Here is a 57671-nt window from a genome sequence, read left to right on the forward strand (position 1 = left end):
CATGAAATCCGAGATATCGATGTTGAAGCGTTTCGGCTGGCGTAGCACGATCGTACTGGGCGTTTTCTGTCCCGGGAAGGGAACGTTCCCCCCGATGGTTATGCGTTTGCTTTGTTTCATGTCTGTTTCATATTAAAAATGGTTGGTTCTCTTCCGGTTACCCACGATACGGAAAGCGTCTGTCTTCTGTCTGTCCTCTTCCGGAGCGAGCGGCGCCCCGTCGATGGAGATATCGCCGCGACCTGCCGCCTTGATCCACTGTACAGCCCTGTCGTACCTATCCTTGCGTATTTGCGAGAGCTTCATGGGGTTATGGATGCAGAAAATGTGATATACGGCGATATCTATGCACATCATCAGGACGAGTTGGTTACGCCTCTCGCCCTGTGCGGCGAATATCCTGTCGCAGTCGTACCGCTTCGACAGGTAAGACCGCATCTCTGCGACGGCACGGTCTTCGCATATCTCCACAAGAGAGCCGTCGGCCCTTGTGAGCGCGTCGAGTATCTCGCGATGGATGCTCGCGTCATAGTCTTTTAGTTCGATAAATCTGCTCATAGTCTGTATTTATTTCTTGTTCGTATCATTTTGCGAGGCATTTTTACAGGCGGCTCCTCCCTGCGCTGCAGATCGTCGATGATGCGGTTGCCGCCCTCCACGCAGTCGGGACCGTCTGTGGGGAATTTCAGACGCGGGGTAAGCAGCAGAAACTGCTCTTCAAGGCGTTTCATGTGCGGATCGTCGCGATACTGCTCGTTAAAAATCAGATTGCCCTCGCGGCTCATAGGTTCAAGATTAGCCTCGATGCGCGCGAACTTCTCCGCCTTGCGTTTCTCGTCGCCCCTGATATACAGGTCGTTTCTCCGCTCCCGCCGTACCTTACGAACGAGCGGTTGGAATACCTGCTGAAAGAACGGGTCCTGCAGTTTGTTGTTTTCCATATAGCAGTACACCGGCGTATCGGTGTCAACCATATCGAGGAGCTCCACGTACCAGTCGATGAATTCGGCATTCAGTCCACGGTCGAGTTTCGTGCGGATGATGTACAACTTGCCCTTGAGCTTGCCGAGCAGTATCGCTGCCTTTGTCGACGAAACCTTGCTCTTATTTTCTCCCGGTGCAGGATCACCGTAGATGACTAAAAACTTAAACTTCGAAAGCGGAGGGACCTTGTCGTAGTTTATCGCTTTGAATATCTCTCCCTCGGATACGGGATTATTGAAGTACTCGCCCTGTGCCGCCTTGGTCGACATTTTGGACAGCACACGGTCGATATGTTCCTCCGTGTTCTTCTGGGGCCATACGGAGCGCCCCTCGCGGTCGCGGATATTGATAATGTCCCAGTGGTCGGCAATCTCTCCGGCCCGTACTGCACAGCAGTCCTTGGCGATAATGTTGCCGCAGAATACGACCAACGTCGGCTTGGATACGGACCGCGTGGGATACAGCGCCCGTTCCCACCAGTCCCATCGCTTGTCGATGATATCGGGGTTGAGACAGTCCTTGTCCGTATCGAAGTCATCGACAAGCAGCACGTCGGGGCGGACATTACCGTAGCGGGTACCGCGCGGCGACTCTCCGGCCCCCAAGGCGCGAAAAGCGATTTTGCTCTTAGTGACAAAATAGTCTTCCGCCCACGAGCCGATATTCTGTTGAATGCCGTAATAGGCCTTGATACGCTCATTGAACTCCAAATGAGCGCGGTAAGGCTCGAGCAGCTTTATCGCATTGTCCTTGGTGTTGGATGTCAGGATGACATTCCTTTTGCGCCCCGTCAGCACCAGATAAAGAACGGTGAACATGACGACAGTCGACTTGGCCAACTCCCGCGACCAAGAGATAACCTCATACCATTCGTCGTGTGCGACGATACGTTGTATCGCCCGTTTGTGGAAGTCGGCAAACTCTGCAAACTCATCTCTGTTATCGATTCCGAAGAAAAAGACGATCCACTCCAAGGGGTGCGCTTCAAGATACGCACGGTGCCTCTCGCGTTCGGTATACGTCATGGAGCGGTCTACCGGCGTCGCCTTGATGATACTTTCTTTAAGCGCCTCCCAGTTGAGCAGTGCGTTTCTGTCTGTCTGTTTCATCGTTTTTTCTTTTACAGGTTATCTTTGATAAATGCATCGGCCAGCAGCACGATTTCCTTCGCTTTCCCGAGGTCTACGGGGCGCAACCATTCGACGAAACGCGTGAGCACACTGATCATCTCGGCAATGCCCGCCTCCGTTTCCATCTTGCGGATAGCCGCCGAGAGCTTGCCAAGAATGTCCGCCTCACGGCTGTCGGCGAAACGTTTCCCCTCTTCGCGCAGTGAGATGACTCTGTTAATCTCAGCCACCTGTCGGTAGAGACTGGCGATCTGCGCCTCGCGCGTGACGGTCATTCCTGCCTTCTGTTCTTCCCACTTCTCTGTCTGTGCCCACCGGCCGACCGTAATGCGGGCCACCCCTACACGTTCGGCGATTTCGGCTTGCGTAAGATTTTCTTTCAGGTAAAGCATCCGTGCCCAGTCTTTCTTTTGGTTGTTTGTCAGTTCTGCCATCGTTCCTATTTTTAAGTAAAAAGGTGAAGGAGTAAAAAGAGATTAATATTTGTCTTCCCTCCTTTATCGTTCCCTAATTAAACTACTGCAAAATTGGCAATAATAATGCAACCGCGCAAAACGGAAAAGCATGATAACGTTTTATGGCGTTATGATAACGGTATAAAACGTTATGATAAAACCGCGATTTGCACGGCATGAAAAAAACACCCAATTTTGCACTGCAAACAAATCCGTAAGACGATGAAAAAGTTGATTGTAATACTGAAAAAACGCTGGCAGGCAGAGACGCCCCGCCTGTACCGTCGGATACGTAACCTGTCAATGGGCATATCCGGTTGCGCTGTCGCCATCAATGCGGCTCTTATGGCTGCAGGGGCACGGGTACCGGAATGGTTCTGTACGGTATATCCCTATCTGGTCGGTGTGCCGGCAGCCATCGCGTTCGTACTACAGTTCGGAGAGCAAGGAAGGATGAAAGATTAAGGATGAAATTCTTTCACTTTAAAAAAATAACGACATGAGCAAGAAATTCAAAGATCAGATGGTTGTTGCCGGCGGAGGTTGTACAATACTCCTTTATGGTGAGATCGGCGAGTATGAAGATGTACGCAGTACAGACATCACCCGTGAGCTTCTGCAGGCCGAGGCGACCTATAAAAACATTGACGTGCGCATCAATTCGATAGGCGGCGAGGTGTATGCCGGCATCGCCATTTTCAACGCCCTGAAGAACTGCAAGGCCGACGTGCGTATTTTCATCGACGGCATTGCTGCCTCGATGGCCTCCGTCATAGCCCTGTGCGGCCGGCATGTGGAGATGAGCCGTTACGCACGGCTGATGCTTCATTCTCCGTACGGCGGTTGCTGGGGCAACAAATCCGAGATGGCTACCTGTATCAGCGATCTGGAAGCTCTTGAGGACACTCTTTGCGCCATGTGTGCCAAACGTATCGGACTGACGGAAGAGGAAGTGAAGGCACGGTATTTCGACGGACAGGATCACTGGCTTACTGCACAGCAGGCGTTGGATGCTGGTTTCATCGACGCCATCTATGATGCGCAGCCAGTGCCTGAAGACCAGACGATAGAACAGTTATACACAACATTCAGTAATCGGCTTAACAAGCCACAAACAACAACAGATATGAGTTTATTTGAAAGTATTAAGAAAAGCGCGCGGTTCAAGGACTGCAGCGCAGATGAGGATGTCCTGAAAATCGTAGGACAGCTTGAAGCCAAGGCAGTAAAGGTCGACGCACTGGAGGCTGAGAATGCCGCATTGAAGAAAAAGAACGAGGATTTTGAAGCGAAAGCGAAAGAAGAAGCGGCCAAAGCAAAGAAAGCCCTGTTGGATGCAGCGGAAGCCGACGGCAGGATCGATGTCGTAAGCCGTCCTGCTTATCAGGCTCTCTTGGACAGTGATTTCGAGGCCGGTAAAAAGACAATTGACGCACTAAAGCCTAAGCGTAGGGCTATAGAGGATGTTCTTATCGATCCTTCCGGCGATGAAAGTCCGTGGGAAAAGAAAATGAGCGAGATCAAGGATCGTCAGAAAAAAAGGATGAGTGAAAGATGATTAGTGAAGAGTGATTAGTGATTATCGACGAATAACAATAAATAAAAAGACAATATTATGGCAATAAAAGTAAGAAACACGAATTACTCCGGCGAAGTGCTGGAGCAGATACTCACGACGGCCGCAACAGGCAACGAGATTGTGGAAAAGGGGCTGATCTGTATGATCCCCGGTGTGGAGAAAACTATCAGCGTACCGCGTCTAAGAACAGGCAAGATGCTTCAGAAACGCAAGGAGAACCCGACCGTCGACGACTCGAAGGGTGATTTTGATTACACCGAGCAGAAGCTGGTCCCTCAGGATTTTATGGCATTTACGGTGTTCAATCCCCGAACCTTCGAAAATATTTGGCGCAAGTTCCAACCGAAAGGAAACCTCGTGTTCTCGCAGCTGCCGCCCGACGTACAGAACAAACTGCTGGAGGCCCTTTCCAAACAGGTGAAGTTCGAGTTGGGAGATCATTATGTAAACGGCGAATACGGCAATGACGACGACCATCTTTTCGATGGTATTCTTACGCAGATGGCCAAGGATGGCGATGTAATTGTCGTGACAACGACCGAGACCACCATGACAGGCAAGCTCAAGGCAGTCAGAGGACGTATCCCCGTTGCCATCCGTAACAACCCGAACCTGCGTATCCTTATGAGTATCGCCGATTTCGACACCTACGATGACGAACTGACCAAGCGCGACAACAAGAACGCCGACGAGACCGCCGTCAACATCAAGCGCTACAAAGGCATTGCCATCGAGACTTTGGCAGCATGGCCCGACGGTGTGATCGTGGCTACACTGTGCTCGCCAGATGCAGACGGCAACTTGTTTGCTGCGGTGAACCTGCAGGATGACGAAGATGTGATACAGATCGATAAGGTAAGCAACATGAGTGAACTGTACTTCTGCAAGCTACTCATGAAAGCCGACACCAATATCGCTTTCGGCGAGGAAGTAGTGGTTCTCGACAGTCGCACGAAGCCGAAATTCAAGGCCGTAGAAGAGAAAGTGACGCTTTCCAAGCAGGCGCTGACATTCACGGCGGCCGGAGGTTCCGAAACAATTACCGTGACGGCGACGGGCAGCTATACCTATTCCAAGGCTCCCAACGGCTATTCGATAGAAGATACCGAAGATGGCGTGAAGATCACTGCCGCGCCGAATGAGTCGAAGACTGCGGAAGTGACAGGAAAGATTACTTTCACGTTGCGTGAGGATAAGGCAAAAAAGACCGTTCTGACCTTGACGACTTCGAAAGCTGTGTAGCATGGAAATGAAATATTTGGTTATTCACTGCACGGCAACTCCGGAAGGTCGGGAAGTCAGCGCCGAAGAAATACGGCGCTGGCACACCTCCCCCGTCGGTAAGGGCGGCCACGGCTGGAAACAGGTGGGATACACGGACATGATCCATTTGGACGGCCACGTGGAACGGCTCGTGAATAACAACGAAGATGCCGCTGTCGATCCTTGGGAGGTGACCAACGGTGCCAAGGGGTACAACTCCGTGAGCCGGCATATCGTCTATGTGGGCGGCACGGCTGCCGACGGCAGAACGCCCAAGGACACGCGGACGGAAGCGCAGCGGGAAGCCCTGAAACGTTATGTTACAGATTTTCACCGACGTTTCCCGCAAATCCGCATCGTGGGACACCATGACCTGAACCCTTGCAAGGCCTGTCCGAGCTTCGATGCGGTAAGATGGCTAAGAGAAATAGGAATTAGGCAGCAGGATGAGGAGTTGAAAATGAAAGAGTAGGAACAAGGGAACTTTTACTTCCCCCTCGCTATCTAAGATAAACAAATGTCAACGGAAACGATCATACGTATATTGCAGTGGGTGCTGTCGTCGGGCTGTATCGGTGCCGCCATAATTTGGATTACGAGCAAAAAGACGCGGGCGGCAAAGACAGCCAAAATCGTGCACGACACTTATAAACAGATGTACGAGGATGTTCAGTTGACACTCATAGAATTAAGACAAGATAATGAAAAATTATACAAGAGTATCACGCGGCTTGAGCGTACTATACAGCACGCTTCTGTATGCCGTCATTGGGATGGCTGTCCTATCCGCAACGAGTTGCAGAACGACACGAAAATTCATGGAGCAAAGCGTGACACATACAGACAGTCTAAGACGGGACAGCACCGTATCCGTAATCCGGGCATGGGGTACGACGGCGGTATCGGCAGACAGTCTGCAGATGACGCTGCCGACAGTCAACCTCCTTAGTCTGCCCGACGGTGCAGGTTACGTAAAACGGCACGGCAGGACGCATCTGTATGTGCAGCGCAAGGGCGGCAGCCTTCATATAACGGCAGCAAGCGACAGCATACCGCAGCAGACATTCTATTATGAGCGGAAAGATGCAGTAAAAAGTCGGAGTTACAGCCGTACCGATATGGAAAAGCGGACCGAAAAGAAAGAGAAAATTATGTCTTATAGTACCGATATATGGGGATTTGCAATCTTTGCAGGTATTATACTTACAATCACAATTTTAATAAAGCGAAAACTATGGCAGTAAATGTAAACAAGAATTTTTTGTATGGTCTGTCGAAGCTCTCATTCGGCGACAAGGAAGTGGGTTGGATCGAAAAAGACTCCTTCGATTTTAACGGCAAGCAGCCCGAGAGTGTGGACATCAATGCAGAGCAGGTGCCGGATGCACCCGTGATGACGTTACCCCAGAGCAACGGGACGATCGCCCCGAAGTTTAGTGTAATACAGTTGAATTATATCAACTTCGCGCTGCTGCTGGGCGGTAAGTTGATTAAAAAGCAGACTGGCGATCCGGACGCCGAAGCCACCGGTTGGGAGGCACCCAAAGACCTGATACAGCTTAGTGGGGCGTGGACGATCGAAACGCCGACCGGCAAGAAGATCGAAATTCCGAACGGCACGCTCATTTCGAACCTCGGGGGCAAGCTCTCGCTCAAAGAGGTGGCGAAGATAGAATGTCAGCTGAATGTTCTTAAGCCTGAAAACGACGATGCACCGTATTCCATCAAGAATATGAAATGAAAAGAGAACTTTTCTTTTGCCCCTCCCTCTCCGTAGGAAGGGGCAGCTATTGAAAATTAGCAATAAAAGCGATATATGAATGAAACTGCTTATGACACACCTCTCGCAGGGAAGAGAAGCGAAGAGGCGGCCATCCAAAAAGAGGCTGCCGAGGCGCTGCTGGATATCGGCGTGTCCGTGCTCCTCAAGCAGATCAGGATACCATTCAGCAGAAAACGGCTGCAATGGAGACTGACCATGCGGCGCCCCTTTCTGAGCACGCAGATCAGAATAGCCCGCCTTTACTTGGAATTGGGAACGACCTGCGAGCAGCTGCAAAGCATGACCAAGGACGAGGAGATGCTGTTCCTCGCCGAGCACGGAAGAGATATCAGCCGCATCGTAGCGCTGACCGTCTGCCGTTCGCCGCTTCGGGCGAAGCTCTTCGGCGGCATCACGGCATGGGTGTTGCGCAATATGGTCGAAGACCGCTACATGCGTGCCGCCATGACGCAGTTCGTGCTCCTCTTGGGCACGGAGGGTTTTACAAGTATTATCAGATCAGCCGGGATGACGAACCCGATGAGGCTGAGACTGAGCCGCAGCAGGAAGGGGAGTTAAAGAGTACTTACGAGCATTCTCATAGCCCCTTCGGTTTTATCTGGCAGATTGCCGATGCCACAGGATGGAGCATCGATTATATCCTAAACCGCGTCAATTACCAGACACTGATCATGATGCTGGCCGACGCTCCGCGTTTCGTCAAGAAAAAGGACAAGACGGATGACGGCGACGAGGTATTGGAATTCTTTCAGAGCCAGCTGTAATACACGCAACTGCCGAATATTTTTGTATCTCCTTAAAACGGCATTTGAAAACCGTTTGAACAGCGATTAAACGATAGTAGATGGAACCGGTAGAAATAGAGATTTTGTTAAAAGACCACCTGACGGACGGACTCAACAAGGCCGGCCTGTCAGCCGACCAGCTGAAACGGAAGATACAGGCTGCATCGGAGGAGATTGTCAGCAAAATTGCCGAGCAGCGCTCCGTGATCGCCGGCATCGAGAATGACCTGAAAAAGCTCGAAGCGCAGTATGGCGCGATGAAGCCCGGCACCGCGCAGACGGAGCTGAAGGCCGAGGTCGACGCCTGCCGCATGGCCTTGGATGAGGAGCGCGGTGCCCTGAAACAGTTGGAGGCGCAGCACGTGCAGCTTGTCGAGGCAGCCAAGCGGGTGATGGCGGCAGATAAGGGCATGGCACAGAGTGCCGCGCAGGCGGGCACGCAGGCACAGACGGTGACGGAACGACTTCGGGAGCAGCGTCAGGTCGTCAGCCAGATACAACGCGACATCGGCGATCTGAAAGCCAAGTATGCAGCCGCCTCTTCGGATAAAGATAAAAAGATTTTTGGCGACGATCTTGATGCCGCCAAAATCGTGCTGAAAGAAGAAATCGGCGTGCTTCACAGCTTGGAGAGGCAACAGAAAAGCGCCGGCAGCTCGACCGTCAGGCTGACCACCCGCATGCGGCAGCTCAAAAATGAGATGACGCTGATGGCACAGGCCGGCAGGCAGGACACGCAGGAGTATCGGGATTTGGAGGCGCAGGCAGCCAAGCTGCAGCAACAGCTCAATGCCACGAACAAGGCCATGAAAGTGCTTTCCTCTCCGAATGCCAACTTTCAGGGTGTTGTCTCCGGTATCAACATGCTTACCGGCAGCCTGTCTGCCGGCATGGGTATCATGGCGTTTTTTAACCAAGAGAATGAAGACCTCATGCGCATACAGACCAAGCTGCAGGCCGTCATGAGCATTACGATCGGTCTGCAGCAGGTATCCTCGCAGTTGCTCAGCACTTCCGCCTTTCGTACCGTCACCCTGACGCGGCTGAAGAACCTGCTTACGGCAGCCAACGCGCGGCTGGCCGTCGCCTTGGGAATATCGAACACCGCCGCCACCGTACTCATGGGTACGCTGACGCTCGGGCTGAGCGTTGCGATCACTGCGGGTATCGCCCTGTGGAACCGGTGGAGCGATTCACAGAGCAAAGCGGCTGAGGCAGCCAAGAAACTCGCGGAGACGGAGGACTACGGCCGTGCCGTGATGCTCAAGACACGCTTCGAGATCGACACGACGAAGGAAGCCCTGAAAAATTTCACCGGCTCGAAGAAAGAGGAAAAGGCAAAGGTAGATGAGCTCAACCGTAAGTACGGCGAGGCAATGGGCTATTACGACACCGTAGCGCAATGGTACGACGTGCTGACACAGAAAGCGGAACAGTATATACAGATGCTGTTCTTGCAGGCCAAGGCGCAGGCGTTGGTCAACCAAGCCGTGGAAGCCGACAAGGAGGTTAATAAGCTCAAGGCCACGCCCGACAAGGACGTGAAAGGTTATGCCGGCATCTTCACGCGCACTATGGCCATCGTCGGCGGTCTCGCCGCAGGGGTAAACCCTTGGGAAATGAATCGTGCCGTCGATGCATCCAACAAACAAAACAAGGCGCTCAGAATTAAAGCGGCCGAGGCTGAAAGGGATAAGGCGCTGCAGGAGGCTAGGGAACTGCAGAAAAAATACGACAAGATCGCCAAAACATTCGGCCTCGGCGGGCATACGGCGCCCGGAAAGACAGGCAAGACGACCGGCAACAATGAGCTCAAAGCCTTTGCCGAAGCCCAGTTGGCCGCCCGCAGGAAAATCGAAGACAACTATATAGTGCTGATCAAAGACGGCTACGAAAGAGAAAGAGAAGAAGCGAACTTGAATTTCGAACGGGAGAAGCAGCGTATCGCCGATGAGGAGAGTAAGCGCGAAGTTCTGTACAAGAAGCTGCGCAAGGCGGGTGCGAAGGTCACTCCCGCTCAGGAATATCAAATACACGCGGATGCTGCCAAGCAGCGTGCGCAGGCCGCGGAAATATATGCCGCCAAACTTGCAGAGATTGGCAAGAAAGAAGAAGAGGACACGGCACGGAAGAACAAGAAAGAAAAAGAAGAGCTGGATACGCTCTTGGGAAAATATCAAGATTACGATACACAGCGGCTGAATATAGAAAAACAGTTTGCCGAGGATGTGGAAGCACTGAACAAAAGACGGACTGCCGGCAACGCCTCGGAGATCGATGCAGCCATCGTTCAGGCTGCCAAGGTGCGCGACAAGCAGCTCAGAGAGGTGAACGACAAGGAGATCGCCGAGATGAAAACCGACGCCTCGCTGCTGGTGGAACTCTTCGAGGACGCCTCGGGCAAAAGCGTTTCGGAAATAGAAAAGATCATCGCCAAAATAAAACTGCTCTTCCGGTATATGGACGGACAACGGCAAGGCTTGGCTGATGCCTCCGGCACCGTTGTCTTCCGGGATAAAAACGGCAAGCAAACCGAGCGCATTACAAAGGGCGATATCGCCGGTATAGGTATCACACCCGAACAGTACGAAAAGCTCAAGAAGTCGCCCGAAGCGCTGAAAGCGTTTATGGACCGGTATGAAAAGCTCAAAAAAACCGTACTCGATAAAAATCCTTTCAAAGCCCTTGCCGATGCGGTAAAGGAACTGTTTAAAAAGAATGAGGACGGGGATAAGGAAAAATCGCTGGAAGAAAAACTTATCAACCTCGGTAAGTCGGCAGCTGCCGCCGCAGATATGGTGGGAATTTTGGCAGGGCAGCTGTCCAAGGCCTTCGAGGCAGCAGACAATGACAGCATGGCTCAAAGCATGTCGGACGTACAGGACGTAATGTCCGCTGTCAGTGATATCGGAAAAGGCTTTGCCCAAGGGGGTGTCGTGGGCGGCATTGCAGTTGTGGCAGGGGAAGCCATCGGTTTTATAACCAAGGCCTTTTCGGCATCGGCACGGCACAAGGCTGCGCTGAAAGCCGTCATGAACGAGACCATCGCCCAGCAGCGGGAGTACAATCTGCTACTGATGCAGCAGAACCTCGAATACGAGCGCGGCACGACCATCTTCGGTACGGACAGCTACGGCAAGGCGCGCAACGCTATCAAGGTGATGAAGCAGGCCGTCGAAGAACTCAACGCCGCCCTGCGCGGCAGCGGCAAGAGCGATACGGGCTATTTTAAAGCTCTGGGTGCACGGATAGATATATATTCGGCAAGCCGGCGCAAGATGGCCGATGCCTACGCGGGGCTTGCCGACATCAGCATCGTGACGGGGCATAAGAAAACCGGACTGTTCGGCTGGGGAAAGGGCAAAGACCTCTATTCCTCGGTACTCACCGTATACCCTCAGCTGATTTCCGCCAACGGCGAATTTAACGTCAGTCTGGCCGAAACGATTGTCAGCACGCGGCGTATGAGCGATGAGCACAAGGCGGCCCTGCAGAATATGATCAACCTTGCCAAAAAGCAGAAAGAAGCGTGGGAGGAAGTAAAGAATTATCTGACGAATGTCTTCGGGGAGTTCGGCAGCACGATCAGCGATGTACTCGAAGACGCTTTCAGAAACGGCACCGACGCCGGCAAGAACTTTGTCGACAAGATGGGCAGCCTGCTCGAAAAGCTGGGCAAGGACATGATCTACAGCGTGACCATAGCGCCGTACATCGAGCAGGCGCAGAAGAAGATGCTTGAGGTGATGAAGAACGACAGCCTCGGCAGCGAGGCGAAGTTCGACAGTTACGTACGGATATTGGACAGTCTGACGGCAGGAGTGCTGAGCGATCAAGGCCGGTACGAGGAGCTCATGAAAAGGTTCAAGGAGATGGCGGCAAAAAAGGGTATCGACATCTTCGGCGCCGGTAAGGCATCACAGAGTGGAAAGAGCGGCAGCTTCGAGACGATGACACAGCAGCAGGGCACGAAGCTCGAGGGCTTGTTCACGAGCGGCCAGCGGCACTGGGCATCGATGGATGTAAGGCTCGAGGACGTGGCCAGTAGGATGACGAGCGTGGCGGGGCGTTTGGCAAAGATCGAGGAGAACACCTCCCACTGCAAACGCTTGGACGAAATCGCACAAGACATTCACGCTCTGAAAAAGGACGGTTTTCATTTACGGTAAGGAGGACTGATGGAAGAGAGATGAAGGATGAAAGATGAAGGACGATAACTGAATATTTTACTTTTTCACCCTTTAAAAAATAACGATATGAAGCATATATTGAGCGGACTGGCGACATTGAACGGCAAAGATTTGTGGGAGGAATACCACGTTTTTCTAAGGGAAGAGCGGCGTGGTGGCAAGGAGAACCTGCGAGCCATCCTCGCACCCTCCAAGATGAAAGAACACGTAGCCGTGGATATCAGAGAGCAGCAGGGCGAGAAATACTCCGCCGATTTGCAGCCCCGATCGGCAGCGCGTGATGTGACGCTGAACTTCGCCTTGTCTGCCCCCACACGCGCAGAGTTTCTCACGCGTTACCGTAATTTCGTTACAGCACTCAAAACCGGCGATAAAGGCTGGCTTACGTTCGAATTTCCTACGCTCGGTATCACGATGAAGATGTTTTGCGTGGAATTTCCCGACGGCTACGACGCTCTGTCGAGCCTTTGGGTGGAAGCGGCACAGGCCGGAGGGTTCAAGGTGAAATTCAGAGAACCTCAGCCGAGCTTCTGAGAGCCTCTCCACCGCCCCCTCTCCTGTAGGGAGGGGAGAAAAACATACATTTTAATTAAACGATAAAGATGATAGACATATATTCACAGGACGGACAGCTGAAGTGCAGCGTGGAACCCGGCAGCAGCAGCGAGCAGCAGAAGGCATTGCAGGGTGACAACGTGCTGTCACTCTCTTTTACGTTGTACGAGGCCGTGATGCTCGACGTGAACGACTATGCCGACTTCTGCGGCGAACGCTACTGGTCGGCGGAGCGATACCTGCCTAAGCAGATCAGCACCGTTGAATGGGCATACGACGTAAAGCTGTACGGCATAGAAAGCCTGATCAGACGTTTTCTTGTGCTGCAGAACTCCGATGGCCAGAACGAAGCTGTCTTCACGCTGACGGCGCCGGCAAGGGAGCATGCCGCCATGATCATCGAAGCCATCAACAAGGGCATGGGCACGGCAAGGTGGAAGGTGGGTAGTGTGATTGCAACCGAGAACCTGACGATCGACTACGAAGGTACTTACTGCAACGAGGGGCTGGAAAAGGTCGCCAAGGCAGCCGGCACGGAATACTGGTTCGAGGGCACGACGCTGAACATCTGCAGGGCGGAGACCGGCACGGAACTGGAACTCGGCTACGGCAGGGGGCTGACTTCGCTGGAGCGCGACGTGGCGGACAACGTGAAGTTTTATACAAGATTATTTCCCATCGGCAGCAGCCGCAACATCGATCCCTCGAAGTACGGTCATGCGCGGCTGCAACTGCCGGATGGAAAGCAATACGTCGACAAGGATGTGCAGAAATACGGTGTCATCCATCACTACGAGGCGGAAGCATTCAAGGAAATCTATCCCAAGAGAATTGGAACTGTCAGCTCGGTTAGAAGCGTAAATAAGAAGGGGGATGACGGGAAAGAGTTTACGATCTATTATTTCAAGGATGATGCCCTTTCTTTCGATCCGAACAAGTACGAACTGGCAGGAAAGGTTAAGCATGCGGTATTTCAAAGCGGAGAACTCGACGGCCGGGACTTCGAGGTGAACTACGACAGCAGCAAGAAAGAGTTCGAAATCATCACGACGTGGCCCTACAAGGACGGAACGCAGCTACCCGGAGGCATGCTGATACCCGCCAAGGGCGACAAGTATATCCTGTGGAACCTGCGGATGCCCGACGAATATTACCCGCCGGCGGAAAAGAAATTCCTGCAGGCCGTGGAAGCCTTCAACCGTGAGCATTACATCGATAGGTCGGTGTATAAAGCTCCTACCGATCACGTATGGGTGGAATACAACAATGCGGAATTGCTGATCGGCCGGCGCGTAAAGCTGTACAGCGATAAGTATTTTCCTGAAACCGGCTACCGCAGCAGCAGGATCACGAAGATAACCAGAAAAGTTACGCTGCCCTCGCAGGCAGACTTGGAGATCAGCGATGCCCTGTCGACGGGTACCATGACCAAGATCGAGGACAGTATCGGAGAAGTAAAGTCGTATGCACGGCAGGCTGCATCAGCACTGCCCGACATCATCCGCACGATTGACGACACGCTACCCACGGACAACAATCTTTTTTCGGCCCGCAGAATACTGCAGGACTTTCTTGCCAAGGACCGCCCGGGAACACTGACGGAGCTTGTTACTTTCTTAAAAGGTATCGCCCTCGGTAAGAGCGGCGGGCACAGCCTCGACGCAACCGGCAGAGCTATCCTCCGCGCCATCCTGTCGGATAACTACCGGAGTGGCGAGAGTGGTTTTGCGCTGTATAAAAACACCGACGGTACAACCCATCTGCAGGTAGACTACATAGAGGTGCTTCGAAAGGCGGTATTTGCCGTGCTGGAACGGCGCGAGCTCAGTCATGTAGGCGGCGACACCGTATTTTCAGGAGCGGGCTCGAAAATTACGAAGGTGGAGGACACGCCCGACGGCTATAAATGCTATTTCCTTGCCGACGATGGTACCACGGCTACCCGTAACGAGTGGCAGGCGGACGATCAGGCCATGTGCCGTACGGACAATATCAGGGCGGGGGTGCATGAGGGCGTCTCCAACCGGTACTACTGGCGTCGCGTGATTGCCATCGGCGACGATTATGTCGTACTGAGCAAAACAGACCGCGATTATACTACCGACGGGCAAGGACGTATCACGCATGACAGCGACGTACCGTCGGCCGGCGACAAGATCGTACAGTTCGGAAACCGCACCGACAAGTCGCGGCAGAACATCACCATGATCAGGGTACAGGGCGAGGATGCGGGTATCGTACAGTATGTAGGGGTGAACGGCTATACTTTAGAAGGCAAGCGTGTGTACATTTCCTCGCCGGAGATGCACGAGGTGGCGGCAAAAACGTTCCGGCTGACAGACTACAACGGAGACGCTTACGATATACCGCTCGACAAAGGGCAGTGGCAGGAAGGACAGTCTTACTACTATCATGACCGTGTGTCGCACGACGGCAGCTATTGGTTGTGTACCATAGCGCCCGGACAAAGCACGACGGAGGAGCCGAAAGACGGTTCTGCGGTATGGCAGAAGCAGGTGTCGCGCGGGGAGAAAGGCGATAAGGGCGAAGCGGCCATCGAACTGCACCTCGACATTGTCAGGGGCGACATGTTTTACCGCGAGGGGCAGGGCTTTGTTGCCGAGCTCAAGGCGACCGTCATCCAAGGCGGCAAGGACCTCACGCCTACGCTGCACGCCTCGCAGATGGTATGGACACGCGAGAGCGAAGACGCTGCGGGCGACGAAGAGTGGAACGCCCGCCACCGCGGCATCGGCGACAGCGTCACCATTACGACGGATGACCTGACGGAGGTCACTGCCGTTGTGCTCACGCTTTATAACAAGGACGGTACCCTGTCGGCATCCGAAGCGGTGACGTTCTGACGGCATTCGAACAATAATAAAACAGCAATAAAATAACATTCAAATCAAAAAAATCATTATGGCAGAAGTAAGAGCTAAAAACAGAGTGGTATTCAAGCGCATCGTCGACGGGCGCACGTTGAATTTCGTGCTGAATCCTGACCGGTCGACAACGCAGGTGGTCTCCAAGGACCCCAAGGCTTTCAATCCCGATTTTTCGCAGCCGTCCACGCCGCTGTTTATCGCACCGGTACTCACCGTGAGCGGCGGTGGCGGAACGAACCAAGTGAAAGGCACGTGCAGCTGGTATGCCAACGGGGCGAAAATCACATCGGGACAGAACGGCTACACCGTCGAAACGAGCGGGCAGTACCGCCTGAAGCTGTCGGCCAACCCCTCTGTACCTACGACGCTCATCCGCTGCGAGTACGTCTACCGTGCCGCCGACAGCGGACTGGAAACCACCGTCAGCGCGAGCATCACCCTGCAGCAGGTAGAGAATGCCGGCACGGTAATCATGGCAGCTATCGACGCGCCGTCGCTCATTTTTCAGACAACCAATAACGAGGTGAAGAACCTTGCTTTCAAGGGACGCATGCTGCGCGGGGCGACCGACGATACGACGAACGTCGAATACCGGTGGGAGATTACCGGTGCGAACGGCAACTTTTATCCCATCGTCGCAGCCACGGCGCCGGCCGGCAGCGGGCTGCCCGCGGGCAACCTGTTCGGCGGGGTGAATACCCAGACGCTCACGGTGAGCTCGAAGGCCGTACTGAACGTGGCCACGATACGCCTGACAGTGAAAGATACCGACGCGTCGAGCTCCACGTTCGGCAAGACGGCGCAGGCGGTGGTAAGCGTGCTCGATGCCACCGATCCCTTCGAACTCAACATGGATTTGCCGCAGGGCGATGCCATGAGCAACGGCAGCGCCGGCCTGCCGATGATTTTCTCTCTGTGGCAGGGCGGCAAGGAGGTCGCCGACGCTTTCTATACAGGCAAGACCATCCGGTTCTGGCGCTGCACTGAAGCCGGTGCGAAAGATGCGACGTTTGCCCCTCCGGCAGGCGACTTCCCCGGATGGACGGTCGGCACGGCGGCAGCGGCCGGAGAAATATCGCAGAGCTTTGCTGCCGGCAAGTCGGCAAAGGCAAACCGTACTGTAACCATAAAGCCTGCGCACCTGCTTGCAGGGCAGCTGACGGCATTCGAGGCACAGGCGGAGTTCGATTAGGGATCAGGGATTAGAGATTAGGGATTAGGGATTAGAGATTAGAGATTAGAGTAAAACGATTAATGATAATTGAAAAATGAAAGTGCAGGCTAAAAGCAGGGTTGTTATCCGGCGGGCGCCGAAAGACGGCGAGGCGGGCATGACCTTGCAGCTCGTCCCCGACAGGCTCTTACTCGATACGGACACGGACGGCATCGTAAAAGATTTTACGAATGCCGCGTGTCTCGTGCAGGTGGTACAGGGCACTACGGTGTTGACACCGGCGGTCTTAAAAACACTGCAGGTACACTGTGCGGCGCTCGTAACGAATAACACCGTAAAGATAACGGGCATATCCGTAGATCCGGAAACAAATTATTCTTTTGGCAGCGGCTATGTCGATATCGTCGCCATAGTAAATGGAAAGTTTCTCAAAGGACGGCTGAACGTAGAGATTAACATCCATCGGGCGGTTGCTAAGTTGGAAAAATCCAGCAAGGAAATTGTTGCCGAAGTGGACACGCTCGATAAAAAGGTAACATCCCACAAGGAGAGTATCGCTCGGTTGGCTGTCAGGCAAGGAGAGATAGACCTGTCGGTAAAGGAGGCATCGGCACCGCGCAACCTGCTTACAGGCACGGCATTTAGATTTGATAAAGACTTTACGCAGAACAACGTGGATTACCCTTGCCATGTCAGCGAGACCGAAAGATACAAGGGTACCAATTCCGTAGTTGTAGATATCGATGAAACAAAAGAGGCGTTCAGCGGCGTGGCTTTTAGAAATATACCTGTCGTTGCCGGAAAGACATATACGTTTTCGTTCGCCGAAAAAATAGAAGCAGGACGTGAGCCCGACATATTAGGTTACGAAGCAAAGGCTTATAAAAGTAATGGTGAAAACGCTGCCGAATTCCGCCCGTTCGCCTATTATGTAAGCCCGTCGTATAGTTGGAAGCACTTAGAAAAAACGTTTACCATAGCAAACGATGTGAGCTATATAGAAATACTTATCTGGGTAGTGAGGAGGGGCAAGGCGTACATCGCTCGCCCGATGCTCGAGGAGGGAGACAAGTATACGGGGTGGACACTATCCCCGAACGACGATATAAAGGCCATGCAAGGTGCCGGTGTAAACGTCAATAAGGAGCGCATAGAACTCAACGGAAAGACGGTGTTTAAAAACGGCAATGCGTCGGAGGTACCTCTGTTTGGCGAAGATGGGAAAGTAAATCCCAACCTCTCGGCGGCACAGTATCTGATGGAGATACTCAAAAGTATGGAGACGGTGATCGACGGAGGGCTCGTAATGGCGGGACTTATCGCCGCCAAAGACGGCGATGGCAACGTGACTTCGTACCTTAACGGGCTGCAGCAGAAGATGTACGCCTTGGCAGCCGGCGTAAAGAACTTTGGTAAAACAGACGAGACGAGTATGTCGCACATCGGCTTCGACGGCTCGGCCAAGTTCGGGCACCTCGGCATCGCTTCCGACGGTCGCGTGAGTATCATCGATAAAGATAGTAAGCCGCGTATCAACATCACGCCCGACGAGCTGCCGGAAGATGCCTCGCTGCTCAAAACGGCCGACAGCGACAGAGACTGGGCGCTGCCGAATATAACCATGCAGGAGGCAGAAAATTGGGACGGCAGAAAAATCGGTGGCTTTTTCGAGACGTATCACGATCACTGTGCCGTAACGCTGACAGGCACGCTGCGGATGACAAGTATTATAAACAGCGACCTCGGTTACGGCATTGCGCAGAATGTAGCCTGTGTACTTAAAATCATGACGGACGTCACGTATTCGGCAGAGTATTACCTGCGGTATTACGGAGGCGGCAGCGTAGTTGTGTTCAATGGGCAGGCACAGAACTCCGATATTGCCTCGGGAAGCTATATCACCGAGCAGGCGGAGGTGTCGGTTACCGTTATCCTGCCGGCAGGGAGATGGCGGCTTGTGATGGAGCCGGATGGCGGGCGGTTCGTCGGTTACCGGAATATCGTGCTTTCTAACGTCAACATGCATGTATCTTACAAAAGCGGCATGCAGGCGCTGCACCTCGCGCACAACGGCATCGCCTCCGTGCAGAGCGCCGCGCAGGCGGCATACATCAGGGACGGAAAGCTCTGTGCCTTCGGTGCAATGAACATTCCCGGGATATTGCTCGCAGGTACGGTGAGCAGGCAAGGCTCGTTAAGTAATCAATGGGGAGAGTTTGCAGAGAGAACGAGTTTACAATATGCTTCATCCAACGGTTTACAAGTCATTAGATTGACTTTTAACAAAACTCTTCCTTGCGGTGCCAATTACGTGGCCATCGTCAACCCCAATGATGATACGTCGCCATACGGATGTATGGCTGTTGTGCGAAAGAAGACGGCAACCTATTGCGATTTCCGCGTGGTCAACGATAGTGGTGGCGATGTAACCAATGTTGGTTTAGACTTTATGATTATCGGGCGCAACAAATAAAAAAGCCCGCCGGAATGGACGGGCCTGTATTTAGTTTTTGTTTTCGGCTTTGAGTTTGCGCCACTGGGCGCCGGTGATGGGGATAAAGGTGTAGGCCTTTTCGAGTATTTGATAGCACCGGTCGTACTCTCCCCTTTCATAGGCTGCACGCACGAGCTTCTCGGCAGCTTCGAGCTGCGCATTGGGCACATAGGCAATAGTATCGCATGTAGTGGGGTTAATCAATGGCCCACTGTAATCTTTGGCATATCCGCAGAAAGTGGTATCACCGTTCTCTATATAGATATCACGCTCGAATACGACATCGCGGAGTGTCAGGAAAAAAGTCTCCAAGCGCGGCTTCTCCTCCTTGTAAACTGTAAAGATAACGTCTTTCATGAGCAGCTTAAGCGCAGGGTTAACGGTGTCGCGCATTTCGGCAGTAAAACTTTTAGGGCCTTGCATAGCTGTACCGTCAGGATAAACTCCCCGCATGCCCCAAGTCTGTTTTACCACATCCTTGCCGGAGAGCAGGTTGCCATGAACATAAGCACGCGAGCCGGCAGCGGCGCGGATGGGTACAGGACGCAGAGCATCATAAGTAGATGAATTGTCATCTTTCGAACAGGCGATGAATGCCACCGCCGCAACGAACAAAAGTAAAAATATCTTTTTCATAAGTAATAAGGATTTGATTTTTAATTGATTGCAAATATAATAAATACAGATAAAAAATGCAAAGAAAATGATAAAAATATCATAGGGGCAGCAGAAAAAGCCCCCGATCTATTAAAAGTAACGCCAATCACTTATCAACAAAACGCTCGCAGCGCACGATCAGGGACCTATGCCTTTTCGCATTGCGAGTTCTATTTTGCAATAAGTGATTGGCGTTACAAAATTATAAAAATAAATCGGATGAAAGTAATCGAGATATTAAAATTTAACAGAGAATTGCTGAAAAGGCTCCGGACGGCGGGGATAATGCTGAAAGATACGGAGTACATCAATCTGTACACAGACTACAGGAAAATGATCGCCGAGGGTGAAAAAGTGTCATATGTCGTAGCCGTGCTCGCGGATAGGTATTCCGTAAGCGAACGGAAGGTGTATGGGCTGATTAAGCGCTTTGAAAGCGACTGCAAGTTATTTTCAGTGCGATGACCGGTAAAACGGTCTTGGTATCAGAAATAATTTATGATCTTTGTACCTGTTATGAGAAAACTATATAATTCGGCACCGCTTCCATTCGTCGGACAAAAGCGGATGTTTGCCAAGAAGTTTAAGAAAGTGTTGGAACAGTTTCCCGACGGAACTACATTTGTGGATTTGTTCGGCGGTAGCGGATTGCTGTCGCATATAGCCAAATGGCAGAAACCGAACTCGAAGGTAGTGTATAACGATTTTGATGGGTACAGATTGCGCTTAGAACATATCCCGCAGACGAACGAGCTACTTGCAGAAATTCGTGAGATAGTCCGTAATGTGCCACGGCACAAAGCTATCGCCGGAGAGACACGCAATTATATATTCGAGAGTCTGCTACGGCATCAGGAACGTTATGGATATCTGGATTTTATTACAGTATCTTCATCGGTTATGTTCTCAATGAAGTATCAGCTGAGTATTAATGATATGAGGAAAGAGACTTTATACAATAATGTGAGGACAACCGACTATCCGATATGTGACGACTATCTGGAGGGACTTACGATTACCTCGGTAGACTATAAGCAACTGTTTAATCAATATAAAGACCGCCCCGATGTGGTGTTCCTCGTCGATCCTCCTTATCTGAGTACAGATGTGGGAACTTATAAAATGTATTGGCGGTTGTCTGATTATTTAGATGTGCTGGAGGTCCTTACCGGACACTCATTCGTGTATTTCACATCCAACAAATCTTCCATCTTGGAGCTGTGTGATTGGATAGGACGAAACAAGAATATGGATAATCCGTTTAAAAAGTGTACGAAAGTAGAAGTTAATGCCCATATGAACTATAATGCTACCTATACGGATATAATGTTGTATACAAATGTTCGTAGTAGTAATACTGCTTGAGATGTGTTCGAATGTTTTAGAGCATCGTTTTAATACCGTTCAAATATAAGAAAATAGTCTTGGGGGTATTTTCTATATATTTTTGTTGTGCTGCGTGTTTCTTATTTTTGTTACGTTTCGTTTTATCCTAAAAAAGCACATTTCGTTTTGCAAAAGCGGTACGTTTCGTTTTGCCGGATTTACATAAACATTGTTTGTATAAGTTCTTATACATTTTTCATCCACACCTGTTTCCTTCGGCATAGGCAGGTGTAGAGGCTATTACCGATGCGTATAGCACCTATAGCTCACGGTTGGCTCTTACAGATATTCTGCTCCATTCGCTTGATTTTTCAACACCTTTTTTGTAACTTTGCGACTTAAAGCATATTATTCGTATGAAAAATATAAGAAATTTCTGTATCATTGCCCATATAGACCACGGGAAGTCGACTATTGCCGACCGATTGCTGGAATATACCGACACTATAAAGGTGACCGAAGGGCAGATGCTCGACGATATGGAACTGGAACGTGAACGAGGTATCACGATCAAGAGCCACGCCATACAGATGGAATACGAACTTGAAGGGCAGAAATATATACTCAATTTGATCGATACACCGGGACATGTGGACTTTTCTTATGAGGTTTCGAGGAGCATAGCGGCCTGTGAAGGAGCGTTACTTGTAGTGGATGCCACGCAAGGAGTGCAGGCACAAACCATCTCGAACTTATATATGGCGATAGATCACAACCTTGAGATTATTCCTGTTATTAATAAAATAGACATGCCTTCGGCCATGCCAGACGAGGTAGAAGATGAAATCGTAGACCTTATAGGCTGCAACCGATCCGACATTATCCGTGCTTCAGGCAAGACAGGCGAAGGCGTTGCCGACATTCTGGAGGCAGTGATCAAGCGCATACCACATCCTGTAGGCGATGCACAGGCACCGCTTCAGGCGCTTATCTTCGACTCCGTGTTCAATTCTTTCCGTGGTATAATTGCTTATTTCAAGATAGAAAACGGTACTATCCGCAAGGGAGATAAGGTGAAGTTCTTTAATACGGGCATGCAATACGATGCCGATGAGGTGGGTGTTTTAAAGATGGACATGATACCCCGTAAGGAACTGTCTACCGGAGAAGTGGGGTATATCATCAGTGGAATTAAGGATGCCAAGGAGGTGAAGGTAGGTGATACGATTACACATACCGATCGCCCGTGCGATAGAGCTATTGCCGGCTTTCAAGAGGTGAAGCCCATGGTGTTCGCAGGCGTGTATCCTATCGATCCTAACGACTACGAAAATCTGCGTAATTCGTTGGAGAAATTGCAGCTAAACGACGCTTCGTTAACGTTTTCTCCCGAGTCTTCCGTGGCTTTAGGGTTCGGTTTCCGTTGCGGTTTCCTCGGTCTACTTCACATGGAGATCGTGCAGGAGCGTCTCGACCGTGAGTTCAATATGGACGTGATAACCACCGTACCCAACGTATCGTACATGGTTTACGATAAACAAGGTAATGTGAAAGAGGTACACAATCCCTCGGGATTGCCCGATCAGACCATGATCGAGCATATCGAAGAGCCGTATATCCGTGCTACGATTATCACCGATGCCAACTATATCGGCCCCATAATGAAGCTATGTTTGGATAAACGCGGCGAACTAATTAACCAAGAATACGTGAGCGGCAACCGTGTAGAGCTTCATTTCATGCTGCCTTTGGGCGAAATAGTGATCGACTTCTACGATAAGCTGAAGTCTATATCCAAAGGATATGCCTCGTTCGACTATCATATAGATTCGTTTCGTCCGTCGAAGTTGGCTAAATTAGATATCTTGCTCAATGGAGAACCGGTAGACGCACTGTCGGCCTTGGCACATCAGGATAATGCCGTAGCGCTGGGGCGTCGCATGTGCGAGAAACTCAAAGACCTAATTCCGCGCCAACAGTTCGATATTGCCATTCAGGCGGCCATAGGAGCTAAGATCGTTGCCCGCGAAACAGTGAAGTGCGTGCGCAAGGATGTAACGGCAAAATGTTATGGAGGTGATGTAAGCAGAAAGCGCAAATTACTTGAGAAACAGAAGAAAGGAAAGAAGCGAATGAAGCAGATCGGTAACGTTGAAGTGCCGCAGAAAGCGTTTCTTGCCGTGCTTAAATTGGATTAATAGATAAGAAGAAATTACATCTAACTATTATAATAAGGAGGTTCCTTGTATGAAAGAACTTGTAAATACACCGCGCGATATTGCCAGAGAACTGGCACGTAAGTACAGTACAATGACGCACGAAGAACTCGATGCCTTGGAAGCAGTGCTTATTCCCCTGAAGTTTGCCAAGGGTGAAATGATATTGCGTGAGGGCGAAATATGCCGGAATATCTATTATATAGACCGCGGATTGATACGTCAGTTCTACTTTAAAAACGAAAAAGAAGTAACCGAACACCTCGGTGAAGACCATACTATCTTCATGTGTATAGAGAGTTTGTTTAAGGAAGAGCCCACTCGGCTGCAGGTAGAAGCACTGGAGAATTCGATTATCTATGCCCTTCCTAAGGCCGACTTGGAACGTGTAGCGCTGCATAATGTCAATATACAGATGTTATACCGTAAGATTTTGGAAGAAAGTCTTATTATCTCGCAGATACATGCCGACCTTATAAGGTTCGAATCGGCACAGAGCAGATATAAAAGAATGTGCAAGTTGGCGCCTCAGGTAATATTGAGGGCGCCGTTGACCTATATAGCTAACTACCTTCAGATGACGCCCGAAACGCTGAGTCGTGTGCGTTCGTCTACGCTGATCGATTGATAAAACACCGAAGCCCCCGAAAAATATCAGCTTTCGGGGGCTTCGGCGTTAACCACAGAGAGGCGGCATAAGCTGCCGTTATCGGTATTACATCTAATTTTCTCGGTTTTGATAGAGGTAGCGTTTGATGCTCTTTTTGGGTGTCTTTTCAAACTCTTCTTCGTGTAAACGGATGACAGAAATCTTGCTGTAGGCCGGCATTTGCTCGTTAAGTTCCATTCTGTTCTGCTCCATAAGTTTCTCTAAATCTTCGTTGGAGAGGCCTATAGTCTGCGCTTCTTCGTAATCTGGGTACACAAGACCTACGAGCTTATCGCCGTTTTGTACTACTACGCTCTCGCTAACCATGGGCATCGAGTTCAGTTTATCTTCTATCTCTTCGGGGTAGATGTTCTGGCCGTTAGCGCTGAGCAACATGTTTTTCGAGCGTCCTTTTATGAAAATATTGCCGTTTCTGTCCATCGTACCGAGATCACCCGTATGGTACCAGCCTTCTTTATCTATGGTTTCGGCGGTTGCTTCGGGGTTTTTATAGTAGCCAAGCATAACGTTTGGGCCCTTTACAAGGATTTCTCCCGGCACATTTTCGGGATCATTACTGTCGATTTCTACCTTCATATGAAGCGCAGCACGGCCACAACTGCCCGGTACAAATGTGGTGTAATCGGAATAGGCAATGATCGGAGCGCACTCGGTAGTGCCGTATCCCACTGTGAAAGGGAAGTTTATCTTATATAGAAATGCCTCTATCTCCTTATTGAATGCCGCTCCGCCGATGATAACTTCATAGAATTTGCCGCCGAAAGCACTGACCACCTGCTCGCAGATTTTCTCGTTAACCTTCTTGTTGATAACCGGCATGTTGAGCAGCAAGCGCATCTTATGGTTTTGTATTTTGGGCAGAACCTTCTTCTTTATAATCTTTTCGATAATCAGAGGCACCGCAATGATGACCGAGGGCTTTATTTCAGCGAAGGCTTGTGCTATGATTGCCGGACTTGGAATACGTGTAAGATAATAGATGTGGCACCCTGAAATAAACTCAAATATAAACTCGAATGCCATTCCATACATGTGAGCCATGGGCAAGATGCTGATGATGTTATCGCCTTTCTTGATCTTTGGCGCCAATACGCTGCGTGCAAAGTCGGCATTGCTCCACATGGCACGGTAGGGAATCATTACTCCTTTCGAAAATCCAGTAGTGCCACTGGTGTAATTGAGCAGTGCCATTTCGTCGGGATCTTCATCATGATAATACTTTACATGTTCTTTCCGAAAGTATTTGGGGTACTTCTTACCGAACATTTCATTAAGGTGTTCGCGTGCAAAAGTGAGCTTATCTGTGCGTGAAACGACCAAAGAGTAGTCGGGAATGTATATGATACCTTCCAAATTCGGCATCTTTATCGGATCTATAGTGGTAGCCACTACGTCGCCGACGAATAATATTTTAGCCTCGCTATGGTTTACTATGTTGTGTATTTGTTCTGCCGTAAACTCGTGTAGTATGGGTACGGCCACGGCACCATAGGTAAGCGTGGCAAGAAAAGCGCACGCCCATGCCGAACAGTTGCGCCCGCAAAGGGCAATCTTATCCCCTTTTTGCACGCCACTATTCTCGAACATGATGTGCAATTTCTCTATTTTACGTGCCACATCGTGGTATTGTAGGGTGGCTCCCTTGTAGTCTGTAAGGGCGTCGAGTTCCCAGTTATCCACGATACTCTTTTCGATTAGCGCGTTAAAACTTGGAATTTTCTCCATAATGTTTGTCCGTAAATTAGTTGTTCTTGTCTATTTTATGTAATGCGTTTACTTGTAAATGTTCTGGTACAGGTAGCGTTTGATGCTCTTTTTGGGTGTCTTTTCGAACTCTTCTTCGCGCAGTTCGATAGCCGAGAGCTTACAGAAAGGAGGCAATAAGGCATTAAGTTCCAGTCTGTTTTGTTCCATAATGTCTTCTAAGTCTTTATTTGTAAAGCCCATAGATTGAGCTTCGTCCATGTCAGGATGTACAAGTCCCACCAGTTTATCGCCATCTTGTACGATTAGACTTTCGTTTACCATGGCCATGGAGTTAAGTCTGTTTTCGATTTCCTCGGGATATACATTCTGTCCGTTAGAGCCCAAAAGCATGTTTTTGATACGTCCACGGATGAAGACATGTCCGTCTGCGCTCATTGTAGCAAGGTCGCCGGTGTGATACCAGCCGTCGCTGTCGAGTACGGCACTTGTAGCTTCCTCATTTTTGTAGTAACCCTTCATCACGTTGATGCCGCGCGTAACGATTTCGCCCGGTATATTTTCCGGATCATCACTTAATATCTTCACGTCCATATGGCGTACAGGAGTACCGCAAGAGCCTGCTTGGAAGTCGGATGTATCGCTGTATGTGATCATCGGAGCCGTCTCTGTGGTGCCGTAGCCCATAGTAATGGGAAAGCCGATACTACAAAGAAAGCCTTCTACTTCGGGATTGAGACCGGCTCCGCCCACGATTACTTCGTACATATTTCCACCGAATATATTGCGTACCCGTTCGCATATCTTCTCTTTCACCTTCTTGCTAATGACGGGCATGTTCATCAATAAGCGCACTTTATTGGTCTGTATTGTGGGAAAAACGAGTTTCCTGACGATCTTCTCCACCACCAAAGGCACTGATACAACTATGGCCGGTTTCACTTCGGCAAGCGCTTCAGCGATAAAAGTCGGGCTTGGAAGGCGGGTTAGGAAGTAAATATGATAGCCTGAACAGAAGCCGAAGAAGAACTCAACCATCAGTCCGTACATGTGAGCCATAGGGAGTATGCTCAGCATTTTGCTGCCCTGTTGCAGCTTCGAACCTATGTCTTGTATGGTAAAGTCTATGTTTCCCCACAACGCACGATAGGGAATCATTACACCTTTAGAGAATCCGGTGGTGCCACTTGTATAGTTTATCATTGCTATCTCTTCGGGTTGTTCGTCTATATAATAATGTACGTGTTCCTTTCTAAAATATTTAGGGAACTTACGTCCGAAGATTTCGTTCAAATGTTCGCGGGCATAAGTGAGTTTCTCGCTGCGCGAAACGATTACGGAAAAATCGGGTATGTAGACCACACCTTCGAGCGAAGGCATCTGTTCGGCATCGATAGTGGTGGCAACTACATCGCCTACGAACAACAGACGGGAGTCGCTATGGTTGACAATGTTATAAACTTGATCGGGTGTAAATTCGTTCTGAATGGGAACGACCACGGCTCCGTAGGTGAGAATAGCAAGGAACGTAACGCCCAGATTACTGCTGTTTCGCCCGCATACTGCTATTTTATCGCCCTTTTTCACGCCACTGTTTTCAAATAGTATGTGCAGCTTTTCAATCTTTCTTGCCACATCGTGGTACTGAAGAGTTACTCCTTTGTAGTCTGTAAGGGCATCGTTGTCCCAGTTGTTGATGATGCTTTGTTCAATATATGTGTTGAAGCTTAGTATCGTTTCCATTGCACAATATCCAAATTTGTGTGCAAAGGTACTATCTTATTTGCACAATTCAAAAAATATTGTGCAGTATTTTTGGGTAATTAAATATATTTTTGAGTTTTCATGTGGTTTGGATAAGGGTGGAGGGATAAAGGTAAAAGGGTAAAAAAGTAAAGGAGTAAAAGGGCAAATCGGCAGGTATAGAGATGAAAGGGTAAAGGAGTATACGTGTAAAAAGGCCGTCTCCTTAGCGTAAAGAGGCCATCTCCTTAGCGTAAAGAGACCATCTCCTTACCATAAAGAGACCGTCTCCTTACCATAAAGAGGCCATCTTCTTAGCGTAAAGAGACCGTCTCCTTACCATAAAGAGACCATCTCCTTACCATAAAGAGGCCGTCTCTTTAGCGTAAAGAGATATTTTTTACCTTAAAACATATAAAATGAAGATGCGACAGGCGATGAGGGTAACCCCGATAAAGCATAGGTATATGGCTGATAGAACGTAGGATTAAGCTCGATAGAATATAAGGTTATGGCCGATAGAAAGTGCTTCTGTAGAAGACGGATTATGCCGGTGTTCTCATCGGGTGCTTTCTTCTCTTCAGTTTCATCCTCTTTTACCCTTTTACACCTTTACCTTTTTATTTTTCTATCACTCATATCTCATCGACTTAGCCGGATGGATATGCGAGATTAGATAGCTCGGAGCAATGAGCACGACAACGCTGATAACGAGTGTAGCAATGTTGAGCAGCAGGAGCAGAGGTACGTTCAGTTCCACCGGAACGGTGCTTACGTAGTAAGTAGTGGCATCGAGTTTCACCAATCCCGTATAATGTTGCAGGGCCACGAGGCCTATTCCGACGATGTTGCCTATAAGCAGTCCGCGCCCTATGATGAACACTGCGAACCAAAGGAACGTGCGTCTGATGGTGGCATTTCGCGCTCCGAGCGCCTTAAGTATGCCGATCATCGTGGTTCGTTCGAGGATGATGATGAGCAATCCCGATATCATGGTAACGCCGGCCACGGCAATCATCAGCGCCAGAATAATCCAAACGTTGAGATCGAGCAGGTCTAACCACGAGAAAATTTGTGGGTTTATATCGCGTATAGTCTTCGAAGAGTAGGTTTCTCCGTATTTGTCGATGGTGCGGTTCACCTTGTTTATCAGTATATCTTCGGTCGTGTTCACCTGATCGAAGTCGCGAACGGTGAGCTCGGCCCCCGTGGCTTGGTCTGCTTCCCAGCCGTTTAGCTTCACTACAGTGTACAAGTCGGTGAAACACATCACCTTGTCGTATTGAGAAAGATTGGTTCTGTAGATGCCCGAAATGGTAAAACGTCGCATGCGTACGCCGTTATTGTCGATGAAATAAGCAAATATACGCTGCCCGCACCTAAGGTCTAACTTGTTTGCCATTGCCTCGGAAATGAGGATTTTGTTATGAGAAACCTTGCCGGAAAAGCGGGGGATGCTGCCTTCTACAAGGTTCTGATGGATGAAAGTGGTGTCGAAATCCTCGTCGACACCTTTGAACATCACCCCGAGAAAGTCGCTGTCGGTCTTTAATATGCCCTGTTTCATGGCGAAGCGCTGCACGTGTTGCACGCCTTGTATGTGTCTCAATACGTTCAACATCGAGTCGCTCATCTCGATAGGAAACATCTCCGAGCTCTGCAGCGTCATAAAATCGGCCACTTGAATATGGCTTCCGAAGCCCACTACCTTATCGCGTATGGCATGTTTAAAGCCGAATACCACGCATACAGATACGATCATCACCGCCAATCCGATGGCAACACCGGCCGTAGCGATGCGGATTACCGGTTTCGACACCTTGCGTTTGTCGCCGTTGTCGGAGTAAATACGTCGTGCAATGAATAAAGGTAGGTTCATTTTAATCTTGGGATAGTCTTTTTACGTCACAGGTGCAGGCGGGATTAAATATCGTTTTTGCGCCCGGGATAGGCCTCAAGAGCTTTCTCCAACACTACAAGTGCTTGCTCAAGGTCTGCCTTTTTAAGCACATAGGCTATGCGCACTTGGTTGATACCTGCCCCCGGTGTGGTATAAAAACCGGCTGCCGGAGCCAGCATTACGGTTTCGTTATTGTAGTTAAAAGTCTCTAAACACCACCTGCAAAACCTCTCTGAGTCGTCTACAGGTAACTTCGCAACCGTATAGAATGCCCCCATAGGGATGGGAGAGTATACTCCCGAGATGCGGTTAAGGCCATCTATCAGGCATTTACGACGCTCCACGTACTCATCGTACACATCTCTGTAGTATTCTTCCGGTGCATCTAACGACGCTTCGGCCACGATCTGCCCGATCAAGGGCGGGGAAAGACGTGCCTGACAGAACTTCATTACGGCCTGTCGAACCTGCTCGTTCTTGGTGATCAGCGCACCTATACGGATGCCGCATTCACTGTATCGCTTCGATACGGAGTCTATCAATATAACGTTATTCTCTATGCCTTTCAGATGCATAGCGCTGATGTAAGGCGATCCGGTGTAGATGTATTCGCGGTAAACCTCGTCGGAAAACAGGTATAGGTCGTACTTCTTCACGAGGTCGCGTATCTGGTTCATCTCCCTACGTGTATAAAGATAGCCCGTCGGATTGTTGGGATTGCAGATCATGATGGCACGCGTGTGCTCGTTGATCAGCTCTTCGAACTTCTCTACCTTGGGCAGCGAAAAGCCTTCATCGATAGTTGTAGCGATGGTACGTATAGTGGCTCCTGCCGATATAGCGAAAGCCATGTAGTTTGCATAGGCCGGTTCGGGCACGATGATCTCATCTCCGGGGTTAAGACACGACATGAATGCGAAGAGTACAGCCTCGCTCCCGCCCGACGTGACAATAATATCATCGGCGGTAACATCTATGTTGAACTTATTATAATAGCCTATAAGTTTCTGACGATACGACAGATAACCTTGGCTGGGAGAATACTCCAATATCGTTCGGTCGATGGTTTTCAGCGCATCGAGGCCCACTTTGGGCGTAGGAAGATCGGGCTGTCCGATGTTCAGGTGGTAGACCTTCACACCACGTTTCTTTGCTGCAGCCGCGAGAGGTGCCAGCTTTCGGATCGGTGATTCGGGCATCTCAAGGCCGCGGACAGATATTTCGGGCATGTTTTTTTATCTATTTTATTAGCGTGGCAAAGGTACTCATTTTTTTTATTTTATACTTCTGTCTGCCATGTTTTTATTACTTTTGCAGCTATAATTTAAAACATAACAGACAATGAGAACAAGAACAGCAACGTGGTTTGAGACAAAGATACGTTATGAAAAGACGATGGAAGACGGTTTACAGAAAAAAGTAACCGAGTTATATGTAGTAGATTCCTTGAGTTTTACCGAGGCCGAAAACATGATTATCGATGAAATGTCGTCGTACATCAGCGGAGAATTCGTCGTTACAGATATCAAGAAGGCGGCTTACGGCGAGATTTTTTTCAGCGATGGAGCATCGGATGACCGTTGGTATAAGGCTAAATTGCAGTTCATTACCATTGATGAAAAGACCGAAAAGGAGAAACATTCTTCCGTTACTTACCTTGTGCAGGCCGGTACTTTGAACGGTGCAGTGAAGCATATCGACGAGGTTATGGGCGGTACGATGATAGATTATGTGATCGCTTCGGTAGCCGAAACGCAGATTATGGACGTATTCGAGCATCACGCCAAGGCCAATCAGCCGGTTGACGACAAGCCGGAATACATGCAAGACGAACCGGAAAAAGAAAACAAGGAGGGCGAGTAGCATGGATATAGATGTGGCAAAACTCCTGCACGAGGTACTTGCCGGTCTGCCGGAAGGTGTAAGGTTGGTGGCTGTAAGCAAGTTCCATCCCGACGAATACATAGAAGCGGCCTACGCAGAGGGGCAGCGCGTGTTCGGCGAGAGCCACGAACAAGAACTCTCCAAGAAAGCGGCAACGCTACCGAAGGATATAGAATGGCATTTTATCGGCCATCTGCAAACCAACAAGGTGAAGCATATTGTGCCGTACATCTCGATGATTGATGCGGTCGACAGCCTTAAACTCTTACGCGAGATCGATAAACAAGCTGCCCGATGCGGGCGTGTTATCCGCGTTATGCTCGAGCTCCATATCGCCGAGGAGGAAACTAAATACGGTTTTTCTCGGCAAGATTGCTTGGATATGTTGGCTGGCGGAGCGTGGCGCGAGCTGCATAATGTGCAGATATGCGGGCTGATGATGATGGCTTCTAATGTGGATGATGAGGCACAGATCGCCAAAGAGTTCGACGAGGCGGCAGACCTGTTCCGCGAAGTTAAGCAACGTTTCTTTGCCGACGACGATGCCTTTTGCGAACGCAGCTGGGGTATGAGCCACGATTACCGTATAGCCGTAAAGCACGGAAGTACTATGGTACGCGTGGGAACGGGCATCTTCGGCCCGCGGGTTTATTAGTCTGCGGCAGATGGGCGGGGCATGTGTCTGCTGTAGACGGCATGCTTATCGACGATAGATGACATATCTATCCGTAGCAGACGTTACTTCTATTAGTGGATGAAAGAGGCATATATAAAAGGTAAAGCCACCGGTTACCCTTGTCGGGACGGCCGGTGGCTTTACTTGTTTATCGGGGATGGCGCCGTTGCCGACGGCACCTTATCTTATTATAACTTTCTTCTTGTTAATGATGTAGATACCTTTAGGCAGACCGTTTGTGGTGGTTCCCACAAACCGACCGTCGATGGTGAACACACGGTTATCCGTTGTATCGCCATTCTCTTTTACGATCGGTGCTATTCCTGCCGGTATGTCTTTCTTCAAGAAGTTGAAAGTAATTACGCCATTTGTCGTTTCGTTGATGTAATACATAGGCTTTTCCAGCTTACTTCCGTTCAGTTGAACGCTCAATATCTCGGTTACGTTCGAGGTGCCCGGGTAAGGATCGCCTTCGAGACTCTTTAAATATTCTTCTCGACTGTAGGGTTGAAGAGTGGTAGGAGGAGCATTATTGCTATGTACTTTATAGGAAGACATGAGCAATCCGTCGGCCGGAACCACCGTAATGGCGGGCTTTCCCTTTTTTGAGTTGGGGAAATCGCTCATGTTAACCTTATCGTAAGGGTAGTCGATACGGTAAACCAGCATGCCATGACCGCGCATTTTCTTTGCCCATCCCGTCTTCTGAAAGTTCTCGACAATAAGATATTCTTTCGACACGTCGCTTACAATCTTGCGATAGTCGCCCTCGTTAAGCGTCACCTTTGCCGCTTCTGTAAGTGTATCTATCTTGGTCCATCCCATCGTTTCCTTCTCCCAAGGCGTGTAGGGAGTAGGGGTATAGCCGATGTCGGTATATTCTCCGTTATCCATCAGGTCCCAGTATTCCATTTCTTGGTTGTCTTCGTATAAGCCAGAGTAGGTATCCGGCAGTCCGAGAGTATGCGAAAACTCGTGACAGAACAACCCGACGCCGCAGATACGCTTATAAGGTGCTTCTTTAAAAGTGTAGCTCGGATTGTAGTTAAGCTCGCTACTGATGGCATAGCGCACGGCTTTAACCGTGCCGAAAGTCTTTTGTACGTTGCTTGGAATATAGCCCGCCTTGGGCCAGATGTCGTCTGCAGAGTTGCCACCCATGCTCTCGCTGTAGCCTGCATAAATAATGTACACTGCATCTATCAGCCCATCGTGGTTGGCATCGTATTGACTTAAATCGGTCAGAGCTTGCGCCTGTGTACACGCTTCGTTGATCATTTCGTGGATACGGGTTCCGCCTTCCTTTTCTCCTGCGCCGTAGTAGGCCGACTTTTTGCTTACCGTAATTGGGCCGATTACATCGAATTGCGGTGTAAAAGCACCTTTACTCATGTCGTTGAAGTACTGCCTGACGCTGCCATAGTTCCGGCTTTCGGCCATATCATAGTCGGTCAGCGGGCCTTCAGCGTTCATGTAATCGTTGAAAGAACGCTTCGGATCGGCGGAAGAGAACTTTACATCGGCGAATTGAACCAACAGAACGGGCGCTTTGGGGCTGCCCGTATGGGGAAAATAAGGTATGGAATTGTTGTCTATGTTTATCCTGCGCATGCGCGAGTTGTGGGCTCTTGTGGCTACAGGCGAGAAGAATGCCTCGCGATTTTGTGCCTTTACGAGAGCTTGTTCGGCGGCAGAACGTTCGGCGGCCTCGTGGGCCAACTGCGATGAAGGGGTGATGTTGCCTGCATTGTCGATATTTGCAACGTAATAAGAATAGCCCACATGGGCAAGTATAACGCCGTCGGTAGTGGTGTACCAGCTATGGTGTTCGTCGCCGAACCCCAGTACCGTGAGCTTCGAGCTGTCGGTTTGTGTAACGATTACGGGGCGGGTATCTGCTTTGCCTGCCCTTATTGCCGATGCCGTGAGCACCATACAGAGCATGAGTAATAGTTTCTTCATATTCGAATTTTGTCTGTTTTAATATATTAATGTACTGTAAATGCTGTCTTATACATCGTTTCTTTTGTGGGATGGGAGAGCGTGTAGGCCTTCGATTTATCGCTTCTTTCTTCCGAAAAAGTACTGCCCTTTGCGCTTGGTACGCCCGCCGTACTCGATGGCATGGTGTGGGCAGTGGTGGTAGCAGGCGAAACAAGACAGGCAAGAACCGTTGTGCAGCCACTGCGGTTCGTAGCCCAATCCGCCTTTGATATCGTGCACAGGACATACATCTGCACAAATACCGCACTTTACACAGCGGCTGCTCTCTACACGGAAAGGCTTGTCGCTGATGATATGACGGATAAAGAACCCGCCTACAGGGCCGCTGAAGAATGCCGGAACGGGGCCCTTGACCAAATGGTAGTAGCCCTTGCGCCGCTCTTGTACGGCTTCTGTGAAGTCTGCCAACTGCAGGCGTGCCGCTTCTTTCTTCTGTATTTCTTTCTCGGGTGTGTCTACATCCATCGTTGGGAGGCCTACATACGATTCCGGCATGATAAGCGTACACACGGCAGAAGTCGATATACCACGTTCGTTCAGGTCGTTTTCGAAGATTTCAGCCGTCTTCCCGATGGTGTCGCCTGCCGTGATAAGCGCATAACAGTAGTGGTTTGTCACGGCATCGCCAGCCTTGCATGCGGAAAATGTGAGCCGGCTGATGAACTTGCGTACTATGTTCGGCGGGCGCCAACCGTGCACCGGAAAGCAGAAGCCTATGCGTTCGTCTGCATTAAGCATGTAATGACAGTCGCCCGTAAGGGCATCGGGGATGAATATCGCCTGCTCGCATGTGGCATGGGCAAGACTTTCAGCTGCCCAACGCGTGTTTCCTGTTCCCGAAAAATAAAATATCATTTGCCCGATTTCGTATAACTCGTAAGCAACAAAAGCGGTTTCGATTGCTCGAATGTTGCCTGTTGAGGGGCAAAGTTACATTAAAATAAGGAGATTACAAAATATGGAGCGTTATTTCTGAGGGTAGGGCCGGCGGAAACAGATGTATGGTCTGTTGTGATCAAACGGTAGAAGTATCTGCCATAGAAACTATATGTGTCTGTCTTAGAGGGTATGCCTGTCGGTAGCAGAGGTAAGAGATTTCTGCTTTATAGCTGCGATACGGCAATGAAAAAGCGGGCAATCTACAACGAAGATTGCCCGCTTTTGTATCTTTATGCCTAAGGCATGTTATTTCTTGCTCTCGGTCATATCGCCCTCGATGTAAAGGCGTGTCATTTCTGGAACGCCGTTTGTGCGCACCGTGATGGTCTTTTTAAAGTGCCCGGGGAACTTTCCGGCACCCGAATATGTAACCTTTATCTCGCCTTTCTGCCCGGGAGCGATCGGCGTTTTGGTATAAGAAGGCACCGCACATCCGCATGATGCCACCGCTTGATTGATGATCAACGGTGCGTTTCCTACATTGGTAAAGGTGAAAGTACACTTCTGTACGGAATTATCTTCGCTAAAAGTACCGAAATCGTGCGATGTTTTATCGAACTTAATTTCGGAAGATTTCTGCTGTGCACTTGCTATGTTGACCACAAACAAGAGCATCATTGTCATTATAAGAATCTTTTTCATAATCAGTTCTGTTTAGTATAAGACGGTGCAAAGATAAGGAATAATTCATGAGAATGGCTTATTATTAAGAAATATTAAACATTTGTTGCGGAAGGAGCTGAGGCGGTTAAGGCTGTTGGGGAGTTGAACCAATGGCTTTGCTGCTATCGTAAACGGTAAACGGGGTTGCTGTTCGGGTGGGTTTTATTATGGTTCTGTGTTTTGAAGTCGCTTTGTTTGAGGCTTAAAAAAATACTGATATATTTTGCACTTCGCCCGATTTAATGTACCTTTGCGGTAATTTTATAATATATATTAAGGTGTGGTGGTCGTGATAAATGTATCGCGGTCGGGGCCTTGTTTTACAAAACACTGATTATGTACAGAACAAACACATGTGGAGAGTTGCGCCTCTCTGATGCCGGAAAGCAAGTTACATTGGCGGGATGGGTACAGCGTACGAGGAAAATGGGCGGCATGACGTTCGTCGATTTGCGCGACCGATATGGGATAACCCAACTTGTTTTCAACGAAGCAGATAACAGAGAGCTTTGCGACAATGCCAATAAATTGGGGCGAGAATATTGTATTCAGGTTCGTGGAACTGTAAGTGAACGGCAGAGTAAGAATGCTAAAATGGAGACGGGCGACGTAGAAATACTCGTTACAGAATTCGTTGTGTTGAGCGAGAGTGCCACTCCACCGTTTAAAATAGAAGATGATACCGACGGCGGAGACGATCTCCGTATGAAATACCGTTACTTGGATTTGCGACGCCCTGCCGTTCGTAAGAACCTTGAACTGCGCCACCGTATGACGATTTTGATACGTAATTTCCTCGACTCACATCGGTTTATCGAAGTTGAAACGCCAGTCTTGATCGGAAGTACGCCCGAAGGAGCGCGCGACTTTGTGGTACCTTCGCGCATGAACCCCGGCCAATTCTATGCTTTGCCGCAGAGTCCGCAAACGCTGAAACAATTGTTGATGGTTGCCGGATTTGATCGCTATTTCCAGATTGCCAAGTGTTTTCGCGATGAAGACCTGCGTGCCGACCGTCAACCGGAGTTCACTCAGATAGACTGCGAGATGAGTTTTGTAGACCAAGAAGACGTGATCAGTCTCTTTGAAGATATGGCCCGTCACCTCTTTAAGGAGATACGTGGCGTGAATTTGCCCGATAAACTGCAGCAAATGACATGGTATGATGCCATGAAACGTTTCGGAAGCGATAAACCGGACATACGTTTCGGGATGGAATTTGTCGAAATGATGGATATACTCAAAGGTTCCGGCGAGTTTAGCGTGTTCAACAATGCCGAATATATCGGCGGAATTTGTGTGCCCGGGGGTGCCGATTACAGTCGTAAACAGCTTAATGAACTGACCGATTTTGTAAAACGTCCGCAGATAGGTGCCCAAGGACTGGTGTTTGTTAAATATAATACCGATGGTACAGTAAAGGGAAGCATCGATAAGTTTTATACTCCAGCGGTGCTGGAGAGCTTGAAAGAGAAAACAGGTGCTAAGGATGGCGATCTTGTGCTGATACTCTGTGGCGACAATGCTAATAAAGTACGTACGCAACTTTGCGCTCTGCGCTTGGAAATGGGAGAACGTCTCAGGCTTAGAGATAAGAACAAATTCGAATGTCTGTGGATTGTAGACTTCCCGCTCTTCGAGTGGAGCGATGAAGAACAGCGTTTGATGGCTACTCATCACCCCTTTACGATGCCTAATCCCGACGATATACCGTTGTTGGAAGAACATCCCGAGCGGGTTAGGGCTAAGGCCTACGACTTTGTTTGCAACGGAATAGAAGTGGGAGGCGGTAGTTTGCGTATCCACGATGGTAAACTTCAGGAAAAGATGTTTAAGATATTAGGCTTCACACCCGAACGGGCAATGGCGCAATTCGGCTTCCTTATCAATGCTTTCAAGTATGGTGCGCCGCCTCATGCAGGACTTGCATTCGGGCTGGATCGCTTTGTAGCGATCATGGCCGGACTTGATAGCATTCGCGACTGTATCGCTTTTCCGAAGAATAACAGCGGGCGCGATGTGATGCTTGATGCACCTTCCGAAATCGACGATAAGCAACTCGACGAATTGCAGATAAAGGTTGACCTACATCAAGAAAAAGCTTGAAATCTTTTTTGTTGCTTCTGCGATGGTTACATTTTATAATAAATATTAGATTATTAAGAAAAAATATAGTACTTTTGCCATGTCTCTATAAAGAGAATGAAACCACTTAGGTTAAAAGGAATTTATTTTTTTCAAGTTATGGCAGAAAAGAAAGCAACAGAAAAGAAGGCCTCCGCTACGGTAAAGAAAGTGTCTGCTCCTAAAAAAGCGAGCACTACAGCGAAGAAAGTAGTAGCAACGAAAGCGGAAGTAGTTGTAAATGCAGAGAACGTAGGTTTCCGTGCAGGCGATGTCTATCAGACTTTAGCTGCAGCAGGTAAGGCTCTAAGCATTGCTGAGATTGCTAAAACGGCAAAGATAAGCACTGAAGAAGCTTATCTGGGTATTGGCTGGCTCTTCAAAGAAGGCAAGGTCAAAGGCGAGAACAATCTCATCGTATTGGCTTGACAAAGATTGTTAAGGATATTCGAAAGAGAGCTGCGGAACAAGTCTACAGCTCTCTTTTTATTTATAATGAATTACGATAAGGAGATAATCAAAGTACTCTGCGAGGCCGGTAGTGAAGGCCTGTCTGTACAAAAGGTTGCACGCCATGTGTTCAATGCGTGCAATTCACTGTTTTGCATACTCGATTTTGAAGAGGTGCATGTTTATGTTACGCAATATCTTTTGCGCAACTCTAAAAATCGCAATTCGATTATAGAGCGGACGGAACGGCGGGGTATGTACCGTTTGAACTATAATTCGCAGGAGACCATGCAGCTGATGTTGCAGTTTGCCGATCATGCTATCGATGATGATGAGAATGCCTCTCGTGGACAGGAAGACAGTTCTCTGCCGCTGTTCGACAGTTTTTCAGACAATAATTAAGGCTATAATAATTCTTTTCTCTCCAATTAATGATAATCATCGAAGGTATCTTCATCGGTCATTCTTACCCTTGTGCCCCAATGAAATAGCTTTGTTATCTTACTTGCTGAATTGTATATGTTCCTTTTCTTGTTTTTCTTGTCGTTTAGTCATTATTTTATAATATGCTGATAAATAGTTCGTTAGAGTGCCGGATGCGCCGACTGTATGACAGAAACTTTACTGTTGTCAATAAAATAATATTAGGACAAGGCATTTTATCGAACGACGTAAGAATGAAAGATTTATTTTCTTTGATATGAAAATTCCGGTCATTTATGTGTAACAGCTTCGGTCAGTAAGTTTTAAAAAACGTCTTTTTTAACTTTAACTCGGTTATTTTTTGTATCTTTGTCACCATACTGTATGAAAAATGAAATATATTTATGGCGCAAAACAGTAATCATTTAGTTATTATGGCCGGTGGTGTAGGCAGTCGCTTTTGGCCGATGAGCACTGCCGAACGGCCCAAGCAATTTATTGATGTACTGGGTGTAGGGCGCTCACTGCTACAACTTACACTCGATCGTTTTAAGGGTATTTGCAATTCAAACAACGTTTGGGTGCTTACAAATCGGCGTTATGCCGACTTAGTTAAGCAACAATTACCCGAAATACCCCAAGATCATATTCTTTTAGAGCCGTGTCGAAGGAACACAGCACCATGTATCGCTTATGTCAGTTGGCGTATAAAGATGGTCGATCCGCATGCTAATATCGTAGTAACTCCGAGCGATCATATCGTTACGAGTCCCAACGAGTTTCAGCGGGTGGTGGTTTCGTGTCTGAAATTCACAAGCGAAACCGACGCTATAGTGACTTTGGGCATGCGTCCGACACGCCCCGAAACGGGATACGGGTATATTCAAGCCGACCTAAGCACCAGTTCTCCACGCAACAGAGAGATATTCCGTGTGGATTCTTTCCGCGAGAAACCTGATGCAGCCACGGCACAGAGCTATATCAGACAGAACAACTATTTCTGGAATGCGGGGATTTTTATCTGGAGTGTGAGTACGATAGTCAACGCGTTCCGTATTTATCACCCCTCTATATCCAAGGTGTTCGAGGGCTTGAAAGACTTTTACGGCACCGACAGGGAGCAGGAAATGATCGATCTGCGTTATCCTGAGTGCGAAAATATATCGGTGGATTACGCCATTATGGAAAAGGCAGAAGAGATATTCGTATGTCCTGCCGATTTCGGATGGAGCGATCTCGGCACATGGGGATCGCTGCTTGCGCAAACCAAACACGATATCTACGGCAACAGTTGCATAGGCGAAAATATACTATTGTTCGATTCTCATAACTGTATCATACATACCACACAGGAAAAGAAAGTAGTGATACAGGGATTGGATAACTACATTGTTGCCGAGAAAGATGATGCTTTACTCATTTGCAAGTTGAGCGAAGAACAGAAAATCAAACAGTACAGCGGAGAAGAATAAACAGAAAATATGGAAAGAAAAGTAGCTTTAATAACAGGAATTACAGGACAAGACGGAAGTTATTTGGCCGAATTCCTCGGAGAGAAAGGGTATGAAGTGCATGGATTGCTGCGTCGCAGCTCGTCGTTCAATACAGGTCGTATCGAACATTTGTACCTTGACGAATGGGTACGCGATATGAAGAAACAGCGATTGATCGACCTGCATTGGGCCGATATGACCGATTCGTCGTCGCTAATTCGCATTATAGGCGAGGTAAAGCCCACGGAAATTTACAATCTGGCGGCACAAAGTCATGTAAAAGTGAGCTTCGATGTGCCGGAATACACGGCAGATACCGATGCCGTGGGTGTGCTCCGCTTGCTCGAGGCGGTGCGGATATGCGGCTTAGACAAGACGTGTAAGATTTATCAAGCGTCTACTTCTGAGCTTTTCGGCAAGGTACAAGAGGTTCCGCAGCGCGAAACAACGCCTTTCTATCCCCGCTCTCCTTATGCTGTGGCTAAGCTCTACGGCTTTTGGATTATGAAGAATTATCGCGAATCTTACGGCATGTATTGCTGCAACGGCATTCTTTTCAATCACGAAAGCGAGCGTCGCGGCGAGAATTTCGTTACCAGAAAGATCACATTGGCAGCCTGCAGAATAGCGCAAGGTTATCAGGATAAGCTGTATCTGGGCAATATGGATGCCCGCCGCGACTGGGGTTACGCCAAGGATTATGTGGAGTGTATGTGGCTTATCCTGCAACAAAAGCAGCCCGAAGACTTCGTTATAGCCACGGGAGAGATGCATACGGTACGTGAATTTTGTACGTTGGCTTTCAAAGAAGCGGGCATAGAACTGCGGTGGGAAGGCAAAGGAATAGACGAAAAAGGCGTTGATGCGAAGACAGGCAAGGTGCTTGTCGAGGTCGATCCCAAATATTTCCGTCCGGCAGAGGTAGAACAATTGCTCGGAGATCCTACGAAAGCCAAGAAGACGCTGGGCTGGAACCCGCGCAAGACATCGTTCGAAGAGTTGGTAAAACTGATGGTCGCCCACGATATGAAGTTCGTTAGGAAGTTGTATCTTAAAGCTCAATTACCGGAATAGATGTTAAATAAAAACGATAAAATATACATTGCAGGGCACCGTGGGTTAGTGGGCTCTGCAATATGGAACAATCTCGAGCAGCGCGGATACAGCAATCTCGTGGGCAGAACGCACCGCGAACTTGATCTTACCGACCAAGTTGCAGTTACCAAATTCTTCGATGAGGAGCGTCCCGACGCCGTTGTGTTGGCGGCAGCCTTTGTTGGCGGCATCATGGCAAACTCGCTTTATCGCGCCGACTTCATCATGCAAAACATGAAAATGCAATGCAATGTCATCGGCAATGCCTTTTCTCATCGTGTGAAGAAGTTGCTTTTTCTCGGTTCAACCTGTATTTATCCCAAGAACGCACCGCAGCCCATGAAGGAAGATGCACTGCTTACGTCGCCGCTGGAATATACCAACGAGGAGTATGCCATTGCGAAAATCGCGGGTTTGAAGATGTGTGAAAGCTACAATCTTCAGTATGGTACGAATTATATAGCTGTGATGCCGACCAATCTCTATGGCCCTAACGACAACTTCCATTTAGAGAACTCGCACGTTATGCCTGCGATGATGCGCAAGATTTACCTTGCAAAACTCATTCATGACGACGATTGGAATGCCGTTAAAGCGGATATGGACAAGCGGCCGGTAGAGGGTGTAACAGGTGCAAACAGCCAAAAAGAGATACTGGATGTGCTGGCCAAGTACGGCATAGAGAACAACAAAGTGACGCTTTGGGGCACGGGAACGCCATTACGCGAGTTTCTTTGGAGCGAAGATATGGCCGATGCGAGCGTGCATGTGCTGCTGAATGTAGACTTTAAAGACGTGATTGGCATCGACAAATATAGTTCCGTGTTCTACGGAGCGGCCGTTGATGGAGCGGTAGACCGCGATAACAGCAAGGGCAGGGGCGGTGCCATCCCGTCGTTGGGCGAGATAAGAAACTGCCATATCAACGTGGGTACGGGCAAGGAACTCACCATTCGTGCGCTTTCTGAGCTCGTTGTAAAGACTGTAGGCTTTGGGGGCGAAGTTGTTTTCGACGCTTCGAAACCCGACGGAACACCACGTAAACTGATCGATGTAAGTAAACTTCACAGCCTCGGATGGAAGCATCGTGTGGAAATAGAGGAGGGAGTGAACAAGTTATTCCTATGGTATAAAGACAGTATAAGGTAGGTCTGTTTCCGACAGATTATAAATATAGCCGCCGTATATGTGGGGTTCTCCTGCGATACGGCGGCTTTTTCGTGTCTACGACTGCTTGATGTTCCGCCTGCGTTTGATAAGCATTCTTATCATGAAATATACCAATGCCACAGCAACCAGCACCATAATTGCCACCTTAATGTATTCTCCGTATTCGGCAATCTTGTCGTTTAGCTGTTCTTCGGGTACGATGGTGTGCAGATACCAGCCTAATATGGCGAGGATACAGTTCCATACGCCGGCGCCAAGGGTGGTGTATAGCAGAAATTTCCAGTAGTTCATCTTGGCCAGTCCTGCCGGTATGGAAATCAAATGTCGTATGCCCGGCAGCAGTCTTCCGGTAATCGTGGCCACCATTCCGTGGTTATCGAAGTACCTTTCGCTCTTCTCTACCTTCTCTTGATTGAGCATGCAAAGGCGTCCCCACTTGCTGTTTGCGAACCTATAGATAATAGGCCGGCCGAGATAATAGCCCGCCAAGTAGTTGATTGTGGCACCGCAGTCGGCCCCGAGCGTAGCGAAAAGTATGACAAGAAATATATTCAAGTTGCCTGCTGCGGCATGATAAGCAGCAGGAGATACTACAAATTCCGACGGTACAGGTATCACCGTGCTCTCGAGAAGCATCAGAAAAAAGATTGTACCATAGTTCAAGTTACCTAATAAAGTAGATAGCCAATTCATGAAAATTTTATTTGTTATTCGTTATTAATTAAGAAATTGTAGTAATCTTTGGGCTCTATATCTTGCGGAAACAGCTCGCCGAGCACGGCTCTTGCTTCCTCCGGATTGTGTTTGCACGCCTGCTTTACGGAGGCAAGAAATTCCTCTGTCTTTCCTAAATACCTGCAGCAAAGTGCCAAATAGGAATATCCCACATTGTTGTCGGGGCCGGTTATTTCGTCTATCAGAGCGTGCAGCATCTTGTAGGCCAGCGGTATGTAACCGCAATCGTATGCCGATACGGCTATTTTAAATACGGTACTGCTCGGCGTTTTGGTATTGAGCATGGCGTATTTAAAGCACTCTTCGGCTTCTTTAGTGTGCTCGTTTTCTAAATAGAGGTGGCCCCTGAGCGTCATAATGCCCACTTTGTCGTCTTTATCCAGTGCTTCTATCTTGTTCGTATAGTGCAGAGCTTCGTCTAATTTCCCTAAATGAGAGAGTGTGAACACCAGTTCTCTGTATATTTCTTTTAGATTGGGCGACTGTTCCGAACTAAGTTCTTCGGCCTTTTTCAGATGTTCTATCGCTTCTTCCAAACGGTTCAGATTTACGAGTGCGATACCTTGAAATATCTCGCCCGTTTCTTCTTCAGGGCACAGTTGAGAGAAATGCCGGTAATATTCCAACGCTTCTTCGTAATTACCGAGGCTGAACAGTCCGTTCGCCTTGTTGAGTATGGCCTCTTCGTCGTTGGGATTAATGGCGATAGAAAACTCGCTGCTTGTGATAGATTCGTTGATATGGTTGCGTAGAAACTGCGAAGAAGCCAAGTTGTTCCAATAAGGACCGGAATAAGGATCGCCATCTATCAGTTCATTGAATATGTTTTCGCTCTCTTCGTAGTTGCCTTTGCCCAAGGCAATTCGCCCTTTAAGTTCCTTATAATAGGCGGATGTTTGATCTGTAGCCATGGAGAGCCACTTCTGAGCCTTATCGAAAATGTCGTAATCGGCAAAGAGTGTAGCCGCATCAGTGATAAAATCCTCGCGCTCTTCCTCGTCTATATTGTTCATACATGCCTCAAGATACGCGTCTGCCTGTTTTGCTTGATCCTTGGCAAGTATAATTTCAGCCTTGATATAGAAATAATCTAAGTCGGTTTTGTCATCGATTTGTTCGGCAAAACTGTCGGCTTTATCAGGATCGTCTTCGTGGAATAAGGCCAATCTGGCTCTGAAGACGAGAGGCGAAGTGGCACCTTCAAACATGTTGATGGCATAGTTTATGGCGTTTAAAGACTTATCGTAGTTGTTTCGGCTGTGGTAAAATTCGGCAATATCGACCAAGTCTTCAGGTTCCATATATACCGAATTGCCCTGTTGCACAGCCTCTTCGTATATTTTGAACTTGTTTTTGAATTCCGGTGTGTCGAAATAATTGTCTTTATATGCCATGTTTAGCTGGATGGAGAACGAATGATAGAAAGTGAACGCTTATTGCCTCAATTTCTATCATTTCCTGTTTTTCCTTTACTTATTTTGCTTGGCCCACGTGTCTTTAAGTCCCACGGTTTTATTGAAAACGGGGTGTTCGGCCGTGGAATCCAAATCGGCCATGAAGTATCCAATGCGTTGGAATTGCAGATATTCGCCCGCTTTTTTATCGGCAGCATAATTCTCTACGTAGCATTCACGGTTCACATGAAGCGAGTCTGGGTTCAGTAAATCGTGGAAATCGCGTTCGTCTGCCGACGGATTTTCTACAGAGAACAACCGGTCGTACTCACGTATCTCTGCCCTTTTGTAATGGTCTGCCGATACCCAATGCAGCGTTCCTTTCACCTTGCGGTTGGCTCCGTCCATGCCGCTTTTACTGTCCGGATCATATTCAGCCTGTATCTCGATGATATTTCCTGCCGCATCTTTGGTGCAACCTGTGCATTTCACGATGTACGCATTCTTTAAGCGAACCTCCTTTTCGGGCGTCATACGGAAGAATTTCTTAGGTGCGTCTTCCATAAAGTCATCACGTTCTATCCACAGATGTTTGGAGAACGTAATGCGGTGGGTGCCGTCGGCCTCCTTCTCTGGATTGTTTACGGCTTCCATTTCTTCAGTTAAGCCGTCCGGATAGTTGGTAATGACCAGTTTCACGGGGTTCAGAACGGCGGAAACTCGGCAGGCTATCTTGTTCAGATCGTCGCGTACCGCCGCTTCAAGTAATGCCACGTCGTTCAAGGCATCGAACTTAGTGTAGCCAATCGAGTCGATGAAGCGTCGTATGCTTTCGGGGGAATAGCCTCGGCGGCGCATTCCGCAAAGCGTAGGCATCCGCGGATCGTCCCAACCACTTACCAATTGCTCGTCTACAAGTGTGTGTAACTTGCGCTTGCTCATAACTGTATAAGTGAGATTAAGCCGGTTGAATTCTATTTGTCGCGGCCGATTGTCGTTTAAATTGCCGGCTGTACCGTCCATATCTTTAAGGAAATCGATGAATTTATCGTAAAGTGGGCGGTGTGGAACGAACTCCAATGTGCAGATGGAGTGGGTTACACCTTCGAAATAGTCACTCTGTCCGTGCGCAAAGTCGTACATCGGGTAACAATTCCACTTGGTTCCGGTTCGATGATGTGGTGTATGTATGATGCGATACATGATAGGATCGCGGAAATGCATGTTGGGGTTAGCCATATCGAGTTTGGCTCTTAATACCATACTTCCCTCCACTGCGTCGGTAGTATTCATCTTGTTGAACAGCGCCAGACTCTCTTCCATGGGGCGATTGCGGTAGGGTGAAGGCGTGCCGGGCGTAGTGGGTGTGCCTTTTTGTTCGGCTATCTGTTCGGCTGTTTGCTCGTCTACGTAGGCGTTACCCTGCCTAATCATCCACACTGCAAACTGCCATAATTTCTCAAAATAGTCCGAAGCGTAGTAAATATTTCCCCATTTAAAGCCAAGCCATGATATATCATTCAAGATATTTTCCACATATTCGTTGTTCTCTTTGGAGGGGTTAGTGTCGTCGAACCGTAGGTTACACACCCCTTTATATTTCTCTGCGATGCCGAAGTCCATACAAATAGCCTTGGCATGGCCTATATGTAGGTAACCATTTGGTTCCGGCGGAAAGCGCGTTTGTATGCGTTTGCCATTTTTACCTTCGGCAATATCTTCTTCTACAAGTTGTTCTACGAAGTTAAGACTTTTCTTTTCGTCGCTATTATTTTCTACTGTTACTGTCATAATATTTTGATGATATGAGTTTGGCATGGTCTTTCTACCCGCCTATCTTCCGCAAAGATAAATATTAATATTGAGACAGAAGAAAAAACAATATAATTATTTAACAAAACCAAATAAATAATATCGATGGAGTAATGTGTGGGGATTTTTTCATACATTTGCACAAATGGAGAGGTTGAGAGTATGCTCAAAGATGCTTATAGGCATCGTTTATGTGCTCATTCTTGCGGGGTGTTCGGCTACTAAGTTTGTAGGCGAGCAGGAGTATCTGCTTGAAAGTGTGGAGATAAAAAGCGATCAGAAAGGCTTTAATGGTGATGCCTTGATGCCATATATACGCCAAAAGGCCAATTCTAAATGGTTTTCTATCTTTAAAGTTCCTTTGGGAACCTATGCTCTTTCTGGGCGTGATACGACGAAATGGATTAATAGAACGTTGCGCAATATAGGCGAAAAGCCGGTTATTTTCGATACTGTACAGGCGCGACTTTCATGTAACGACCTGCGTAATTCCTTGCACAATATGGGATATATGCATGGCGATGCAAGGTTAGAAACCAAGATTAAAGGTAAGAAGATTAAGGCAATCTATCATTTAATGCCGGGTGAACCGTATCGAATTCATTCCATTAAATATGATATTCAGGATGAGAATATCGCCAAATTGTTGCAAATGGATAAGGTGGAGAACCGTGGTTTGCGTGCCGGAAGTCGGTTTACTGTGGATAATTTGGACGCAGAGCGAAAACGTATAACGGATATTCTTAACAATAACGGCTATTATCGTTTTCATAAAGATTTTATACAGTACCGCGCCGACTCGGCTCTAAACAGCACAGACATAGATATTACGCTCGAACTATTGAGATATCGTGCCAATAGTAAGGCGCCCGAAGTACCTCATCCGCACTATTTCATCCGGAATGTGAACTTTCATGGTGAGAATGGAGAGCCGACGCATATTCGCGAGAGGATACTTGATGACAACACACGCATAAGGTCTGGCGAAGTTTACAGCAGCGCCAATTTGCAGAAGACGTACAATAACTTCTCGCGTATGCAGGCCATAAAATACACGAGTATCAAGTTTACCGAAGTTCCTGACACCACCTTGCTCGATTGTGATATTCAGATAAGTACCAATAAACCCAATACAATTGCCTTCCAACCCGAAGGTACCAACACTGCAGGGGACTTTGGCGCTGCTGCATCGTTGATCTATGAGAATCGGAACTTATTTCGAGGAAGCGAAGTGCTAAGTATTGAACTGCGTGGTGCCTATGAAGCAATCAAAGGGCTCGACGGTTATAAGGATCAGGACTATCAGGAATACAGCATACAGTCTAAACTTGCTTTCCCTCGATTTGTAGCCCCGTTCCTTTCGAGATCGTTCAGAAGGCAGAGCGGCGCCACATCCGAGCTTTCTGTAAGTTACGACTTACAGAATCGACCGGAGTTCCATCGGCGAATATTTTCTACGGCTTGGCGCTATAGATGGAGCGAACCTCACCATCATTTGTCATATCGATTCGATTTGTTAGACTTGAACTATGTGTACATGCCATGGATTTCGGAAACTTTCAAGCACGATTATTTGGATAATGTCAGTACAAGAAATGCCATATTGCGCTATAACTATGAAGATTTGTTTATCATGAAGATGGGTTTCGGGCTGTCTTATAATAACGGTATACATGCACTTCGAACCAACTTCGAGATGGCCGGAAATCTATTAAACGGTATCTCTCATACTTTCGGATTTAAGAAAAACAGCAACGGGCAGTACAATCTGTTTAACATAGCCTATGCACAATACGTAAAAGCCGATATAGACTATACTCGTTTGATTAAGTTTGATGAGCACAATTCGCTGGCTCTACATGCCGACTTCGGTATAGCTTATCCCTATGGAAACAGCAAAGTATTGCCTTTTGAGAAACGTTATTTCGCGGGAGGTGCCAATTCTGTGAGGGGATGGAGTGTGAGGCATCTTGGTCCGGGCAAGTTCAAAGGGACGGATGGGCGTATAGATTTCATCAATCAAACGGGCGATATGAAGCTTGATTTGAATGCAGAATACCGTTCATATCTATTTTGGAAGTTCAATGGAGCGCTGTTTATCGATGCCGGAAATATCTGGACGTTGCGCAATTACGAGGAACAACCCGGCGGACAGTTTAGTTTTAAGGACTTTTATAAGCAGATTGCCGTGGCTTATGGCATAGGTCTACGATTGAATTTCGACTATTTCGTTCTGCGTTTCGATATGGGTATGAAAGCTATCAATCCTGCCTATGAGACCAAGAAGGAACATTATGCCGTCTTCCATCCCGATTTCAGCCGCGATTTTACCTTTCATTTTGCAGTGGGGCTTCCATTTTAACGAGCCATTTCTTATTGCGTAACACCAACGGAATGCGTATTTGCGCCTCTTTCACTATATGTCCGGCGGTGCCGATCGTATCCATTTGCAAGAAATTTCTTACGGTAATACGGGCATAGGCTGTAGAATCATCTTTATTATATACAATTTCGTTGATCTCATGCGAGGCGCCCTCATCTTGTGCACGTAAGATGTCTACGTCTTCTTGGTGCACATTCGAGGCGGCATACCTGAGCCATTGCTCCGACTCTTGTGTACAAAAAGGCAGCGCTGCCTTATATTGCCAATTGAAATATGCGGTGGCAAAAGAATCTACATTATCTTTCAACCGTTCTTCATCGTTTGTATGTATGCCGTTACATGCAATGAGGAGCAACGACAGAAGCATTGCAGATTTGCCGAAATGAAATTTCATAAGAAAATAATTAAATAAGGACAAAGGTAAATAAAAACTTTGGTAATATCGTTGCTTTTGCGTACTTTTGCATTAAATAAGCTATGCTACAGCAATTTCAAGCAAGCTTGATTGCGTTCGACTTGCACTGTCTTTGTAAATAAATATTACAAATAATGTTGAAATTCATTTCTTTCGGCAGCGGTAGTAGTGGAAACTGCTATTGCCTGTTCACAGAAAATGACGGCTTGATGATAGATTCCGGTGTGGGAATACGCATACTCAAGAAGCATTTTCGCGAATATGGATTATCGCTGTCTGCCATCCATCATATACTTATTACTCACGACCATACCGATCATGTGAAGTCTGTCGGCAGTATCAGCCGCGATTATAACCTGCCGGTTTATGCTACCCATAAAGTTCATGTGGGTATCGAACAGAATTATTGTGTACGCAATAAGATTGCTCCCGAGCGTGTTGAAATCGTGGAAAAAGATGTTTCGATACAGGTAGGAGAATTTATTGTGACTCCTTTCGAGGTGCCTCACGACAGTAGTGACAATGTGGGATATAAGATAGAGCATGGAGGTATTACCTTTTGTCTTATCACAGACGCAGGACATCTGACGGAAGAGATGAAACAGAGCATAGGTGAAGCCAACTATTTGGTAATAGAAGCCAATCATGATGAGGAGATGTTGGCTTCCGGCCCATACCCTCAACATCTGCAAACACGTATATCCGGTCCGACCGGACATTTGAGCAACAACGACTGTGCGACGGCTCTAACGGAGAATGCTACGGAACATCTGCGCCATGTGTGGCTGTGCCATCTAAGCGGGGAGAACAACCATCCGGAGTTAGCCCGCAAGACTGTGGAGCATATGTTGCGCAGTCATGGTATCATAGCGGGCAAGGATTTCTTGCTTGATGTGTTGAAACGAAAGACGCCGAGCTTGCTTTACGACTTGGAATAGAGGGAAAGAAAATAACCTATTTTATAAAAATAGAACAGTAAGATGGAAGGTTTGTTGCTGCAAAGTATGGCCTTCCATTTGTTTTTTCGCCAACGGAAGATGGCTTCCGCCATATTTGTTAAACCGAATTTTCTTAATTGGCGGACGGTTTGCAGTATACGGGAATAATCGTTCAGTTCGTTCCTGAATTGGTAAAGGGTGCGTAATCCCTCTTCTGTTTTGGCCAAAAAACTGTCGTTGTTTTCAAATCTGTCGAAGCCGAGCGGGTTGTCTATGTGTGCTATCCGGATATTTTTCTCATGTAGAATCTTGCCGAATAACACGTCTTCATACCCATAATGCCGAAAACGCGTATCCAATGGAGTTGTCGCTATTACTGTTTTCGAGACAAGAAAGTTGGATGTATGAAAATCCAGATGGGGCTTTTTGGTCCTCATTGCTGCAGAATGTTTCCGTTCTGCCCGTTTCTCGTACATGAAACGCAGGTTGCCTTGGTGCCTGCCGAGCACCTTATATCCGCCGTAAACAACCTGTGTTCCTGCGCATGTTAAATAGGTCTTCAAAAAATCTTTGCGGATAACGGTCATATCAGAGTCTATGTATAACAGCCATGCATGGCATGCCTGTTGTGCCAAGAAGTTACGTATAATCGCCCTACCTCTATTCTCTGATCTTTCTATATATCGGCAATGCTCGATATTGTTAATCGGTCTGTTGGCTTCAACAGTCTCTTTTTCCGTCGATCCGTCGTCGGCTACGATGATTTCATAGGCATGTAGGTCTTCGATATTTTGTGCCTGTTCCGCCAATTGCCTCACTAATTCGAGACAACAGTCGTTATACGTAGGGATGAGTATCGACAGTTCTGTCTTCATCAGAGTTTGTCTTTCAGATATTTGCCTGTCAGGCTTTCCTGACACGCCGCTATATCTTCGGGCGTTCCGGCGCATACCAGATTTCCGCCATTGTCGCCTCCATCCGGCCCTAAGTCGTTGATGTAGTCGGCACATTTTATCACATCGAGGTTATGCTCGATAACGATAATCGTGTGTCCGCGGTCTATCAAAGCGTCGAATGCGCCCAAAAGACGCTTGATGTCGTGGAAATGAAGACCGGTAGTAGGTTCGTCGAAGATGAACAGAGTGGGCTCCTGATGTTCCTGTCCGATGAAATAAGCCAGTTTTACACGTTGGTTTTCTCCGCCCGAAAGGGTGGAAGAATTCTGTCCTAACTTAATATAACCAAGCCCGACATCCTCGAGTGGTTTCAGTTTACCGACTATCTGGCTCTGTTTGTTAGCATCGAAGAAAGCAATAGCTTCGGATACCGTCATATTCAGAACATCGTTAATATTCTTGCCTTTGTACTGTACATCCAGCACATCTCGTTTAAATCGCTCGCCATGGCATGTCTCGCATTCAAGCACAAGGTCGGCCATAAACTGCATTTCCACGGTGATCACTCCTGCTCCTTTGCATTCCTCGCAGCGTCCGCCCTCGGTATTGAATGAGAAATACTGTGGAGATAAGCCCATTTGTTTGGCAAGTGGCTGCTCTGAAAATAGCTGACGTATGGCGTCATAGGCCTTTACGTATGTGGCAGGATTAGATCGTGTGCTCCTTCCGATAGGATTTTGGTCTACAAATTCTATGTGCTTGATGGTTTCCCAATCACCTTCGAGTGAGATATATTCCCCCGGTACGTCGGCTACCTCATCCAAATGTCGTTTTATGGCGGGATAAAGAATGCCCTTGATTAGCGAAGACTTGCCCGAACCGCTTACACCTGTTACCACATTGAGTACATTCAACGGGAATTTAACGTTGATGCCATGCAGATTATTCATGCGGGCTCCCTTGAGTTCTATTGCCATATTCCATTTTCGGCGGCTCGACGGAACATCGATATTTTCGGCACCTGTGAGATATTTGATTGTGTACGAACGAGGATATTTTTTTAGCAATGTGGCGTTACTCTGTTGCAACACTTCACTTGGCCCCTCGAATACAATCTCTCCACCCAACCGTCCGGCATCGGGACCTACATCGATTATGTAGTCTGCAGCACGCATAATCTCCTCGTCGTGTTCTACTACAATGACTGTATTTCCCAGCGATTGCAGTTCTTTCAGCACATGAATCAGCCGATCGGTATCACGACTATGGAGCCCGATGCTCGGTTCATCGAGGATATACAGTGAACCTACGAGCGAACTTCCGAGCGAAGTAGTGAGATTGATGCGCTGGCTTTCGCCGCCGCTAAGCGTACTCGATTGGCGATTAAGTGTAAGATATCCCAATCCGACGTCCAACAAGAACTGCAATCTGTTATCGATTTCGGTAAGAAGTCGTTTGGCTATCTCGCTTTCATGCCCATCCAACAGCAGATTATCGAACCACTTTTTCAGATTTACGATAGACATATCGACGAGTTCCGATATGCTTCTGCCGTTTATCTTTACCCAAGAAGCCTGTTCCTTCAGCCTTGTACCGTGGCAATCCGGACATATAGTCTTGCCACGATACCGACTCATCATCACCCGATACTGTATCTTGTACTGGTTCTCCTTCACCATTTGGAAGAAAGAGTCTATGCATACGCGGTCTTTCAGTGGTTGATTGCTCTCTGAGGGAAGCCCATGCCACAGCATATCTTTCTGTTTACGGGTGAGATTCATATAAGGTTCGAAGATCGGGAAGCCGTCTTTAGCCGCTCGTCTGCAGAACTCGTCTTTCCAAATTCCCATTTTATCGCCATGCCAACACTGCACACAACCATCGTAGACGCTTAGTGTAGAGTTGGGAATAACCAATCTTTCGTCGATACCTATTACATTTCCGAAACCTTCGCATGTGGGGCATGCGCCCAAGGGCGAGTTGAAAGAGAACATATTGTCGTTGGGTTCCTCGAACGTTATGCCGTCGGCTTCGAAACGGGTAGAGAACTCGTAGCTGATATGCGATGGTAAGAATAGTAGTCTGCACACCCCGTTGCCCTCATAGAAAGCCGTTTCGGCAGAGTCTATCAGGCGTGAGAGAGTGTCTTTCGAGTTGTCTACCGTCAGTCTGTCTATCAATAATGAAAGCTCTTTGGGATCGGTATTTGTACAGTTTTCCTTGTTTTCCAAGAATTCTTCTATCCGTTCGAAGTCTCCGTTATGCCATATTCTGGTATAACCTTGTTGGATTTCCATTTCCAATTGGCGTTCGAGCGTTCGTCCTTCTACGATGTGAAGCGGTGCCAATATCACAAATTTCGTGCCTTTTGAATATTGTTGCACGCATTTCACTATATCCTCGGTAGAATGTTTCTTTACTTCTTGTCCGCTAATAGGTGAGAACGTGTGCCCTATACGGGCGAATAGCAGCCTTATATACTCGTATATCTCGGTGGAGGTACCCACTGTACTGCGGGGATTTCGGGCAATAACTTTCTGTTCAATGGCAATTGCAGGCGGTAGACCTTTAATGAAGTCGCACTCGGGCTTGCTCATACGACCAAGAAACTGCCGTGCGTATGCCGATAGAGACTCTACATAACGGCGCTGACCTTCGGCATATAAGGTGTCGAAGGCCAGTGAAGATTTGCCGGAACCAGAAACTCCGGCGATTACAATGAACTTGTTTCTTGGAATTTTCAGGCTCACATTCTTCAAATTGTTTACACGTGCGCCTTTAATTTCTATGTATTTGTCCATATTTAAGAATTCATTGACAACAGGAATTCTTCGTTGTTGTGCGTACGAACCATGCGGTCGTGAATGGAGTTCATCGCTTCTATCGGGTTCATGTCGGCAATATATTTACGCAGGATCCACATGCGGTCGAGCGTGGTCTTGTCTTGTAACAGATCGTCGCGGCGTGTGCTTGAGGCAACAAGGTTCACTGCAGGGAAGATACGCTTGTTGCTTAACGAGCGGTCAAGCTGCAATTCCATGTTTCCGGTGCCCTTGAATTCTTCGAAAATAACCTCGTCCATCTTCGATCCTGTATCGATTAAAGCCGTGGCAATGATGGTAAGAGAACCGCCGCCTTCTATGTTTCGGGCTGCTCCGAAGAACCTCTTGGGCTTTTGGAGGGCATTGGCATCGACACCACCTGTAAGCACTTTGCCGCTTGCAGGGGAAACAGTGTTGTATGCTCTGGCCAAACGAGTAATCGAATCTAAAAAGATAACAACGTCATGTCCGCATTCTACCATGCGTTTAGCTTTCTCCAATACTATTCCGGCAATCTTTACGTGGCGCTCGGCAGGCTCGTCGAATGTCGATGCAATGACCTCTGCGTTCACTGTGCGTGCCATGTCGGTAACCTCTTCAGGGCGTTCGTCGATGAGAAGCATCATCAGATACGCTTCTGGATGGTTGGCCGCGATGGCATTGGCTATGTCTTTCATCAAGATGGTTTTACCGGTTTTCGGTTGTGCCACTATGAGTGCGCGCTGTCCTTTGCCAATAGGAGAGAAAAGATCTACCACACGTGTGGAGAGATTAGTGGTCTCCCGATCGCCACAGAGTGTAAACTTTTCTTCGGGAAAGAGCGGAGTAAGATGCTCGAACGGTATACGGTCGCGTACTTGAGAGGGATCGCGTCCGTTGATTTTATCTATGCTTGTCAGCGGAAAGTATTTCTCTCCATCGTGTGGAGGGCGCACATGGCACTGGATGACATCGCCTGTTTTTAGACCAAAGCGTTTGATATGCGAGCTTGCCACGTACACATCGTCGGGCGATGACAAGTAATTATAATCGCTGGAACGTAGAAAGCCGTAACCGTCAGGCATAATTTCGAGCACACCGTTGGCGCTGATAATGTCGGTAAAATCGTATAGTGTGTTGCCGTTATCGCCCGATATTGTAGGTTGGTAAGCTTGTTGCGGTTGCGACACAGGCGTTGTAGGATTATCGAACATATCGAATGTGGGTACTGCACCTTGATCTTCGATAGGCAGGTCTACTAAAATCTTGAAGTCGGTACCATCGGCAGGATCGCCGTCCCATATACCTTCAGCGGCAGCTTCGCGCTTTTCTTCTTCGCTTTCGTTATGAGCAATAACTTTGGCTTGTAACTGCGCAAGCAGATCAGACATGTTATTGTCTTTGTCTTCATTGCTTTCTTGTTCGCCCGATGCAAATTCTGCTTCGGGAATAAATTCCTGTTGAGGCTCTTCTTTTGCGTTTTCAGTAGCGTTCTCCTGTATTTCTGTCTTGTCTGCAACTCTGTTTTCGTCTTGCTTTCCTGCCTCGATCTGTGACAAAAGTTCTAATTCGCGTTTGGTCTTTCTTCCGCGATGTTTCGGTATGGTTGCCAGCTCTTCTTCAGGAGTTAGTATCGTATTATTTGCATTGATATCATTCGTATCCTGCATTGTTTCTTCTTTAAATAACGGCTGTTGTTCTATTCCGGTGGGTTTATTCTTCTTTACATCGAAGTTTTCTCCATCTTTTCCATTTACGGTATATACTCTGTCGCTGTCGTGTTTTATGATGCGAGTGCGTTTCCGTTTCGATTCGAGAGGATTTTTACTGCCCTCCAATTCGGCCTGTTTGTCAAGGATACTGTAGATGAGTTCTTCGCTTGTAGCTGCAGAGTTGTACTCAGCTCCCAGTTCTTTGGCTATATTTTCGAGCTCGGAGATGCTTTTAGATGATAATTCGTCTTTATTATACATATAAAAATATGAAAGTATTTTGAAAATGATAAGCGTTTCCTGAATGGAAACGTGTGTCGTATTAAAATCTGATGCAAAGGTAGTAATTTATCTTTTTCTGCACTAATGAACAGGCTGAAAATGTGGATAATTAACTTTCCTTAATATTGTATCGCGGGTATATCGGCTTTTATTGAAAAGAAATAATAAACGTTTGGATGATAGAGGGCTTTTTTGTGTGGAACAGGCAATACTTATAAAGTTTTTAGGTGTATGGTTTATAGGCGTTATGTGGGCGTTTTGGCGGGAGTATAAATTTAGGAACGAGGTGAACCGGTGGTAGGATAAGGAAGTGTATTACGATAACTAATCGATGTTATTTATCGTTTGCAACATAGCGTAATAATAGTTTCTGTGCCGAAGAGTGTAAAGAAAAACCGGTCTTTATCACGCGATAAAGACCGGCTTAATTTATTTATAAAAGGAGTGTAAGATTATTCTCCTTTTTCCATTTCTGCTTTCAACTTAGCCAAGGCATCGATATCACCGAGTGATGTACCTGCAGTTACGTTATTTATCTGCGGGGCATCGGTCTGTTTCTTTACAGAGTGTTTACGGGCAGGTTTCGCATCTTCTTTCACATCTTCGAATGTACGACTATGAGAAAGGATGATACGCTTGGTGTCTTTTACGAACTCTATTACCTTAAATGGTAATTCTTCGCCGAGTTGTGCCTGTGTACCGTCTTCCTTAACGAGGTGCTTGGGGGTTGCAAAACCTTCGCCACCTTCGTTCAATGTGATAACGGCACCCTTGTCCATCATTTCGGTTATCTTGCCTATATGCTCCGAACCCGGAGTATAAAGAGTTTCGTAAGTATCCCAAGGGTTATCTTCTAACTGCTTGTGACCAAGACTCAAGCGGCGATTTTCCTTGTCGATTTCAAGAACGACAACTTCGATTTCTGCACCTTGTGTAGTAAATTCTGAAGGATGTTTAACTTTCTTAGTCCAAGAAAGATCGCTGATGTGGATAAGTCCATCTACGCCTTCTTCAAGTTCGACAAAGATACCAAAGTTTGTAAAGTTGCGTACTTTCGCCGTATGTTTAGAACCAACAGGATATTTCTCCTCGATGGTTTCCCATGGATCTTCTTTGAGTTGTTTAATTCCGAGACTCATCTTACGTTCCTCACGATCGAGGGTAAGGATAACTGCCTCTACTTCATCGCCCACGTGCATGAACTCTTGTGCAGAACGAAGATGCTGGCTCCATGACATTTCCGATACGTGAATCAGGCCTTCTACACCCGGAGCAATTTCAACGAATGCACCGTAATCGGCCATTACAACTACTTTGCCTTTCACATGATCGCCCACTTTAAGGTTAGGATCAAGTGCATCCCAAGGATGTGGAGTGAGCTGCTTCAGACCGAGAGCAATACGTTTTTTCTCTTCATCAAAGTCGAGTATAACAACATTAATCTTCTGATCAAGTGCCACAACCTCATGCGGATCGCTTACACGTCCCCAAGAAAGGTCTGTAATATGGATCAGTCCGTCTACACCGCCAAGGTCTACAAATACGCCGTAAGAGGTAATGTTCTTGACCGTACCTTCGAGAACCTGACCTTTTTCGAGCTTGGAAATGATCTCTTTCTTCTGTGCTTCTAACTCTGCTTCTATAAGAGCCTTGTGAGAAACAACTACATTACGGAACTCTTGATTGATCTTTACAACCTTGAACTCCATGGTCTTGCCTACGAATACGTCGTAGTCGCGTATAGGATGAACGTCGATTTGGCTACCCGGGAGGAATGCCTCGATGCCGAATACATCAACAATCATGCCACCTTTAGTACGGCACTTGATGTATCCTTGTATAACTTCTTCGTTGTCAAGGGCTGCATTAACTCGCTCCCAGCTCTT

The 57671-nt window shown here is 48.0% G+C and carries 47 protein-coding genes (2 of these 47 only partly in view); 27 read left to right on the forward strand and 20 right to left on the reverse strand.

Going from position 1 to position 57671, the window contains the following annotated elements; translation table 11 throughout:
• The 4 genes in view from HMPREF0663_RS08720 to HMPREF0663_RS08735 are tightly spaced (at most 12 nt apart) and all read right to left on the reverse strand, a layout consistent with a single transcriptional unit that may run on beyond the window.
• On the reverse strand, positions 1-120 hold the start of the coding sequence (locus HMPREF0663_RS08720) for a phage portal protein family protein (RefSeq protein ID WP_004370081.1). The gene continues 1242 nt to the left of window position 1, outside the view; only the first 120 of its 1362 coding nucleotides appear in the window; the start codon lies at positions 118-120; its stop codon lies beyond the left edge, outside the window.
• 12 nt (positions 121-132) lie between these two features.
• Entirely contained in the window at positions 133-558 is a 426-nt protein-coding gene (locus tag HMPREF0663_RS08725) for a phage protein Gp36 family protein (RefSeq protein ID WP_004370083.1), read from the reverse strand.
• Complete coding sequence (locus tag HMPREF0663_RS08730; RefSeq protein ID WP_004370086.1) at positions 555-2093, reverse strand: hypothetical protein; 1539 nt, start codon at positions 2091-2093, stop codon at positions 555-557. The genes HMPREF0663_RS08725 and HMPREF0663_RS08730 overlap by 4 nt, the downstream gene beginning before the upstream one ends.
• A gap of 11 nt (positions 2094-2104) precedes the next feature.
• Positions 2105-2548 (reverse strand): YfeC-like transcriptional regulator, encoded by a 444-nt coding sequence (locus HMPREF0663_RS08735; protein ID WP_004370088.1) that lies wholly within the window; start codon positions 2546-2548, stop codon positions 2105-2107.
• 243 nt (positions 2549-2791) lie between these two features.
• Between HMPREF0663_RS08735 and HMPREF0663_RS08740 the strand changes: the two genes are divergently transcribed.
• The 13 genes from HMPREF0663_RS08740 (at position 2792) to HMPREF0663_RS08800 (ending at position 19259) form a co-directional block, all read left to right on the forward strand.
• Positions 2792-3034, forward strand: coding sequence for a hypothetical protein (locus HMPREF0663_RS08740; protein WP_004370090.1), 243 nt, complete (start codon positions 2792-2794; stop codon positions 3032-3034).
• Positions 3035-3068: 34 nt separating this feature from the next.
• Complete coding sequence (locus HMPREF0663_RS08745) at positions 3069-4127, forward strand: head maturation protease, ClpP-related (RefSeq protein ID WP_004370091.1); 1059 nt, start codon at positions 3069-3071, stop codon at positions 4125-4127.
• Between the two features lie 57 nt (positions 4128-4184).
• Positions 4185-5390, forward strand: coding sequence for a BACON domain-containing protein (locus tag HMPREF0663_RS08750; protein WP_004370092.1), 1206 nt, complete (start codon positions 4185-4187; stop codon positions 5388-5390).
• 1 nt (position 5391) lies between these two features.
• Complete coding sequence (locus HMPREF0663_RS08755) at positions 5392-5883, forward strand: N-acetylmuramoyl-L-alanine amidase (RefSeq protein ID WP_004370093.1); 492 nt, start codon at positions 5392-5394, stop codon at positions 5881-5883.
• A gap of 45 nt (positions 5884-5928) precedes the next feature.
• Positions 5929-6360: a hypothetical protein gene (locus HMPREF0663_RS08760; RefSeq protein WP_004370094.1), complete on the forward strand. Its 432-nt coding sequence runs from the start codon at positions 5929-5931 to the stop codon at positions 6358-6360.
• Positions 6332-6655 (forward strand): hypothetical protein, encoded by a 324-nt coding sequence (locus HMPREF0663_RS08765; protein ID WP_004370095.1) that lies wholly within the window; start codon positions 6332-6334, stop codon positions 6653-6655. The genes HMPREF0663_RS08760 and HMPREF0663_RS08765 overlap by 29 nt, the downstream gene beginning before the upstream one ends.
• Positions 6646-7152 carry a hypothetical protein gene (locus tag HMPREF0663_RS08770; protein ID WP_004370096.1) on the forward strand — a complete coding sequence of 169 codons (507 nt, stop codon included), beginning with the start codon at positions 6646-6648 and terminating at the stop codon, positions 7150-7152. Before HMPREF0663_RS08765 ends, HMPREF0663_RS08770 begins: the two co-directional genes overlap by 10 nt.
• 75 nt (positions 7153-7227) lie before the next feature.
• The gene (locus HMPREF0663_RS08775) at positions 7228-7752 is read left to right on the forward strand and encodes a hypothetical protein (RefSeq protein WP_004370097.1); all 525 of its coding nucleotides are present in this window, start codon (positions 7228-7230) and stop codon (positions 7750-7752) included.
• 286 nt (positions 7753-8038) lie between these two features.
• A complete protein-coding gene (locus tag HMPREF0663_RS08780; protein ID WP_004370098.1) occupies positions 8039-12148 on the forward strand; it encodes a hypothetical protein in 4110 nt (1369 codons plus the stop codon).
• An 87-nt stretch (positions 12149-12235) separates the two neighbouring features.
• The gene (locus tag HMPREF0663_RS08785) at positions 12236-12703 is read left to right on the forward strand and encodes a hypothetical protein (RefSeq protein ID WP_004370099.1); all 468 of its coding nucleotides are present in this window, start codon (positions 12236-12238) and stop codon (positions 12701-12703) included.
• Positions 12704-12771: 68 nt separating this feature from the next.
• Positions 12772-15588, forward strand: a complete 2817-nt coding sequence (locus HMPREF0663_RS08790; protein ID WP_004370100.1) for a hypothetical protein — start codon at positions 12772-12774, stop codon at positions 15586-15588.
• Between the two features lie 58 nt (positions 15589-15646).
• Positions 15647-16804, forward strand: a complete 1158-nt coding sequence (locus HMPREF0663_RS08795; protein WP_004369760.1) for a hypothetical protein — start codon at positions 15647-15649, stop codon at positions 16802-16804.
• A gap of 76 nt (positions 16805-16880) precedes the next feature.
• The gene (locus HMPREF0663_RS08800) at positions 16881-19259 is read left to right on the forward strand and encodes a carbohydrate binding domain-containing protein (RefSeq protein ID WP_004370101.1); all 2379 of its coding nucleotides are present in this window, start codon (positions 16881-16883) and stop codon (positions 19257-19259) included.
• A 30-nt stretch (positions 19260-19289) separates the two neighbouring features.
• Here HMPREF0663_RS08800 and HMPREF0663_RS08805 read toward each other — a convergent pair whose 3' ends face one another.
• The gene (locus tag HMPREF0663_RS08805) at positions 19290-19916 is read right to left on the reverse strand and encodes a hypothetical protein (protein WP_004370102.1); all 627 of its coding nucleotides are present in this window, start codon (positions 19914-19916) and stop codon (positions 19290-19292) included.
• A gap of 240 nt (positions 19917-20156) precedes the next feature.
• Here HMPREF0663_RS08805 and HMPREF0663_RS08810 point away from each other — a divergent pair, with 240 nt between their 5' ends.
• The 4 genes from HMPREF0663_RS08810 to HMPREF0663_RS08825 all read left to right on the forward strand — a co-directional run bounded on the left by HMPREF0663_RS08810 (position 20157) and on the right by HMPREF0663_RS08825 (position 24107).
• On the forward strand, positions 20157-20402 hold the full coding sequence (locus HMPREF0663_RS08810) for a hypothetical protein (protein ID WP_016665198.1): 246 nt from the start codon (positions 20157-20159) through the stop codon (positions 20400-20402).
• 51 nt (positions 20403-20453) lie between these two features.
• Complete coding sequence (locus HMPREF0663_RS08815) at positions 20454-21302, forward strand: DNA adenine methylase (protein WP_036875446.1); 849 nt, start codon at positions 20454-20456, stop codon at positions 21300-21302.
• A gap of 377 nt (positions 21303-21679) precedes the next feature.
• On the forward strand, positions 21680-23461 hold the full coding sequence (gene lepA, locus HMPREF0663_RS08820; RefSeq protein WP_004370106.1) for a translation elongation factor 4: 1782 nt from the start codon (positions 21680-21682) through the stop codon (positions 23459-23461).
• A 49-nt stretch (positions 23462-23510) separates the two neighbouring features.
• Positions 23511-24107: a Crp/Fnr family transcriptional regulator gene (locus HMPREF0663_RS08825; RefSeq protein WP_004370107.1), complete on the forward strand. Its 597-nt coding sequence runs from the start codon at positions 23511-23513 to the stop codon at positions 24105-24107.
• 93 nt (positions 24108-24200) lie between these two features.
• Here HMPREF0663_RS08825 and HMPREF0663_RS08830 read toward each other — a convergent pair whose 3' ends face one another.
• The 4 genes from HMPREF0663_RS08830 to HMPREF0663_RS08845 all read right to left on the reverse strand — a co-directional run bounded on the left by HMPREF0663_RS08830 (position 24201) and on the right by HMPREF0663_RS08845 (position 30725).
• Positions 24201-25874 carry an AMP-binding protein gene (locus HMPREF0663_RS08830; RefSeq protein ID WP_004370108.1) on the reverse strand — a complete coding sequence of 558 codons (1674 nt, stop codon included), beginning with the start codon at positions 25872-25874 and terminating at the stop codon, positions 24201-24203.
• 48 nt (positions 25875-25922) lie between these two features.
• Positions 25923-27596, reverse strand: coding sequence for an AMP-binding protein (locus HMPREF0663_RS08835; RefSeq protein ID WP_004370109.1), 1674 nt, complete (start codon positions 27594-27596; stop codon positions 25923-25925).
• A gap of 631 nt (positions 27597-28227) precedes the next feature.
• The gene (locus HMPREF0663_RS08840) at positions 28228-29475 is read right to left on the reverse strand and encodes an ABC transporter permease (RefSeq protein ID WP_004370110.1); all 1248 of its coding nucleotides are present in this window, start codon (positions 29473-29475) and stop codon (positions 28228-28230) included.
• 44 nt (positions 29476-29519) lie between these two features.
• Positions 29520-30725 (reverse strand): pyridoxal phosphate-dependent aminotransferase, encoded by a 1206-nt coding sequence (locus tag HMPREF0663_RS08845; RefSeq protein ID WP_004370111.1) that lies wholly within the window; start codon positions 30723-30725, stop codon positions 29520-29522.
• 112 nt (positions 30726-30837) lie between these two features.
• Between HMPREF0663_RS08845 and HMPREF0663_RS08850 the strand changes: the two genes are divergently transcribed.
• Both HMPREF0663_RS08850 and HMPREF0663_RS08855 read left to right on the forward strand, forming a co-directional pair.
• Positions 30838-31359 (forward strand): DUF4494 domain-containing protein, encoded by a 522-nt coding sequence (locus HMPREF0663_RS08850; RefSeq protein ID WP_004370112.1) that lies wholly within the window; start codon positions 30838-30840, stop codon positions 31357-31359.
• A gap of 1 nt (position 31360) precedes the next feature.
• Positions 31361-32035 (forward strand): YggS family pyridoxal phosphate-dependent enzyme, encoded by a 675-nt coding sequence (locus tag HMPREF0663_RS08855; RefSeq protein ID WP_004370113.1) that lies wholly within the window; start codon positions 31361-31363, stop codon positions 32033-32035.
• A gap of 201 nt (positions 32036-32236) precedes the next feature.
• Here the strand turns inward: HMPREF0663_RS08855 and HMPREF0663_RS08860 are convergent, their stop codons facing one another.
• The 3 genes from HMPREF0663_RS08860 to HMPREF0663_RS08870 all read right to left on the reverse strand — a co-directional run bounded on the left by HMPREF0663_RS08860 (position 32237) and on the right by HMPREF0663_RS08870 (position 35641).
• A complete protein-coding gene (locus HMPREF0663_RS08860; protein ID WP_004370114.1) occupies positions 32237-34018 on the reverse strand; it encodes a M6 family metalloprotease domain-containing protein in 1782 nt (593 codons plus the stop codon).
• Between the two features lie 96 nt (positions 34019-34114).
• Positions 34115-34915: an EFR1 family ferrodoxin gene (locus HMPREF0663_RS08865; RefSeq protein WP_004370115.1), complete on the reverse strand. Its 801-nt coding sequence runs from the start codon at positions 34913-34915 to the stop codon at positions 34115-34117.
• Between the two features lie 330 nt (positions 34916-35245).
• On the reverse strand, positions 35246-35641 hold the full coding sequence (locus HMPREF0663_RS08870) for a DUF1573 domain-containing protein (protein WP_004370116.1): 396 nt from the start codon (positions 35639-35641) through the stop codon (positions 35246-35248).
• Positions 35642-35998: 357 nt separating this feature from the next.
• Here HMPREF0663_RS08870 and aspS point away from each other — a divergent pair, with 357 nt between their 5' ends.
• From aspS to HMPREF0663_RS08900, 6 genes are all read left to right on the forward strand, one after another.
• Positions 35999-37768 (forward strand): aspartate--tRNA ligase, encoded by a 1770-nt coding sequence (gene aspS, locus HMPREF0663_RS08875; RefSeq protein ID WP_004370117.1) that lies wholly within the window; start codon positions 35999-36001, stop codon positions 37766-37768.
• A gap of 138 nt (positions 37769-37906) precedes the next feature.
• A complete protein-coding gene (locus HMPREF0663_RS08880) occupies positions 37907-38215 on the forward strand; it encodes a winged helix-turn-helix domain-containing protein (protein WP_036875511.1) in 309 nt (102 codons plus the stop codon).
• Between the two features lie 66 nt (positions 38216-38281).
• Positions 38282-38638: a hypothetical protein gene (locus tag HMPREF0663_RS08885; RefSeq protein WP_004370119.1), complete on the forward strand. Its 357-nt coding sequence runs from the start codon at positions 38282-38284 to the stop codon at positions 38636-38638.
• A gap of 425 nt (positions 38639-39063) precedes the next feature.
• On the forward strand, positions 39064-40131 hold the full coding sequence (locus HMPREF0663_RS08890) for a mannose-1-phosphate guanylyltransferase (protein WP_004370121.1): 1068 nt from the start codon (positions 39064-39066) through the stop codon (positions 40129-40131).
• Positions 40132-40140: 9 nt separating this feature from the next.
• The gene (gene gmd / locus HMPREF0663_RS08895) at positions 40141-41226 is read left to right on the forward strand and encodes a GDP-mannose 4,6-dehydratase (RefSeq protein WP_004370122.1); all 1086 of its coding nucleotides are present in this window, start codon (positions 40141-40143) and stop codon (positions 41224-41226) included.
• Positions 41227-42396: a GDP-L-fucose synthase family protein gene (locus tag HMPREF0663_RS08900; protein WP_004370123.1), complete on the forward strand. Its 1170-nt coding sequence runs from the start codon at positions 41227-41229 to the stop codon at positions 42394-42396.
• A 75-nt stretch (positions 42397-42471) separates the two neighbouring features.
• On the opposite strand, the gene HMPREF0663_RS08905 is transcribed toward HMPREF0663_RS08900, so the two are convergent.
• The 3 genes from HMPREF0663_RS08905 to HMPREF0663_RS08915 all read right to left on the reverse strand — a co-directional run bounded on the left by HMPREF0663_RS08905 (position 42472) and on the right by HMPREF0663_RS08915 (position 46337).
• The gene (locus tag HMPREF0663_RS08905; RefSeq protein WP_004370124.1) at positions 42472-43110 is read right to left on the reverse strand and encodes a DedA family protein; all 639 of its coding nucleotides are present in this window, start codon (positions 43108-43110) and stop codon (positions 42472-42474) included.
• Between the two features lie 14 nt (positions 43111-43124).
• Positions 43125-44546 (reverse strand): tetratricopeptide repeat protein, encoded by a 1422-nt coding sequence (locus HMPREF0663_RS08910; protein ID WP_004370125.1) that lies wholly within the window; start codon positions 44544-44546, stop codon positions 43125-43127.
• 75 nt (positions 44547-44621) lie between these two features.
• Positions 44622-46337 (reverse strand): glutamine--tRNA ligase/YqeY domain fusion protein, encoded by a 1716-nt coding sequence (locus HMPREF0663_RS08915; RefSeq protein ID WP_004370126.1) that lies wholly within the window; start codon positions 46335-46337, stop codon positions 44622-44624.
• Positions 46338-46503: 166 nt separating this feature from the next.
• Here HMPREF0663_RS08915 and tamL point away from each other — a divergent pair, with 166 nt between their 5' ends.
• On the forward strand, positions 46504-48720 hold the full coding sequence (tamL, locus tag HMPREF0663_RS08920; protein WP_050786864.1) for a translocation and assembly module lipoprotein TamL: 2217 nt from the start codon (positions 46504-46506) through the stop codon (positions 48718-48720).
• Here tamL and HMPREF0663_RS08925 read toward each other — a convergent pair.
• Positions 48686-49135 (reverse strand): hypothetical protein, encoded by a 450-nt coding sequence (locus tag HMPREF0663_RS08925; RefSeq protein WP_004370128.1) that lies wholly within the window; start codon positions 49133-49135, stop codon positions 48686-48688. The two genes, tamL and HMPREF0663_RS08925, sit on opposite strands and share 35 nt — an antisense overlap.
• A 155-nt stretch (positions 49136-49290) precedes the next feature.
• Between HMPREF0663_RS08925 and HMPREF0663_RS08930 the strand changes: the two genes are divergently transcribed.
• The gene (locus tag HMPREF0663_RS08930; RefSeq protein WP_004370129.1) at positions 49291-50094 is read left to right on the forward strand and encodes an MBL fold metallo-hydrolase; all 804 of its coding nucleotides are present in this window, start codon (positions 49291-49293) and stop codon (positions 50092-50094) included.
• Here the strand turns inward: HMPREF0663_RS08930 and HMPREF0663_RS08935 are convergent.
• The 4 genes from HMPREF0663_RS08935 to rpsA form a co-directional block, all read right to left on the reverse strand.
• A complete protein-coding gene (locus tag HMPREF0663_RS08935; protein WP_004370130.1) occupies positions 50079-50969 on the reverse strand; it encodes a glycosyltransferase family 2 protein in 891 nt (296 codons plus the stop codon). The genes HMPREF0663_RS08930 and HMPREF0663_RS08935 overlap by 16 nt on opposite strands.
• Positions 50969-53791: an excinuclease ABC subunit UvrA gene (uvrA, locus tag HMPREF0663_RS08940; RefSeq protein ID WP_004370131.1), complete on the reverse strand. Its 2823-nt coding sequence runs from the start codon at positions 53789-53791 to the stop codon at positions 50969-50971. The genes HMPREF0663_RS08935 and uvrA overlap by 1 nt, the downstream gene beginning before the upstream one ends.
• A gap of 2 nt (positions 53792-53793) precedes the next feature.
• A complete protein-coding gene (gene rho, locus HMPREF0663_RS08945) occupies positions 53794-55764 on the reverse strand; it encodes a transcription termination factor Rho (protein WP_004370132.1) in 1971 nt (656 codons plus the stop codon).
• A gap of 473 nt (positions 55765-56237) precedes the next feature.
• Positions 56238-57671, reverse strand: the 3' portion of a protein-coding gene (gene rpsA, locus HMPREF0663_RS08950) for a 30S ribosomal protein S1 (protein ID WP_004370134.1). The gene runs 339 nt beyond the window's last position; 1434 of the gene's 1773 nt are visible here — the last part of the coding sequence; its start codon lies beyond the right edge, outside the window — the gene reads right to left on this strand; its stop codon occupies positions 56238-56240.

The organism is Hoylesella oralis ATCC 33269, from assembly GCF_000185145.2.
Lineage (GTDB): Bacteria > Bacteroidota > Bacteroidia > Bacteroidales > Bacteroidaceae > Prevotella > Prevotella phocaeensis.

Bases quoted from the DNA above. Each gene is read 5' to 3' on its own strand.
- HMPREF0663_RS08725 (WP_004370083.1), bottom strand. From the start codon at position 558: ATGAGCAGATTTATCGAACTAAAAGACTATGACGCGAGCATCCATCGC.
- HMPREF0663_RS08730 (WP_004370086.1), bottom strand. From the start codon at position 2,093: ATGAAACAGACAGACAGAAACGCACTGCTCAACTGGGAGGCGCTTAAA.
- HMPREF0663_RS08735 (WP_004370088.1), bottom strand. From the start codon at position 2,548: ATGGCAGAACTGACAAACAACCAAAAGAAAGACTGGGCACGGATGCTT.
- HMPREF0663_RS08740 (WP_004370090.1), top strand. From the start codon at position 2,792: ATGAAAAAGTTGATTGTAATACTGAAAAAACGCTGGCAGGCAGAGACG.
- HMPREF0663_RS08745 (WP_004370091.1), top strand. From the start codon at position 3,069: ATGAGCAAGAAATTCAAAGATCAGATGGTTGTTGCCGGCGGAGGTTGT.
- HMPREF0663_RS08750 (WP_004370092.1), top strand. From the start codon at position 4,185: ATGGCAATAAAAGTAAGAAACACGAATTACTCCGGCGAAGTGCTGGAG.
- HMPREF0663_RS08755 (WP_004370093.1), top strand. From the start codon at position 5,392: ATGGAAATGAAATATTTGGTTATTCACTGCACGGCAACTCCGGAAGGT.
- HMPREF0663_RS08760 (WP_004370094.1), top strand. From the start codon at position 5,929: ATGTCAACGGAAACGATCATACGTATATTGCAGTGGGTGCTGTCGTCG.
- HMPREF0663_RS08765 (WP_004370095.1), top strand. From the start codon at position 6,332: ATGACGCTGCCGACAGTCAACCTCCTTAGTCTGCCCGACGGTGCAGGT.
- HMPREF0663_RS08770 (WP_004370096.1), top strand. From the start codon at position 6,646: ATGGCAGTAAATGTAAACAAGAATTTTTTGTATGGTCTGTCGAAGCTC.
- HMPREF0663_RS08775 (WP_004370097.1), top strand. From the start codon at position 7,228: ATGAATGAAACTGCTTATGACACACCTCTCGCAGGGAAGAGAAGCGAA.
- HMPREF0663_RS08780 (WP_004370098.1), top strand. From the start codon at position 8,039: ATGGAACCGGTAGAAATAGAGATTTTGTTAAAAGACCACCTGACGGAC.
- HMPREF0663_RS08785 (WP_004370099.1), top strand. From the start codon at position 12,236: ATGAAGCATATATTGAGCGGACTGGCGACATTGAACGGCAAAGATTTG.
- HMPREF0663_RS08790 (WP_004370100.1), top strand. From the start codon at position 12,772: ATGATAGACATATATTCACAGGACGGACAGCTGAAGTGCAGCGTGGAA.
- HMPREF0663_RS08795 (WP_004369760.1), top strand. From the start codon at position 15,647: ATGGCAGAAGTAAGAGCTAAAAACAGAGTGGTATTCAAGCGCATCGTC.
- HMPREF0663_RS08800 (WP_004370101.1), top strand. From the start codon at position 16,881: ATGAAAGTGCAGGCTAAAAGCAGGGTTGTTATCCGGCGGGCGCCGAAA.
- HMPREF0663_RS08805 (WP_004370102.1), bottom strand. From the start codon at position 19,916: ATGAAAAAGATATTTTTACTTTTGTTCGTTGCGGCGGTGGCATTCATC.
- HMPREF0663_RS08810 (WP_016665198.1), top strand. From the start codon at position 20,157: ATGAAAGTAATCGAGATATTAAAATTTAACAGAGAATTGCTGAAAAGG.
- HMPREF0663_RS08815 (WP_036875446.1), top strand. From the start codon at position 20,454: ATGAGAAAACTATATAATTCGGCACCGCTTCCATTCGTCGGACAAAAG.
- lepA (WP_004370106.1), top strand. From the start codon at position 21,680: ATGAAAAATATAAGAAATTTCTGTATCATTGCCCATATAGACCACGGG.
- HMPREF0663_RS08825 (WP_004370107.1), top strand. From the start codon at position 23,511: ATGAAAGAACTTGTAAATACACCGCGCGATATTGCCAGAGAACTGGCA.
- HMPREF0663_RS08830 (WP_004370108.1), bottom strand. From the start codon at position 25,874: ATGGAGAAAATTCCAAGTTTTAACGCGCTAATCGAAAAGAGTATCGTG.
- HMPREF0663_RS08835 (WP_004370109.1), bottom strand. From the start codon at position 27,596: ATGGAAACGATACTAAGCTTCAACACATATATTGAACAAAGCATCATC.
- HMPREF0663_RS08840 (WP_004370110.1), bottom strand. From the start codon at position 29,475: ATGAACCTACCTTTATTCATTGCACGACGTATTTACTCCGACAACGGC.
- HMPREF0663_RS08845 (WP_004370111.1), bottom strand. From the start codon at position 30,725: ATGCCCGAAATATCTGTCCGCGGCCTTGAGATGCCCGAATCACCGATC.
- HMPREF0663_RS08850 (WP_004370112.1), top strand. From the start codon at position 30,838: ATGAGAACAAGAACAGCAACGTGGTTTGAGACAAAGATACGTTATGAA.
- HMPREF0663_RS08855 (WP_004370113.1), top strand. From the start codon at position 31,361: ATGGATATAGATGTGGCAAAACTCCTGCACGAGGTACTTGCCGGTCTG.
- HMPREF0663_RS08860 (WP_004370114.1), bottom strand. From the start codon at position 34,018: ATGAAGAAACTATTACTCATGCTCTGTATGGTGCTCACGGCATCGGCA.
- HMPREF0663_RS08865 (WP_004370115.1), bottom strand. From the start codon at position 34,915: ATGATATTTTATTTTTCGGGAACAGGAAACACGCGTTGGGCAGCTGAA.
- HMPREF0663_RS08870 (WP_004370116.1), bottom strand. From the start codon at position 35,641: ATGAAAAAGATTCTTATAATGACAATGATGCTCTTGTTTGTGGTCAAC.
- aspS (WP_004370117.1), top strand. From the start codon at position 35,999: ATGTACAGAACAAACACATGTGGAGAGTTGCGCCTCTCTGATGCCGGA.
- HMPREF0663_RS08880 (WP_036875511.1), top strand. From the start codon at position 37,907: ATGGCAGAAAAGAAAGCAACAGAAAAGAAGGCCTCCGCTACGGTAAAG.
- HMPREF0663_RS08885 (WP_004370119.1), top strand. From the start codon at position 38,282: ATGAATTACGATAAGGAGATAATCAAAGTACTCTGCGAGGCCGGTAGT.
- HMPREF0663_RS08890 (WP_004370121.1), top strand. From the start codon at position 39,064: ATGGCGCAAAACAGTAATCATTTAGTTATTATGGCCGGTGGTGTAGGC.
- gmd (WP_004370122.1), top strand. From the start codon at position 40,141: ATGGAAAGAAAAGTAGCTTTAATAACAGGAATTACAGGACAAGACGGA.
- HMPREF0663_RS08900 (WP_004370123.1), top strand. From the start codon at position 41,227: ATGTTAAATAAAAACGATAAAATATACATTGCAGGGCACCGTGGGTTA.
- HMPREF0663_RS08905 (WP_004370124.1), bottom strand. From the start codon at position 43,110: ATGAATTGGCTATCTACTTTATTAGGTAACTTGAACTATGGTACAATC.
- HMPREF0663_RS08910 (WP_004370125.1), bottom strand. From the start codon at position 44,546: ATGGCATATAAAGACAATTATTTCGACACACCGGAATTCAAAAACAAG.
- HMPREF0663_RS08915 (WP_004370126.1), bottom strand. From the start codon at position 46,337: ATGACAGTAACAGTAGAAAATAATAGCGACGAAAAGAAAAGTCTTAAC.
- tamL (WP_050786864.1), top strand. From the start codon at position 46,504: ATGGAGAGGTTGAGAGTATGCTCAAAGATGCTTATAGGCATCGTTTAT.
- HMPREF0663_RS08925 (WP_004370128.1), bottom strand. From the start codon at position 49,135: ATGAAATTTCATTTCGGCAAATCTGCAATGCTTCTGTCGTTGCTCCTC.
- HMPREF0663_RS08930 (WP_004370129.1), top strand. From the start codon at position 49,291: ATGTTGAAATTCATTTCTTTCGGCAGCGGTAGTAGTGGAAACTGCTAT.
- HMPREF0663_RS08935 (WP_004370130.1), bottom strand. From the start codon at position 50,969: ATGAAGACAGAACTGTCGATACTCATCCCTACGTATAACGACTGTTGT.
- uvrA (WP_004370131.1), bottom strand. From the start codon at position 53,791: ATGGACAAATACATAGAAATTAAAGGCGCACGTGTAAACAATTTGAAG.
- rho (WP_004370132.1), bottom strand. From the start codon at position 55,764: ATGTATAATAAAGACGAATTATCATCTAAAAGCATCTCCGAGCTCGAA.